Below are 54,074 nucleotides of genomic sequence, written 5' to 3' on the forward strand. Positions count from 1 at the left end.
AGCAGGACGCTGGAAGTGCACCGCCGGCGCCAGGACGGCGCGCTTCGGCGGGGCCGACCAGCAGGACGCTGGAAGTGCACCGCCGGCGCCAGGACGGCGCGCTTCGGCGGGGCCTGATAGAACGGGAAAGAGAGCCGCCGGCATCTCTTCTCTGTTGCGGCGGCGTGTCGGTTGGGGCATACTGTCCCTCACGCGAAGGAGTATGCCATGATTGTCGCCGCACTGCAAATCTGTACGAAATATTCCCACGTTTTCCCCGGACTCGCCCAGGCTTTCGAATGGCTCCGGACGACGAATCTCGCCAGGCTGGAGGCCGGCCGTCATCCGATCGATGGCGAGCGCATCTACGCCTCCGTCGCCGAGTACCGGACGAAACCGGTGGAAGAGGGTTTCTGGGAGGCGCACCGTCGATATGTCGACGTGCAGCTGGTCGTATCGGGAACGGAACGGTTCGGCTTCGGGCATCTCCATGAGATGCGGTTCGTCTCTCACGACGAATCTCGCGATCTGTCTGTCCTCGAGGGCGACGGTGACTTCTTCCTCCTCAGGCCGGGCCTGGTCGCGGTGCTGTTCCCCGATGACGCGCACATGCCGGGTCTGTGGGCCGGTTCCGCACCGGAAACGGTCCGCAAAATCGTCGTCAAGATCGCCCTGCCATGAGTCTCGCAACCGTCGAAAACTGGGAAGCCAGGCTTCGCGCCGCATTCGACCGCGCGGATGCCTACCTGGAACAGAAATATGCGGGCCGCTTCACCCTGAAGCCCAACCGCCCGCCCCACGAAGCCGGGGCAACCCGCGATGCCGACGGAGTATTCGATCTGACCGTCGGCTACACGGCCGGGTTCGGGTCGAAATATGGTGAAGGCTATGTATTCCGGGTCAGGCTGGCTACGTTCGACCATATTCCGTCTTCCACCCGCGCGAACATCGAGACCGAGGCGGTCGAGACGCTGACGAAAGAGATCGCCGCCGAGTTTCCGGACCGCGATTTGCGCATCGTCGTCGACGGCGAACAATACAAGGTCATCGGCGACCTTTCCCTGAAATGACTGAAATCTCTCGCGTCCTGCAGGATGAAAACAGCCGTTCGCCCTGAGCCTGCCGAAGGGGGCGAGAGCCTCTCGTGCTTCGACAGGCTCAGCACGAACGTGAGCGAGAAATGAAATCCCCCGGCCATGCGGCCGGGGGATTCGCAAGAGGGCGGTTAAGCTCGATCAGTTCTTTTTGTTGCCTTCGGCGTCGAGAATGACGATCTCGCCGAGTTTGAGCTCCCTGATCCCGGCTTCGATCTTCGCGCGATCACCGATCAGCAGCAGGACGGAACCGTTTTTGCCGGCGTATTTCGCCGCGGCGGCATTCACGTCGGCGAGGCCGAGGGTGCGGGTTTTCTCGAGTTCGGTAACGAATTCCGAGAACGGCAGGCCGAGGGCCCACAGTTCTCCCACGCGGCCGGCGACCTTGTTCATCGTGTCGAACCGCTGAGCGTAGCCTCGGAGGCGCATTTCGCGGGCGTCTTTCAGCTCGGTTTCCGAGATGGGCTTCTTGCCGGCGAGGTTTTCGAGTTCTTTCACGAACTCGATCACGGACTCCTTTGTCTTGTTGCCCTGGACGGACGAAGAGGCGAACCAGCTTCCCGCCTCCTTCGCCGACGCGAGGGCCGAGCGGGCGCCGTAGGTGTAGCCCTTGTCCTCGCGCAGGTTGAGGTTCAGACGGGTGCCGAACCCGCCGCTGCCCCAGACGGCGTCGGCAAGCATCAGCGGATAATAATCGGGATCAGCCCGCTTGATGCCGGGCATCAGCTGCAGCACGACCGTCTGCACGGCGCCGGGCTTGTCGATCAGATAGACCGTTCCGGTCGCGGCTGGCTTCGGGGCGGGAAGCGCGAGCGCGGGAGCCGGCTTGCCTTTCCAGGCGCCGAAGGCCTTTTCCGCGAGGCCTTTCGCCTCGTCGAGCGTGACGTCGCCGACGAAGATCAGGCAGGCGGAACCGGGCTTCCAATACGTTTCGTGCATTTTGACGAGATCGTCGCGGGTCAGCGCTTTGACGCTCGAGGCGAAACCGTTCACCGGCCAGCCGTACGGATGATCGGCGCCGAACGCGAGGACCGACCGCAGCCGGCCGGCGAGCGAGCGGGGATCGTTCTCCTCCTGCGACATGCCGTCGAGCATCCGCTTGCGCTCGCGGTCGATTTCCTCCTGGGGGAAGATCGGATTCAGGGCGACGTCGGCGAGAATCTCGAGCGCCGGAACGAGGTTGCGCTTGAGAATTTCGAACGAGATGCCGGCTGACTCGCGGCCCGCAGCCGAGCTGAGCGATGAGCCGAGCTGGAACATCGCCTGCTCGATCTCGAGCGCCTTGCGGCTCTTCGTGCCCATCTCGATCGTGGCCATCATCAGCTGCGCGTTGCCGGGCTTGCCGGGCTGGTCGTACAGGCTGCCGGACTTCACCGTCAGGCCGACGGCGACCTTGGGAAGCTCGGGCCGCTCGACGACGAGAATCTCGAGGCCGTTGTCGAGCTTCGCCGTCTTCACCTCGGGCGGCGTGAAGTCGCGGTCCTGGCCGAGCGCGGGGGGCTGTTCCCGCGAGAGTTCGATCTTTTCGACCTCGCCGGGCTGCTCCGGCCGGAAGCGGAGCTTCAACCGCTTGTCGGTGTTGATCCAGCGCTCGACCGCGGCGCGCACGTCCTCGGCCGTCAGGGTGCTGTACCGCTCGAAGTCGGCTTCGAACTTGTCCGGCGAGCCCAGATACGTGTTGTATTTGTTCAGCATGTCGGCCTTGCCGCCGAAGCCGCCGATCGCTTCGAGCGAGGAAACGAAGCCGAACTCGATCTTGTTCTTCACCCGTTCCAGCTCCTCGGCGGTCGGGCCTTCCTTCGCCAGGCGCGCGATCTCGGCGTCGACGATGGATTCGGCCTCGGTGGCGGAGGCGTCCGGCCTGAGCGTCAGCTCGACGCAGAAGTTGCCGGCGATCTCCATGCTGTCCTGGTAGGCGCTGACAGCGGTGCAGACCTGGCGGTCATACACGAGAGCCTTGTTCAGGCGCGAGGAGAGCCCGTCGGCCAGAACTGCCGCCGCGACGTCGAGCGCGGCATCCTGCGGCCCGAAATACGCCGGGGAGTGCCAGCAGATGTAGATTCTGGTTTGGGGAACGCGGTCGGCGACCTCGACGATCCGCTCCGAGTCCAGTTCGGGAATCCAGCGGGCCGGCCGCGCCAGCGCCGGGCCGGAGGGAATGGTCCCGAAATACTTCTTCACGAGCCGCTTCGCCTCTTCCGGATCGAAGTCGCCGGTGATGACGAGCGACATATTGTTTGGAGTATAATATGTCCGGAAGAACTCCTTCACGTCCTCGAGCGTGGCGGCGGAGAGGTCTTCCTGGCTGCCGATGACCGGCCACGAATACGGGTGGTCGGGCGGATACATGTAGGTGGCGGCCAATTCGCCGGCCCGTCCGTAGGGGGCGTTCTCGTAGCTCTGGCGCCGCTCGTTCTTCACGACGTCGCGCTGGTTGTTCAGTTTCGCCTCGTCGAGGCCGTCGAGAAGCGTGGCCATGCGGTCGGACTCGAGCCAGAGGAGATACTCGAGGTTGCCGGACGGCACGGTCGCGAAGTAGTTGGTGCGGTCGTTGCCGGTTGTGCCGTTGACGCCGCCCTCGCGCAGGTTCGCTCCGGCGCGCTCGACCCAGGTGAAATACTCGCCCGTGGCGTTTTTCGAACCCTGGAACATCAGGTGCTCGAACAGGTGCGCGAAGCCGGTGCGGCCGCGCTTCTCGTTCTTCGAACCGACGTGGAACCACTGGTTTACGTGAACGACGGGCAGTTTTTTGTCGAGATGCAGGATCACCTGCAGCCCGTTGGGCAGAACGTATTTCTCGAAAGCCAGCTTCGGAAGCTGTCCCTGGGGGTTCTCTCCGGGGGCCTGCGCCAGGACAGCCGTCGAGACGAGCGTCAGCACGAGCGCCAGGCACATCAGAACGCGTGAACGGATGATGAGCATCATCTGAACTCCTTTCCAAATTCCGGCATCTTCTCCGCCGGTTCGTTTCCCTCATGCCTTGTGTACCACCTTGCCGCCCGCATGGCAAGAGACGCTCAGGACGAGCGCATCAGGTTTCACAACAACTGGCTCACAAAGACCCCTTCACCACAGTGTCACAGAGACACAGAGAAAATTTCACCACAAAGGAACGAACACACAAAAACAATCGCTATTGAACCGTAGGGGCGGTTCGCGAACCGCCCAGCCATGGTGATTCACGTTCGCTCTTGCCGGCACGAGTGATACTCATGCATACGCCTTGAAGACGGAGGTTGTGACAAGGACCTTCGTTGCGTGTACAATGAAGCGGCTTCTCGAAATGCGTCATGGAACGAGACATGCCGGTCAGTGGAGAAAAGTGATGAATAGAAAGCAAAATATGAAAGCAGGGTTCGGATTTCTGGCGGCGGTGGCGATCGCCAGTTCCGCTGGTCTGGCCAGTGCCGGAGAGCCGCCTGTGGGAACACCTCCGGCGACGATCGAAGGAGAAACGATGAACGACAGAGTCGTGAAAACGAACGAAGAGTGGGAGAAGATCCTGACTCCAGACCAGTATCATGTCACCCGGGAGGCCGGCACCGAGGTGCCGTTCTCGGGCGAGTATGTGAAGTTCAACGAGAACGGCGTCTATACCTGCGTGTGCTGCGGCGCCGAGCTGTTCCGGTCGGGCGACAAGTTCGACACGAGCTGCGGCTGGCCCAGTTTTTCTGCCCCGGCCGCACAGACCGTTCTCAAGGCCGAAGCCGATCTCAGCTTCGGCATGCGGCGCATCGAGGTGCGGTGCGCCCGCTGCGACGCCCATCTCGGCCACGTCTTCGACGACGGCCCCAAACCGACCGGCCTCCGCTACTGCATCAACTCCGTGGCCCTGAAGTTCGTCCCCTCGGAAAAACCACCCCGCTGAAGCTTGGCTGGAGCCTTCCTCCACTCGCGAAATATCTTCGCTTCGAAATTTTCAGCGGGCGAGGCCGGTGAGGGTGATCTCGCCCGTCTTTTTGTCGATGCGGATACGGAAGGCGAACGAGGCTTCGTTCCGGTCGTTCGTGTAATACACATGTCGGCCCGTGAAAGAGGCCGCGAACGCGGTTTTTGTATTATTCTGCTCGATACATTTCAGTGATGCCTCGAGATGGTGATACGTCTCGATCAGTTGCGACTCCAGCAAAAACTCGACGAGTTCCGGCGCGCGTTCGAGCAGGTTCGCCGCGAGGATTCTGCCCATGACGATCTCTTCCCCCGCGGGAAGGTTCGTGACATCGGGACGGCGGAGTTCGGAGAAACATCGGCTGGAAACCACCACCCGCCTGTTCTTTCGGTCGATCGCGAGAAACGGCGTGCCTTCGAAGGTGAAGCTCGCAAGGTGCGGAACGAATTCCATATCTTGCGTTATATCTGCGGCCGCGATCGTTTTTCCCGCCTGCTCCTCGGCCCAGGAGTTCGTATAGTTCTGCCAGGGGCTCTGGTCTCTCGTGATGAAATACTCTGATTTGCAGAGTTTTGCCATGGGTTCACCTCCGATGGATGCGACGGCCAGAAGAACGCTCAGGATTACGGAAGCCGGGAACGCGAAACGCGGAATTCTCATGACGGGCCATCCTCTCCGAACCATGATGCGAATCTTGGAGTATCATATCATTCCGCCGGGCGATGAAAAACCATTCCCTTCACGGGATGCCAGCCCGGCAGGAAAGGAACCGGCCATGGATTCGTGTCTGTTTCTGGTCTTGCGGCTCATCTGGTTCGTCTTCATCGGGCTGCCGGTCGGGCTCGTCTGCATCAACGTCGGGTGGGTCTGCATGATCACGATCATCGGCATCCCGCTCGGACTGTGGGTGTTCAACCGCATTCCCATGATCATGACGCTGCAGCTCGACCCGGAAGACCGGTACCGACTTCAGCTCGAGGAAAACGAGGTGTTTCACGGCGGGGTGACGCAGTGGCCGCTGATTCTGCGGCTCCTGTGGCTGGTGGTGATCGGCTGGTGGCTTTCCCTGATCTGGATCAACGTGGCCTACCTGTGCTGCGTCACGGTCATCGGCCTGCCCGTCGGCTTCTGGATGTTCAACCGGCTCCCCGCGGTGATTTTCCTCACCCGCACCTGACGCGCTCTCCGCGTCGCTGAAGATTCAGCGGACGGCGGAGACCCCGAGAGACCAGGTCGGGCTCTGGTTGATGCTTCGAGCGGCCAGCTCCAGCGTGTAGCGGCTGCGCTTCATGCGATAGCCGAGATTCACGGCGTAGTGGTCGCTTCCGTAATACAGAAAGTCCGAGTCGTCGAAGATCTGCGCCTCGCCGAACAGCGTCGCGCCCTTCTTCATCGCTCGCTCGGCGCCGAGCGTGCCGATGATGGCGCGCTTCATGGCGATGGTCCGCCTGCGGCCGTCGGGAAAGAGGGCTGTGTATTTCTGCGTATATGCCTGCTTGATCTGAAGATATCCTTGAATATTATTGTGTATAGTATCTGTCACGGTGACATACACGTGTCGGAGGTGTTCGAGCTGAGACAGGTCGAGATGCTGCATGTTGGCGGCCGAGAGATCTGCATACGAGCCGCCGAACGCCATGTTGTTCTCGGGAATCTCGACGTGAACCCCGCCGGCCAGAACGCCTGTGATGCCGTCGATACCCGCGATCGAGGGGGTCGTCGCCCGGCTCGTCGAGAGATACGTGCCGACGAACAACACGTTCGGATGCAGCCGGGCGTTTGCCGACACCCAGATTTCATCCTTCTTTTCGCTCACGTCCCTTCCGCGAATATGCACGTTCCCATCAGCGAGGCCATATCGAAGAGCGTATTCGAGCCTGTGTGTCAGCGTGCCGACCGGAATCGCCATGGTGAGCAGACCGGGTCTGCCATCGACGGTGATGCCGCTCGCGTTCGCAGCGCTCGACGACGGTGCGAATGCGAGCAGGAACACGAAACAGAGCAGCGCCATTCCCGCGAGAGACAGGAAGCGCCCGTTCCGCCTGCGCGATGCGATCAGAAGTTCTCCTGTTCGTAGTTCGTGACGAAACTCGTCTTGCCGGCGATGACGTCGGCGATGAAGTAATACTTGCGGTCGTCGGCCGTGAGCGGTGCGACGACCAGCGCCGTATCGACGGTGTCGCTGGCGATCATGAAATGCTTGACCGTTTCGATCGGGGTCGTGGCCGTCGCCGAGTCGACGTCTTCGCCGACGACGATCAGGTATTTCGAGTTCTCGGTCGTCGGCAGCATGTGCGTGAACTTGAAAATGCCGCTCTCGTCGGCACCGTTGCCAGGGAAGTTCGTTCCGGTGCGCGTTTCCTTGATCGGCGTCTTGGGAGTGTTGAGCACCCAGTTCCGCTCCTCGGTGTCGCCGGACGAAGGCGTGTAGTCGTAGATGGAGTAGATTGCCACCGGCAGTCCTTCTTCGGTGCCGGATTTTGGGACGTAACGTCCGACGATCGAGCCGAAGCCGGTTTCCTGTGTATAGATCATGTAATAATTGAGGGTCGAAGGAGTGGTCGTCTGACCGTCCGAGTTGATCGTGAAGATCGCATCGAGTTGATCGAACCCTTCTTTCTTGCATTCGAGAGTGTACTGACCCGGATTGAACTCTCCGAGGGAAAAATACCCGTATCGATCGGTGATCGTGCTTGCATATCCCTTGAGCGTGATCGTCACGAACTCCAGCGGTCCGGCTGAATACGCATCGCGAATGTTGCCGCGCACTGCCACGGCATTCGTGCTGGCGGAAACCCGCGTGAGGTAGATCGTAGGCGTTGCCGGAGACTTCGAGCCGTCTTCGTTTATCTGGACGACGGAGGTCGCGGTGCGGAAGCCCTCGCCTTGAGCGGAGAGAATGACCAGACCGGACGGAAGGCCGATGAAAGAGAAAAGGCCTTCGGACGTGGTCTGCGTTTGCTTCGTCAGAACGCTGTCCTGGAGGGACAACGAGATGCGGATGCCGCCGAGAGGTTCCTTGGTGGTGTCGAGTTTGACGTATCCCTGGAGGGAGAAACTGCGGGGAATGACGGAAACGCTGATGTTCGCGGGCTGGGTCGTGCCGTTGGTGAACACTTCAACCTGTGCCCACTGCTCGTAGCTGCCGTCGGATTTCGCCCCGACTCCGATCTTGTACAGCCCGGCGGGGATGCGGGACAGGAAAAACTCACCCGTGCTGGTTGTGATCGTGGTGCCGAGTTTTGCGCCGCCGATCTCCTCGGCCGTCACGTCGATTCCTTCGACGGGAGTGGCTGCGACGTCCTTGCTGACGACCCTCCCTGTCAGGGAAAAGGTCTTTTTCGCAAGGAAAACATCGAGCAGAGGCTGAATTGCACCCGACGTGCTGAGCGTGAACGCGTAGGAGAAATCCTCGTATCCGGCGGCAGAAAAACTGATCTGATGAAGTCCTGCACTGATTCCCGACAGATAAAACCGACCGTTGGTCATCGTTTTGACGTTGAAGGAAGGGCTTGCCGTGACGCTCACGTTCGGCACTCCCTTCCCGGAGATCGAGTCGTAGACCATGCCGCTGAGATCGAACAAGCCGGTGTCTTCGTTTTTCACGACGGTCGTCGCCGGCGTCGTGAGCACGATCGCGGTCGAGCCGACGCTCTGGCTTCCCGGGGTGAACGAGGCCCCCGACGGATCGATGTAGGTCACCGGCACGAGCGGGCTGCGTTCGGTGCACCCCGACATCAGGATGACGACGGCGGCGATCGCCAGAACGACCGCCAGCCCCAATCTCCGCGATGTGACCGTACGCACGCCGCCCCCTTCCTATACAGAGAATCCGGTATCTGTATCGGCATCCGGGAGCCATTACTTGAGCCACGCCGGACCGAATCCTTGACAATGTGAACGCAGGGCGTTATATTAACGATAAGCGTTATGCTTCTGGGAGCGTGAATGATTCTGAGTTTTAGCTCGAAAGAAACGGAAATCATCTTCAACCGGGGCCGCTCGAAACGGATTCCGTCGGAGATTCAGCGTATTGCGCTGAGAAAATTACTTCAGCTTCATGCTGCCGTCAGTCTCGATAACCTGAAGATCCCACCGGGGAATCGTCTCGAGGAATTGAAAGGACCCCGCAAGGGGCAACACAGTATCCGAATCAACGATCAGTGGCGAATCTGTTTCCGCTGGAACAATGGGAATGTCCTCGATGTCGAAATTGTCGATTATCACTGAGCGGTTTTGATACGGGTGCAATACGAGGTGTGAATATGACGAAAAATAAAAAAACAGTGCCGCCGGTTCATCCCGGGGAGATTCTGCTCGAGGATTTTCTGAAGCCGATGAATATCAGCCAGTATAGGCTTGCCGTGCGCATCGGCGTCCCGCCCCGGCGAATCAACGAGATCGTTCTCGGAAAGCGGGCGATCACCGCCGATACCGCCCTGCGTCTCGGTCGGTTTTTCGATATGGAGCCGCAATACTGGCTGAATCTCCAGTCATGGTATGACCTCGAGATCGCCAAAGACACCGTTCTTCACGAAACGCTCGAAGAGATCATCCCCTGGAAGCGCGTCTCCTGACAGCCGCCCTGTCCTCTTTCAAGCTTCACTCTTCCGATTTCCCTCGCGATGAGAGCGCATCGAGAGGGAAATTCGGGAGCGTTTTTCGTCGACCTCGAGGACGGTGACGGTGACTTTCTGCTGGACTTTCACGACCTCGGACGGTTCGCGCACGAACCGGTCGGCAAGCTCGCTGATGTGAACCAGGCCGTCCTGGTGGACGCCGATGTCGACGAAGGCGCCGAACCGGGTCACGTTCGTGACGATGCCCGGCAGTTTCATGCCGGGTTTGAGATCCGAGATCTTGTGAATGCCCTCGGCGAAGGAAAAGGCTTCGAACCCCGCGCGCGGGTCGCGGCCGGGTTTTTCCAGCTCGCTCATGATGTCGCGCAACGTGGGCAGACCGACGTCGTCTGAAATGTATTTATTGATATCTATTTTACCGCGCAGGTCGGGACGGCTCAGCAGGTCGGAAACGGCGCAGCCGAGGTCCGCGGCCATCCGCTTCACGAGGGCATATCGCTCGGGGTGGACGGCGCTCGCATCGAGCGGATTGGCGCTCTGCCGGACGCGCAGGAAGCCGGCGCACTGCTCGAATGCCTTGGGGCCGAGCCGCGGCACTTTTTTCAGGTCGGCCCGCGACGTGAAGGGGCCGTTCTCGGTGCGCCAGGCGACGATGTTGCCCGCCAGCTGGGCGCCGACGCCGGCAACGTAGGTCAGGAGCGGGGCGCTGGCCGTGTTGACCTCGACGCCGACGGCGTTCACGCAGCTCGTGACGACGTCGTCGAGGCCGCGCTTGAGCTTCTTCTGGTCGACGTCGTGCTGATACTGACCGACCCCGATCGACTTTGGGTCGATCTTGACGAGCTCGGCGAGCGGATCCATGAGGCGCCGGCCGATCGAGACCGAGCCGCGGACCGTGACGTCCTGGTCGGGAAACTCGGTGCGGGCGACCTCCGAAGCCGAATACACCGAGGCGCCGCTCTCGTTCACCATCACGACGGGAATCTGCTTCAGAAACGGCAAGCCGCGCAGAAACGACTCGGTTTCGCGGCTCCCGGTGCCGTTTCCGACGGCGATCGCCTCGATCGAGAAACGCGCGCACAGGTCTTTGAGCGTGGCGGCCGCTTCCTCGCGCTGCCGATCGCTTCCGGTGACGTAGATAACGGTGTGATGGCGCAGAGCGGCCTGCCGGTCGAGGCAGACCAGCTTGCAGCCGGTGCGAAGGCCGGGATCGAGAGCGAGCACGTTCTTCTGGCCGAGCGGGGCGGCCATCAGCAGTTCGCGCAGGTTCGAGGCGAAGACGGCGATCGCATCGTCGTCGGCACGCGCCTTCAACTCGGCGCGAAGCTCGGTTTCGAGCGAGGGGGCGAGCAGCCGGTCGTAGCCGTCTTCGAGGGCGAGGCGCACCTGTTCCGACGCTTTGCCGGTGTTCTTCAGAAAGCGGCGGCCGAGAATGCCGAGCGCCTTGTCGGCCGGCGGCTTGACGGAAACCTTGAGCACGCCTTCGTTTTCGCCCCGGAAGATCGCGAGCAGACGGTGCCCGGCGGCCTTTGTCGCGGGCTCGCGCCAGTCGAACCAGTCGCGGAACTTGGCGCCCTCCTCTTCCTTGCCTTTCACGACGGAGGTCTCGATCAGCGCGAAGGCTGCGAAGTAGGCGCGCACGGCCTGGCGGGCCTCGGCGTGCTCGCTGACGAACTCGGCGATGATGTCGCGGGCCCCTTCCAGGGCTTCTTCCGGGCCGGCCACGCCCTTTTCCGCGCTGACATAGGCTTCGGCGGCACGCATCGGATCGAGAGACGGTTCCTGGAGAAGCAGGTGGTTGGCCAGCGGCTCGAGGCCGCGTTCGCGGGCCATCTGGGCCCGGGTGCGCCGCTTCGGCCGGTACGGCAGATACAGGTCTTCGAGCACGGCCAGCGTGGCGGCGCCGCGGACGGCCGATTCGAGCTCCGGCGTGAGCAGCTGGCGCTCGGTCAGCGAGCCGAGAATCGACTCGCGCCGCTTGTCCAGCTCGGCGAGCTGTTCCAGCCGGTCGCGGATCGTCTGGAGAGCGACTTCGTCGAGGCTTCCCGTTTTCTCCTTGCGATATCGCGCGATGAACGGCACGGTCGCGCCTTCATCGAACAGCGCGGCGGCCGCCTCGACCTGCGCCGGGCGCAGGCTGAGCTCGGTCGAAATGAGATGGCAATGAGAAGAAACGGTCGTGACGCTCATGGAACACCCCCCGATAATCGGCTCCCCATGTGGTATCCCATTCCTACATCCCGGTCAACCACACAAAATCGGTTTTTCAACACCTGTCACGGATGTCGGGGCGGGTTTCAAACCCGCCCCGACGGTCGACAATATGAAACGTCAGCCGACGACTTTTTCGAGAGGGCGGCAGCGGCGCATGAGGCCGTCGACGTGTTTGGCGAGGCCGCCGCCCGCCGTTTCGCGGTAGCGGCTCTGCAGGTCCATGCCGGTTTCGCGCATCGTGGCGACGACCTGGTCGAACGAGACGCGGTGGCGGCCGTCCGACATCAGCACGTAACTGGCGCACTCGATGGCACGAGCCGCGGCCATGGCGTTGCGCTCGATGCAGGGAATCTGCACCAGCCCGCCAATGGGGTCGCACGTCAGGCCGAGATGGTGTTCCAGGCCCATTTCCGCGGCATACTCGATCTGCGGGGGCGTGCCGCCCCAGAGTTTGCACGCCGCGGCCGCCGCCATGGCGCAGGCCGTGCCGATCTCGCCCTGGCAGCCGACCTCGGCCCCGCTGATCGAGGCGTTCGTCTTCACGAGGTTGCCGATCAGCCCCGCGACCGACAGGGCACGGACGATGCGGGCATCCGACAGGTGATCGAGACGCTGCAGGAGATACAACACCGCCGGCAGAACTCCGGCCGAGCCGCACGTCGGCGCGGTCACGACCTGGCCCCCGGCGGCGTTCTCTTCCGAAGTCGCCAGCGCATAGGCGAAGACAAGGTTGATCTTCTGCATCAGATCGTTCTGCTGACGGGCCCGTGTGAAATACATGCCGGCCTTTCGCGGCAGGCGCAGGCCGCCGGGCAGCACGCCCTCGGCCTCGAGCCCGCGCTGGATCGTCGCCTTCATCGTTTCCCAGACGCTCGCGAGGTGGTCCCAGATCGAGGCCGGTTCATGCTCCTTCACGTAGTCGGCGAACGAGATGCCGTTTTCGTCGAGATACTCGAGAATCTCGTGCATCGAATTGTGCGGATACACCTGCACGGGCGCGACCTCGTGCGAATGTTCCTCGCGCAGGAAGCCGCCGCCGACGCTGAAGACGCGCCACCGGTCGAGCTCATGTCCGTCGCCGTCACGGGCGATGCACTCCATGCCGTTCGGATGGAAGGGCAGAATGGTGTCGGGCTGCCAGAGAATCTCGACCGGCGTCGGGCGAAAGGCATCGATGATGGCCTGGTCGGTCAGATGCCCTTTCCCGGTTGCCGCGAGGCTTCCGTACAGAATCACGGTGAAGCCGGCCGCCTCGGGATGGCGTGCCCGGAACTGCTCGACGGCCTTGCGGGGGCCCATCGTATGGCTGCTCGACGGCCCGTGGCCGATCTTGAAGATGTCGCGAATCGATTCCATGAACGAGGTCCTTTGCGTGACGGTGATCTCTGCCGAAAAAATCCGCCCCCGGGCGAACGTCTCCGGGAGCGGCGGCGCGTGAAACGTATGTCGGCCGTTCGATCCCGAAACCTGAGAGGCTCCGGCACAGTACCAGATATGCCGACAAATTGCATCACCGTAAGAACGCCAAGAGCATTTCATCTGCGACATCTGCTTCATTGGCGTCATCTGCGGATTGGTTCTCTGTGCTGAAGCTGTTCTCCTCAGTTTTGGGGGTGGCCCTGAACCATGCGGTTCCAGCGGACGGGGAACAGGTTCGTGGAAACGGGGACCGAGCCGAGGACCCGGCCCTGCGGGTCGTTTCGGCCGAACATGCCTTCGACGTGGACCCAGATTCGGCCGGCCTGAAAGCCCGATACGGGGTGGTCGCCATCCTGGGACAGCGTCCAGGTCAGGCTTGCGAGGGAATCCGTGACCAGCATCCGGGGTGTTTCGCCGGTGAACGTTCTCTGCACGTTCTTCCCGATGATTTCATACCGCACCAGGCCGGCATTGCCGGCGCCGTCGGCGAATACCGGGAATTCCAGTGACGACGGCGTGCACCGGATGACCTGGCGGAACGACTGCTTCGTCAGGTCCGACGGCGGCGCCGCATTGTGCAGGTCGTTGCGCAGGTGCTCGACGAGCAGGGTCGCCTGACGGGCCGCCTCGTTCACCTGTTCCCCGCTCGAGAACGTGCGCCGGAACTGGGTGAAAGCCGGAATCGCCGCGCTGAGCAGGAGGACGACGATGCCGAAGATGACCAGCAGTTCGATGAGGGTGAAACCGCCTCGTGGTGCATCAAAGCGTTTCTTTTGCATACAGCACCGTCCTCGAAAACTGTCGCAGCGTCTGGCTGCCGGCGATCACCGGGTAGGTCAGGGTGACCGTGATCTTCTTGTATGCCGGGCCGCGCGGGTCGTCGACGGCCGTGATTTCCATGCGCCGCGCCGACGTTCCGACGGGGCTCAGCCGTAACAGCCGGCTTCCAGAGCCGAGCGGCTGGCCGTCGAGCAGGTCGGCGTCGGCGAACACGCCAACGGGAACCTCTTTCCAGGGCAGCGAGAGCACCTGTTCGATCAGCTCGTAGCACGCGCAGTGGGCCGTGAAATCGTCCTGGTTCATCGACATCGTGCGGGTGCCGGCCTGCAGCAGATACAGGACGGAGCCGAGGAACAGCGCAAGCAGGAACAGGGCCGCCAGCAGTTCCATCATGGTGAAGCCGCGTTTGTCAGTCATACCAGCTCCTGTCGGTGTCGCTCACGCAGGCCCGGATGAACGCCCGCCAGTCGTCGCCCGATGCCGACGTGCGGGTGGGGTCCTGGATTTCCCGCCAGGCGATGCTGCCGCCCTTGCCGGTTCCGGCCGTCGGAAGCGTGTCGCGAACGTCGACGGAGCCGTTGATGCGGCAGGGGGTCGCGAGAACGAGGCGGGCCTTGGGAGCGAGGATGTTGAGCTGATGCAGGTCGGACTGTTCCATGGTGACCGTCTCGGCTTCGGGGGCCGCGATGGTGACGGCCGAATATCGGCTGGGAAGCCGGTTTCCGCGGCAGACGACGTTCCCGCGCTCGAGCAGGATCATGCCCGAACCCTCGACGACGAGCGGCGCCGAGAGGTTCGACGGCGGGAAAACGAGCGGGTCGCGGGTGCTGTTGACGATGCGGACCGTGGTGTCGAGCCGGAGCACGCGTTCATCAGGCCTGTAGAACCGCTCCCAGAACTCGTCGATCGTCGAGAGCTCGACCATGACGCGATTGCGGATCACCTCGACCGTCTGCGGGGCCTTGACGGGCCCGCGATACAGCAGGGTCTCGTTCCGGCGAAGCTGCAGGTCCGACCCGTCGTCGTATGCGAGAGGCGAGGCGGCGGGCGGGTAGGTGCGCTGTTCCGACGGCAGGGAGACGCCGCCCATGAAGTTGTACAGATACGCCGTCGGGAACTCGACGATGCTGCACATGTGTTCCGAGTAATCCTCGTATGTCGGGAACAGTTCGCTTCTGCGCGCCACGGGGCCGCCCACGGCGCGGTTGAGAAACTCGGCCAGGACCTGTTCCGGCTTGAATTTGCCGGTCTCGCAGGCCGGCAGAAAATACTGCGGCGAAGGCTTCGTGCCGGCGAAGATCGCCGCGACGTCCGGCTCCTCGGGCTTCACGTCGAGCCGGCCGAGACGAAGAATAGCAGTAGATACATTTCCTATCACCTTCGTGCGCGACTGGAACCCTGCGCGGCAGTCGCCGAAGACATGCAGCGAAGAGGATTTCGCGCCGTAGTTCGCGACCTGGTCGGGCGAGATCAGGTTGCCTTCATACATGGCGTTGTGCTCGAGCGAGGTGCTGCGGTCGTGGAAGCCGTCGAGCAGGAAGTCGTGGCCGAACGCATACCCGGTCACGCGCTCCGGGGCGCCGCCCGGCCTGTCCCAGGGGAAACTGCGGGACTGCGAAAAGGCGGGCGGCAGCAGCGAAGGGGGCGTCGTGAAGCGGATGACCTTGGGCTTTCCCGGCTCGGGGATGGCGTAGAGCTGGAAGAGTTCGCCGGCATCGAGAGCGCCCGACGTGAGGTGCAGGCGCACCTGGCCGCCGCCGAGCCAGACCCAGCCGCGGTTTTCGAACACGTTCGCGGGCTCTTCCCCTTCCTTCGGCGCCTGCGGGGCCAGCGTGTCGTCGGGAAGCGGGTGATGATAGAGCATCAGGGGCCGATCGCCTTCCACGTGCCGGCCGTCGTAATCGTTGCTCAGCGTGTTGAATCGCTCGGGCCGGCCCTGTGCCGCGTTGTGCGCGCGAAGCGTGAACTTCGTCGACACCGGCGGCAGGAGGCTGCCGGCGAAAACGGGCCGTCGCACTTCGACCGTTCTCGAAACGCCCTTGCACGAGCCGGTCGCCTTGATGGCGAGGAAGCCTCGGCAGGAAACGGGATCGTTCCAGGCGGCGGGGTTGGTTTCGGCGGCCTGGAAGCCCGTGAACCAGGCGTCGACCTCAAGCGATGCCGACGGATCGACTTCCGCGGCGCAGGCGGCCAGCCGGTAGTTCCAGGACGGGTCGAACAGGGAAACGATCGACGTTTCGGGCACTGAGGGGTTCTCGATGATGGTTTTCGCCAGCGGGGAAAGGCCCGCCGTATTCCCTTCCTCGAACGACTTTCGCACTTCGCAGATGGCAAACCCGATGCCGGCTTCGGCGAGGTAATGGGCCGACTGGGCGTCGGCGACGTGGCGGATCTCCTCCTGATGGCGGCCGACCAGCCTGAACAGCACCGTTCCGAGGATCAGGAGCGTGACCCCGATCGACAGCACGTAGATCAGCGTGAACCCTGCCCTGCGATGGAAGAGCTTCATGGGAAGGCTCCTTTGTTCCCTACCTTGCCGCGCCCGTGCGCTCGACGGACGTCGGGAGGCCGATGGCGCGCGGGGAAAGACCTGCCTGGTTCCGGATCTCCGGGCTTGCTCCGCGGGCGAGCAGATACAGGGCGGCTTTCTGGCGTTTCTTCAGAATCGCGAGGTGAAGCGGCGTGTTCCCGTCGCGCGCCTGGGCGTTGATATCCGCCCCCCGCGTGAGCAGAAGTTCGATGATGTCGGTCGCTCCCGTTTCGGCCGCCGCGTGCAGCGGGGTTCTGCCGAGCGCGTCGCGGGCGTTCGGGCTTGCGCCGGCTTTCACCAGCCGCTCGGCGACCTCGCGCGAGGCGGCGAGATGGAGCGGTGTGAGGCCCTTGGCATCGGCGGCGGTGACGTCGGAGCCGAGGGCGATGAGACGCTCGATCAGGCCCGTGTTTCCGGCATACGCGGCGACGTGAAGGGGCGTGGCGTCGTTGGCGTCGCGAAGATTCGGCTTGATGCCGGCCTGGAGGAACCGGTCGATGACCTGCCGGTTGTTGGCCGAGATGGCCTTGTTGAACGCGGCCGCCGAGAGCGGAATCTGCTGTTTCGCCAGCTCCTCGCGCGCCTTCCTGGCCTGGGGATTCTGGAACCGGCCGGCGACGGCGGAGCCCGCAAAGACGAGGAGCAGAACGGCGAACGCGAAAACGGTGACCCTGTTGAAAACGAATTCGGTCCATTCGAGGTTTGCCAGCCAGGCCCCGGCCGGGCTCTTGCGGAGAATCGCGAGCGTCTCGTTCGACGCCAGCACCTGCGGCAGGCCGGGAAGATGCCGCCGCATGCGCTCGAGCCGGCTTTCCATCTGGTCGATCCGGGAGCGGAGCATCTCGAGCGTGCGCGGTTCGTCGATGCATTTCATCGCCGCGAGGGCGTCGTCAAGCACGAGGTCGTCGTTCAGGAGTTCCAGAAGATGCGGGAAAAAACGCGAGTCACGCAGCTCGGCGGCGGCATGGCAGGCCGAGATGACGATGTGCGGCTGGCCTCGTGTTCCGAGCATCTTGGTAAGAATGTCGTGGGTGCGCCGGGAATCGTAGCTCGCGAGCGCCTTGGCGGCCGTCGCCCGGACGCGGTTGTTCCGGTGCTTGAGAAACTGCGAGATGATCTCGAAGCATCGCGTGGAGCCGATCGCTTCGAGGCCTTCGATCGTATTCGCGATCACGCGGTGGTCGCCGTGGGTGAGATACGGCGTCAGCAGCGGGATCAGACTGTCGGATGGAAAGTGGATGCCGAGGTTTTTCGTCAAAAACGAGATCTGGAACGTATCCGGCGTTGCCTTGAGATGGGCGGTCAGAGCCTCGAGGGCCTTCGGAGAGCCGTTCCGGCAGATCTTCTTCAGGACTTTCAGCGCCAGGAACCTGGAATGGCGGACATCCTGGAGAAACTTGATCAGGAGTTCGAGCGGCAGATTGTCTTCTTCCGCGGTTTCCGCGAACCGCTCGGGCTCGTCGCGGCAGAACTGGAACGCGTACTTGTTATAGACCTTCTTTGCCCAAAACCGCACGCCGAGATCCTGGTGGGCCGCAAGCGACTGGATCGAGTCGAGCAGGGGCGCATCCATGCAGTCCGGCGCCGCGAGAAAGATCTGCTGCAGAAAGGCAACCGCGTCGTCGGGATTCCGACCTTGGAGGGCCGAGACGATCGACTCTTTTGTCAGTTTCTGTTGCATGTGCCCCTGCGCCTGAGAGAACCTACAGATATCGCTGAATGTATATATATTGATATATCGCTTCCGAAGAGAAGCGGCGACCAATGCGTGCGCTGGTCGCCGCTTCCTGGTTGATCAGGCTACTTTTTGGTTGAACCGGTTGCCTTGGCAGCGGAATTGTTGGCGGTGGCTGCGTTGTTGGTTTTATTCTTGTCGTTCAGATCGGTCTTGCCGGAGGCTCCGTGGTCGCCGTTGCCGGAGGACGAGGTCTTCGTCGGGGCGGCCGCAGAGCTGCCCTGGGAGGCGTTCGACGTTTTGGAAGACGCAGCGGCCGGTTTCGCGGCCTGGGTTGCGGCGTTGTTGGCCTTGCTTGCGTTATCGACCTTGTTCTTGTCGTTCAGATCGGCCTTGCCGGAGGCTCCGTGGTCGCCGTTCCCGGAAGCCGGGGTCTTGGTCGAGACGTTCGCGGGCTGGGCCGTCTGTTTCACGGGCGTTGTGACGATCGGTTTCGCAGCGGGGGCGGCGGCCGGTTTCGCGGCCTGTGTCGCGGCGTTGTTGGCCTTGCTTGCATTGTCGACCTTATTCTTGTCGTTCAGGTCGGCCTTGCCGGAAGCACCGTGATCACCGTTTCCCGTGGCCGGGGTCTTCGAGGGAGCTGCGACGGGCTTTGCGGGCTGGGCCGGTGGCTTGGCCGGCGCCGGGGCGACGGGCTTCACGACCGGGGCGACGGCCGGCTTCACGGGCTGAACCGGCTGCTTGACGGTCGTCGTGGCCGTCGTCTTGACCGTGACGGTGGTCGTCTTCGTCACCGTGGTGGTCGTTTTCACGGCCGGGGTGGTCTGTTTCGGGGTGTTGTTGGCCTTGCTGGCGTTGTCGATCTTGTTCTTGTCATTCAGATCGATCTTGCCGGAGGCGCCGTGGTCGCCGTTGCCGATCTGCTTCGTGGCGGTCGCGACGGGTTTCTTCGGCTCGGCGCCGACGTCGGCATCGCTCTCGTCACAGCCGCAGCCGCCGTTGCCCCAGCTGAACTTTTTCCCCTTCATGACCAGGCGATGGACGAACTCGTACCTGGCCTGGTCGCGCGAGTGGAACCAGTCGCCGCAGCACCAGTAGCTCTTCACCGATTCGCCGAAATCCTCGTCGGGGGTCTTGCAGACGAACTTGAACGGGGGCTGAATCTTGATGACCCGCTCATCGAGCCAGAACATCTTGATCCACTGGGCGCGCAGATACGCGAACTCCTTGCTGAGGAACAGGTGTCGCGCCATCTCGCGGATGAAAAGAACGCTCAGCCAGCCCTCCCGCATGGGGGCATAGTTGCAGAAGAAAATCGAGCTCCCCTGGAGATGGCAGATCGAGCTGCATGAGGGCATGCATTTGCTCCAGCAGAGGTTGAGGTTGCCGACGAAGAACATGCGGGGAAGAACATACAGCGTGCGATATATTTCGAAGAGGTGCGAATGCGACCAGCTGAAACCGTGGTTCATCAGATCGAGTCGGGACTGCCAGCCCGTGACTTTGATGTTCCAGGTCTTGTCGATAATCGAGATGAGTTCCTTGTCGGAACAGCCGCCGATGGTGCCGGGATTGCCCTTTCCCGAAGGATCGAACTCGTCGTTGTCGCAGGGCTTCGAAGGATCGACGACCTTCTTGTCCTTCGCCGCCTTGTCGTCGTTGCCCTTGCCGTTGTCGTGGTCGGCGGGACTGTCTTTCTGACGGTCTTTGTCTGCCCGGGAATCGTCGCTGGCGACCTTGTCGTCGTTGCCCTTGCCGTTGTCGTGATCAGCGGGACTGTCCTTCTGGCGGTCCTTGTCGGCCGGAGAATTGTCGTTGGCGACCTTGTCGTCGTTGCCCTTGCCGTTGTCGTGATCGGCCGGGCTGTCCTTCTCACGGTCCTTGTCGATCTTCGAGTTGCCGGGCTCCTCTTCCTCTCCTGCAAGGCTTGCATCGTCAACCGGAGGAGCGTCCTGCGGTTTCACGGCCTTTCCCGCTTCCTCGGCCTGGTTCGCCGATTCAAAAAAGCTTCCTGCGCCGAAAACGAGAGATGAACAGAAAAAGAGCATCATGAACACCATCAACCCTGATCGATATTTCATACGTATCTCCTTTGCCGACAGTTCTGGAAACCGATCCATAAGATACTATAACCTATTATGCACGTAGCGTGCCAATCCGTTGACGTGCGAAAAAAGCATGATTTGGAAAGCATTTGCATGAAGCGAAAGGGTACAGGAAAACCGCCGGGGAAAAATGGGATAAAACATGCGGAATTCCTCCAATCCGTGTGTTGCTCTTTTACCTCACCATTCTCCTCGGTTTCTCTTTTGACCTTCAAATTCCATGGAGAATCCTTTTTCCATGCGAGAGAGGAATCCGAAATTGGCGATTTGCAGGACACATTCCGGCAAACGTCTGCCCGCATGAGAGAAGTTTCATTCACCGGCCGGGTGGAATATACTCCGAAATGAGTATCATTCCTCAGAGGTGCACCCATGACTGACAACCAGACCCCTCATCCCGCTTCCCCGAACCAGCCCTCCGTCGTTCCCCGCCTGCCATCGAACGTGGAAATTTTTGCACTCATGAAGCTCGAACTCCTGCTCTGGATCGGGTGCGTCGCCCAGATTGGCCGGTGTCTCCTGTACTACCCTCTCCGGGCGCAGGGAATGAAAGATATTTTCCTGGGGTTGAAAGTGGAGTTTTCCTCCCGGGTGATCGTGCTCCTGGGCTACAGTGATTTTCTGGCGTCATACAAAATCGTGGGAGTCGGAATCGGAGTGGGACTTCTCTTCCTGCTCGTCTACGGTGCTCAGGTGATCGCCGGCGTGGCAGTCACCAGACGTCAGCAGGGGCCCACGAGTTTCGCCTGGTACCAGTTGACCACGACCGGAGTTCTCGCGGTGGTCCTGTTGCTTGGCGTCGTATGCGGCAACTTCATCGAAAGCGTCTACACCGAACCGCTTCTGAAACTCGTCAACGCAACGGGGCCGGACTGACGGTCAGCGGGAAATCGTTTCGCTTTCGAGCGTTTCCTGACCTTCCATCCGAATTTCCTCTTGGGGAACGGTGGAAAGCGTCTCCAGGTCGAGCGGCCAGAAAATTTCGTTTTTCCTGAGAAAACCGAGTAGAAACCCGTCCTTCAGGTTGAGCTGGGTTTTATGCGCCCTGAGCGCCCGCTCCTTGACCGCCATGCCGTTTTCCGAGGGAATATGGATCGTCGGTGAAGGGAACCCGGCGGGGACGGTGAGGACGGCGTTCGGATGATACCCGAGAGGCCGGGGATACCGATGCCTCGAAACGATGTGGACGAGATATCCCATCAGGGCCGGGCGGAGCCTCGAGGCTTTCAGCCGTTGCGCGACCATCCTCGTCACGGTTTGGTGATCCGTGTTCGTGTCGAAGGGAACGGGGACGAGAACGATATCCGGATGAACCTTCGAGAGAATCGCGTCGATATCGGCCGCCCAGGCGGAATAGGTGAACGGATGCGTCTTCTCTTCGCCGACGGGCCACTCGGCGATGCCGAACCGTTGTTTGGTGGCTTTCGATCGAACGGGGTCGGTGGAGGCTGGGAAATGGAAGAGCTTCCACAACATGTTGGTCGGATATCCGAGAAAGAAGCGCCTTTCTGGCGGAATGCCGAGAATGTCCAGTGACCGGCGGCCTTCGTTCCTTCGCAGCTTTCCAAGTTGAAGGAACGCGGGTGCGCGTATGATCGGCCATCTCGAGAGTCGGTTCTGGCGGACGGCCTTGGGAAAAGCCTCCCCGTCGGTCATGAGAACCGCCCATGCTTCGGCGCCCGACGCGATCCGGTCCGCCAGCCATCCTCCCAGGGATATGACCTCGTCGTCGGGGTGCGGCGCGACGACGAGAATTCGCTCGGCAGACGAAATGTGTGTCACGAGGAACGAACAAATAAATATATATAAAATTATAATATTGCGTTGCCGGGATGTCATGTTGGCTCCGTCATTTCACGAGCCGGTCGCGCATGGAGCGGCGGGCGAGGCGCACCAGGAGAGCCGTCCAGAGCGCCACGGCCGCGAAGGACGTCGCCGTGAGAGCCGTTCCGAGCGTCAGCGAGCGGATGACCGAAATGACGGGGGTCAGCGGCAGGCACCAAGCGAAGGCCTGAAGGGCCGTCGGAAGCTGGTCGAGCGGGAAGAAGACGCCGCAGAACAGAAACATCGGAAAGATCAGCAGGAACTGCGGATACGAGATTTCGTCGATCGTCGCCGCCCGGGCGGCGGCCAGCAGCCCCATCGCGGCGAACAGCAGGCTTCCGACGAACACGACGGGAAGGGCCGCAAGCGCGCCGGTGAGGCGGAAGTCCCCGGCCAGCGCGCCGATGGCGAGAACCGCCCCCGAGGCGAACGTCGCTTTTGATGCGTCCCACAACAGTTCGCCCCACAAGACTTCCGACATGGTGACAGGGGTGACCGCGATCGCCTGAAACACCTTCTGGTAATACATGCGCACGAAGCCCCCGTAGGCGGCCTCGAAAAAGCCCTGGAACAGCATCGTCTGGCCGACGATCCCGGCGAAGACGAACTGCCGGTAGCTCATCGCGATTCCCTCGGACGTCAGGCTGCCGACGAGGCCCCCGACGCCGATGCCGAACGACACCAGATACAGCAGGGGCTCCACGAACGTCGTCACGATGCCGAACCAGAAATTCTTCTCGTACACGGCGAAATACCGCCGCCAGACGGTCGCGATCGCCTGCCAGGAGGTCATGGGCGGAGCCCCTCGACGGCTTCGGCAGGGCGCATCTGCGGATGCTCCGTCCCGTCATCGTTCTCGTCGGCATCGAGCGAGAGACCGGTCAGCTTCAGATAGACGTCCTCCAGGTTGGGCGGGCGCTTCCAGCAGACGCCGGGCCTGATCTCCTCTTCGATCTCGGCGACCGGCACGTGGCGGGCAATCAGCTCGGGCGGGGTCGCGCAGTCGAGAATGCGGCCGCGATGGATGATGCCGATGCGATCGCAGAGCCTCTCGGCCTCTTCCATGTAATGCGTCGAGAGCAGGACGGCGCCGCCGGACCGGCGGAACTCGGCAATGATGGCCCAGAGCACCCGCCGGGCTTCCGGGTCGAGACCGGTCGTGGGCTCGTCGAGAACGAGGACGCGCGGCTCCGCGATCAGGGCCCGGGCCACCTGGAGCCGCCGCCGCATGCCTCCCGAGAGGGCTTCGACCAGGACGTCCGCCTTGGAGGCCAGGTCGAACCGGCCGAGCAGTTCGCGGGCCCTGCGGCCGGCTGTTTCCGCATCGATGCCGAAAAACGAGGCGTGGCGGACCATCTGATCGAAGACGGTGAAATCGGTGTCGAGCGTGTCGTCCTGGTGGCACACGCCCAGCAGCGCGCGCGCCTGCCGGGGCGCCGCGTGAACGTCATGGCCGAGAAGCCTCACGTTGCCTTCCGTCGGCGGGTAAAACCCCGTGATGCACTGCATCGACGTCGATTTGCCCGCCCCGTTCGGGCCGAGCAGGCCGAAACACTCGCCCCCGGCGATCTCGAACGAGATACCGTCGACGGCCCGCAACGGCGGGCCGCCGGGAACGCGATACTCCTTGACGAGTCCGGTGACGACGAGCGGGTTTGGCATAATTTATATGATATTATACTGTGTCAAATGTATGATGGCCGGGGCCCTGCTCCGCCGTCGCGGGAGCCGGGTCAGTTTCCGAGCTTTTTCAGCAGCCAGGCCATGTTCCTGCCGAGCGTGCGCATCGTGTCGAGGCCTTCGTCGTCGCCGTTCACGCCGCCCGGCTCGCGGCCCAGCCCCATGTTCCAGTAGCTCGATCCGACGACGATCATCTCGGAGATCAGGAAGAAGTGATTGATCGTGTCGAACGCGTGAATGGCTCCGCAACGGCGCACGGCGATGACCGCCGCGCCGACCTTGCGGCGCCACATGCTCTCGTTGGCGCGGCCGACGTAGCCGGCCCGGTCGATGAGCGCCTTCATCTCGGCGCTCACGTCGGCGAAGTAGGTCGGGGAGCCGAGAATGATACCGTCGGCCTGCTCCATCTTCCCGATGATCTCGTTGACGGGATCGGTCGTGATCACGCACCGCCGGTCTTTGCGCTGGTAACACGAACCGCAGGCCGTGCAGCCGCGCACGGGGGTGCCGGCGAGCTGCACGAGCTCCGTCTCGACCCCTTCGGCCGAGAGGTGCTTGAACGCCTCCCTGATCAGCAGGGCCGTGTTGCCGTCGTTCCGAGCGCTTCCGTTGATTCCGAGAACCTTCATCCTGCCCTCCCTCTTTCCGCGGCGTTCGTGGGCTCGGTTCGTCAGGAAACAGCCTTCGACGCCGTCTTTCTCGTGCCTGCGAAAGGGCGCTTTCTCGCGCCGCTCTCCACAATGGGAACCCGGGGAGAGTTTACCATGGATGGCGGACGTTTGACCGCCCCGTTATGCAGGCAGGCGCATCAGGTTTCACAACCGCTGAATCACAGCATTCACGGCGGACACAGAGATTTCACGGAGACGAACCGATCATCTGCGACATCTTCTTCGCTTCATCAGCGTCATCAGCGGATCGCCCTGGTAGGAAGGGTCAGAACAGGGGTCTCAACCACTCGATCTTGGAGAGTGTCCGGATCAGCCACATCTTCTTCCCCTGGACATCGTTGGGGCCGAACTCGGCGGAGTCGCCCGTGGCCAGGCGATACTCCTTCGTGCTGGCGAGGTCGGCCATGATGCCGGCCCGCAGTTCCCTGGAAAAGCCGTTCGAGCGGATGGCGGCGATCACCTCGGAGTTGATCTGCTCGCTGACGTAATCGAGGTTGTAGGTGCCGACGACGCCGACGGTGCTGTCGAACACGAAGGTCTTGGCGTGGAGTTGGCCGGTTCCCATCTGGGCGAAGATCCTGCAGGTCGGCATTTCACGGAGCAGGTTCTTCCACTCGGCCAGCATGACGGCCTCCGTGGGGAAGCTGTCCGACGTCTGCGGGCTGTTGGTGTGGAACAGGATGCTGACCCCGCGCTTCGCCGCCCGCTTCAGCGCCGCGTCGGCCCGGGGCGTGAGAACGACGTAGGGATTCTGCAGGATGACTTCCCTTCTGGAAGCGTCGATCAGGCGGACGATATATCTCGTGATATCGTTCTGCGCGCCGACCAGGGAACTCTTGTCGATGATACGGATCGGGCAGGCGTGGGCGTTTGCGAACGTGTCAAAGGAGGAATAGGCCTTCAGCCGGGGGTATGTCTTCAGCTCGTCGTTGAATTTCTTGAGCGATTTCGCGCAGTCTGAAGGAACGGCGGCGGCAGCCAGCAACCTGCCGGAGGTGAGCCAGGCGTTCATCGCCTTCGAAGCCGTTTCGAGAACGTCGTTCTTCTTCGAGAGGTTGATCAGGTCTTTGCGAACGAGCTTCGCCTCGATGTTGGTGAATTCGGCGGCGAAGGCGTCGGCGAGCTTGCCGGCGGCCGCGGGGCTGTCGATGACGATGTCGCAGTCGCGCCAGGCGTTTTTGTCGTCTTCCTTGTCGACGAGATACTCGTTGGCGATGTTGCGGCCGCCGACGATCGCATACCGGCCGTCGACGACGACGATCTTGTCGTGGTTGCTGGCCATGACCCGGCGGATGTCCGTGACCATCGTCACCAGGTTCTGCCGGATGCGGTTGAAGATCTTGATCTCCACGTTCGGGAACGCGGCGAGCTCTTCGAGGTAATCCTTCCCCATGAACCAGTGGGAGATCTTGTTGCTGCCGCGCGAATCGGTCATGAAGCGGATTTTCACGCCCTCTTTCGCCTTCTGGTACAGCAGACCCATCATGGCCATGCCGAACACGTCGGTGTCGATGATGAAATACTGGACGTCGATCGATTCGCGGGCCTCGCTCAGAAGCTTCCAGCGCGCGAACCAGGATTCGGTGTTGAGGTTGAGCAGCCGCACCAGGCCTTCGTCGTCGCGGCTCTCGCCGGAGACGGCGATCTCCTCGAAGACCTGGTCCACGGTGCCGACGAAGGGCGCGGCGATCGCCTCGAAGCGGAGCTGGAAGTCGCTTTCGTCCGACTGCGCCTTCTTGAAGGACCCGAATTTCCCCAGGTATTCGAAAAACCGGGTGATCTTCACGGGGAAGGCGAGCCAGGACGTGCGGACGTATTTCGTATAGGTCTCTTCCATCTTTCTGAACTTGTCGGAGAGATACTGCCTCCACTTCGGCTGTTCAGCCTGAGCCTGGAGGTAGGACAACCGGCGCTTCGCGAGCGCCGCCAGGATCGTGGATTCAGGATCGCCGGCGATCTCGGCATACAGTTCGGCCGCCCGGATCGGGTCGTTCTTGATGGTTTCGTAGGCGCGCGCCAGTTCGTACTTCGCGTATCCGGCCGAGGAGGTGCCGGGATGCTTCTCGATGTAGGCCTGGAGCTCGGCCATATACTCCTCGGCCTTGTCCCGGTTTTTTCCCTCCCGGAGCTCCTCTACGGTCTTTTGCAACTCGGCCGGGCAGGAAGCCGTCGGCGGCTCGGAGTCATGGCCTGCGGCTGCGAAAGCGCCGGACTCCGCTGAGGAATCCAGGTTGGTGGCGATCGGTGCGTCCCCGGTATTCGCCGCGACGGCCGTCGCCGGGGTCCTGGCGGGCGCGACGGCTTTTTCATACGCAGCCTTTGCTGAAATATAATCATCGAGATATTTCCGCAGGTCTTCGACGGAGGCTCCCTTCTCGATCGCTGTCCGATATGCCTGGTACGCCGAACGATAGCGGTCGGTGACCGCCCTGGCGGATTCCGGCGAGGCGGCGAGGGGCCCGGCGAAGATGCCGGTCAGCAGAACCAGGATGGCGACGGTCGTTTTTCGATGCAACATGGAATCTCCTCCTCGGAGGGTGCAGAATCGCGGAGAATTCCTTCCCGATCTTTTGAGTATAGGGAAAAAACCGTGACCCGTCCACACGAGCGGGCGGCAGGACGACGGGACGGTGCGGCTAACGAAGGCGTGGCGAGGGTTTGCGTTGAAAAGAACGGGTGCCGCCGGCTCCTTTGGTTGTCAGGAAAATGGGACCATGGTACACTTCGCCCGCGTCGGGCCTCGGGGTGTACTCCGGGTTGGCTGGACGACACCCCCAGAGGATCTCGCATGAAACGAACAGGCATCATCATCGCCCTCATCGCAGGGGCGATCGCAAGCATATCCTGGGCCGCCGGCCTGCCGCCGGCGATCGGAGTTGCGGCGCGCTGGGCCGGCCTTGTCGGCCTGGGGCTGTGGGCAGCCGGCCGGCGTTCCCTCACGGCCTGGATTCTGCTGAGCATGCTCGTCGGCGCGGAAATCGGGCACGACATGCCGGAAATCGCCGTGCAGGCACGCGTGCTGAGCAAGATCTTCCTCAAGCTGATCAAGACCATCATCGCGCCGCTGCTGTTCAGCACGCTCGTCGTCGGCATCGCCGGCCATGCCGATATCCGGCAGGTCGGCCGCATGGGGGTGAAGGCGCTCGTCTACTTCGAAGTCGTCACGACGATCGCTCTGTTCATCGGCCTCGCCGCGATCAACATCTCGCAGGCCGGAGTCGGCGTGCAGATGCCGCCGGCCGCGCCCGGCGAGGAACTCAAGGCCGCGAAGCCGCAGACGTTCGCCGAGGTCGTGCTGCACGTTTTCCCCGAGAACATCTTCAAGGCCGCCGCGGACGGCGAAGTGCTCCAGATCGTCGTGTTCAGCGTCCTGTTCGGTTTCGCCCTCGCGATGCTGCCCGAGGCGAAGCGGCGGCCGCTGCTCGAGGTCATCGAGGGCCTCGCCGAGACGATGTTCAAGTTCACGGGCATCATCATGTATTACGCCCCGATCGGCGTCGGGGCGGCCATCGCCTATACCGTCGGCCACATGGGCCTGGGCATTCTCGTCAACCTGTTCCAGCTGCTCGCCACCCTGTATGCGGCCTTGCTCGTGTTCGTCGGGGGCGTTCTGCTGCCGATCGCGCTGCTGGCGGGCGTTCCGGTGCGCAAGTTCGCCGAAGCCATCGCCGAGCCGGTCTCGATCGCGTTCGCGACGACCAGCTCGGAAGCGGCGCTTCCCCGGGCGATGGAAGCGCTGGAAAAGTTCGGCGTGCCGCGATCCATCGTCGCGTTCGTGATGCCGACCGGATACAGTTTCAACCTCGACGGCACGTCGCTGTACCTGTCGATGGCGGCGATCTTCGTTGCCCAGGTGGCGGGCATTCAGATGACGCTCGGGCAGCAGTTGATGATGGTGTTCACCCTGATGCTCACCAGCAAGGGCGTCGCCGGCGTGCCGCGCGCCTCGCTCGTTATCCTGCTCGGCACCGCCGCCTCGTTCAACCTGCCGATCGAGCCGATTTTCATCATCCTCGGCATCGACGAGCTGATGGACATGGCCCGCACGTCGGTGAACGTGATCGGGAACTGCCTCGCGACCGTCATCGTCGCGATCTGGGAAGGCGAGTTCGACAAGGCCCGCCACGCCCCGCCGCACCAGGTTGCCCTCGAATAGTCGACCTTCCGGCAGTCGGCTGATATCGGCTTTGTGGTCAGCCGAAAACTGAGAAACGGCAGAGGCCCGGGGCGAGGGAGTGTCGACCGGCCGTTTCTCCGTCCGTTTCGTTGACAAGCGGTTGCGATGGTGGCAGAGTGATAAAGATAGAATGCGTTCGAGAGGATGAAGGGCCATCGGAAGAAGGCTTGTACAGCGGCGTAGGCGATACGCCTGGTTTGGCGGGTGTCTCGCCGTTTTTCTGCTGTCCGTGTGTCTTGGCGAAACGGTCGCCTTCGCCGGGGAACCCCGTGTCGTTCGCGTTGGCGTCTACCAGAACGAACCGAAGATTTTCCTGTCCAAAACAGGCCGGCCATCCGGCATCTTCGTCGATATCATCGAACAGGTCGCGAACGACGAAGGCTGGCGGCTCGAATATATCTTCGGAACGTGGACCGACGGACTGGCGCGTCTGGCGAGCGGAGACATCGACCTCATGCCCGACGTGGCGTTTTCCGCCGAACGGGAGCGCATCTACGCGTTCCATCGGGAGCCGGTCATGTCCTCGTGGGCCCAGGTTTACGCCCGGCCCGGTTCAGGCATCAAATCGATCCTCGATCTGAAAGGCCGGAGCATCGCTGTTCTCGAACGATCGATCCAGCAGGCGGCGTTCGAGAAACTCGCCGCGGAGTTCGGGCTGAAGCCGACGATCATCCAGTTCCCCGACTACGACCGGGTGTTTGCGGCGGTGGCGGCAGGCGAGGCTGATGCGGCCGTTGCGAACAGTTTTTACGGCATGACTCACTTCCGGCGGTATGGGGTCGAGGACACCGCCGTCATCTTCCAGCCCTCGACGCTGTATTTCGCCGCCCCGAAAGGATCCGGCGACGATATGTTGATGGCTCTCGACCGCCGGCTTCGACTGATGAAGGAAGATCCCGGATCAGCCTATTATCGGTCGATGAAACGCTGGCTATCGGAAGAGGCGCCGTTCCGGATTCCCGACTGGGTCAGGGCCGCCGCGGGAATCGGCATCGCGGGCCTTCTGATCAGCCTGAGCGGCAGCTTCCTGCTGAAGCGGCAGGTGCAGGCGCGAACCCTCGAACTCAAACAGGCCAACGAGCAGATGATCGTCATGGACCGCATCCTGCGCGACACCGCGACGCGGCTCGACGTCGATGCCGTCATCGTCAACGCGCTCAACGGCGTCCGCGATCTGACAGGCATCGACGGCGGCCTGCTGTGCCTCACGAATCGCGACACCGACGAGCTCGAGCTGCGCGTCATCGTCAACGCCCCGGAAGGCCTCGAGAACATGTTGAAGGCAAAGCCGGTCCATCTCGGGGAAGGCCTGCTTGGGGTTGCGGCTCAGCTTCACGAGCCGTCCGTCTTCGAGGAGAACGCGTCGGAGCACCCCCTCGTGACGCGGGAAGAGTTTCGCCGGAGCGGCATCCGCCTGTTTGCCGCGTTTCCCCTGAAGGCGAGGGAGGGCACCGTCGGCGTCCTCTGCGTTTTTTCGCGCACGATCGCCCGGCTCGATCCGATGAAGCGGAACCTGGTCTGGGACATCTGCGGACCGCTGGCCCTCGCGGTGGAGAACGCGCGCCTGTACGACCAGGTGCGCCGTCACTCCGAGGAGCTCGAACGGCGCGTCGTCGAACGGACCTCGGAACTGCAGTCCGCGATGGAGCAGGCACGCGCGGCGGATCGCATCAAATCGGCTTTCCTGGCGACCATGTCGCATGAGCTCCGGACGCCGCTCAACTCGATCATCGGGTTCACCGGCATCCTCCTGCAGGGCCTCGCCGGACCGTTGAACGAGGAGCAGACGAAACAGATGACCATGGTGCAGGTGAGCTCGCGGCATCTGCTCGATCTGATCAACGACGTTCTCGACATCTCGAAGATCGAGGCCGGTCAGTTGAAGCTCTCGCCGACGCGCTTCGATCCGATGGTCTCCCTGGAGAAAACGGTCAGGATGATGCATCCGGCGGCAGAGAAGAAGGGACTCGATCTCAGGCTGGAAACGGCCGGCGAACTGTTCGAGGTGACGGCCGACCAGCGCCGGTTCGAGCAGATTCTGCTCAATATCGTCAATAATGCGGTAAAATACTCCGAGCGGGGCAGCGTCGTGATCCGGTGCCGGGCCATCGATGGCGACACCCTGACGGTGGCTGTTTCCGACACCGGCATCGGCATCGCCGGGGAGGATCTTGAACGGCTGTTTCAGCCGTTTCAGCAGGTCGATTCCGGGCTGACGAGAAAGTTCGAAGGTACCGGCCTCGGCCTTTCGATATCCAGAAAACTGCTGGAGCTGATGGGCGGGACGATCGACGTCGAGAGCGAGCCGGGCCGCGGCAGCACCTTCACCATTCGTCTGCCTCGGCTGCCAAAGGAGAGGGGATGAGCCGAAAATTGCTGATCATCGAGGACAACGAGCAGAATCTCTACCTGATGCAGTTCCTGCTGGAAAAACGAGGCTTCGAGACCGTCGGCGTCAGGAACGGGCGGGATGCCGTGAAGACTGCGCTGGAGCTTGCGCCTGCTGCTATATTATTAGATATACAACTTCCGGGAATGGACGGATACGCCGTCGCCGCGGAACTGAAAAAACATGCTGAGCTGGACGGAATTCCCATCATCGCCGTGACGTCGTATGCCATGGTCGGGGACCGGGAGACCATTCTCGCGGCGGGGGCAACGGGATACATCGAAAAACCGATCGATCCTGAAACCTTCGTGAGCGAGATCAGCGCCTTCCTGTCCGAACGCCGTCGGGGAGAGTAAGCCGTGAAGATACTGATCGTTGATGACAGAGAGGACGGAAGATACCTTCTCGAAGCCCTTCTCGCGGGAAACGGGTACGAGGTCGAGAGCGCGGCAAACGGCAGGGATGCTCTCGGAAAACTCCGTGCGGGCGGAATCGACGCGATCGTCAGCGATATTCTGATGCCGGTCATGGACGGGTTCCAATTCTGCCAGACGGTGAAAGCCGACGCGGCGCTCGGGAGGATTCCCTTCGTCTTCTATACTGCAACATATACAAGCCCGCAGGACGAGGCGTTCGCCCTCAGGCTCGGTGCCGACCTGTTCCTTCGGAAACCGACCGAGCCCGATGAGCTCCTGGCGAAGATACGGAACGTCATCCGGAAGGAGGCGCTTCCCGCGAAAACGGCGCCTTCCGCTTCGGAAGAGGACGTGCTCAGGCTGTATAACGAGCGGCTTGTTCACAAGCTCGAGCAGAAGATGCTCGAGGCCGAATTGTCGGCGCGGGACCTCGAGGAGGAAAAACGGCGCTTCAAGAGACTCGTCGACGAACTTCCGATCGGCGTGATCCTGCTCGACCGGAACGGTGCCTTCAGGTATGTGAACCCGCGTTTCGTCGCACTCTTCGGGTATGCGCTGGAAGAACTCCCTGATCTGGCCGCCTGGCGTCTGAAGGCGTATCCGGATGCCGGGTACCGCGAGAACGTCACGAGGCGCTGGCAGGAAGCCAAGGCTTCCGGCTGTCAGCCGGAAAGCTGGATGGTGCGGATCAAATGCCGGGACGGGGCGATCAGGCAGGTGCGGATTCATCCATCGTTTCTCGATAACGGCGACCAGGTCGTCACGTTCGTCGACGTTTCCGACCAGGTGCGCATGGAGGAGAATCTCAGGCAGGCCCAGAAGATGGAGGCCATCGCCACACTGGCGGGCGGGATCGCTCACGATTTCAACAATCTGCTTGCGGCGATCATGGGCTTTGCCGAACTTGCCGCACACGAGATCCCTCCCGGAAGCCCCGCGGCCAAACATCTGGGCGGGATCCTGCCGGCCGCCGAGCGCGCGAAACAGCTCGTCGGGAAGATTCTTGCGTTCAGCCGCCAGTCTGAACAGGAACGCGTGCCGCTCGCCCTCCATCTGGTGGTCGAAGAGGTTCTCTCCTTCCTGCGCTCGGCTCTGCCGGCGACGATCGAAATTCGCCCGGAAATCGATCGCGATTGCGTGGCGTTCGCCGACGCGACCCAGATTCACCAGGTCGTGATGAATCTCTGCACCAACGCCTTTCACGCGATGAAAGAACGGGGCGGGGTGTTGCACGTGGCTCTGAAGCGGGTGACGCTTTCCCCGGAACAGGCGAAGCTGCTTCCCGGCCTGGCCCCGGGCGAGTATGCGAAACTGACAATACGGGATACCGGTTGCGGAATGACGCCTGAAATATTGTCTAAAATATATAATCCTTACTTCACGACCAAGAGCGAGGGCGAGGGAACCGGACTGGGGTTGTCGATCTCGCACGGCATCATTGAAAGTCATCTCGGTGCGATCGACGTCGCCAGCGAACCGGGGGTCGGCACCACCTTCGACGTGTATCTCCCGCAGATGGAGTCTCGACCCGAAACATTCGGAGACGCCGGCGAAGAGCCGATTCCATGCGGCTGCGAGAGGATTCTCTTCGTCGACGACGATGCCGGCCTGACATTCCTCGTGCGGGAAATGCTCCGGCTACAGGGATATCAGGTTGAAACCTGCACGACCGGCGCGGCCGCCCTCGAGTTCATCCGATCCGATCCCCGGGCCATCGACCTAGTCATCACCGACCTCTTCATGCCGCAGATGACGGGATACGAGCTGGCTGCGGAGATTCTGCGCCTGCGAAACGATATGCCCCTCATCCTCTGCTCGGGAACCGCCACGGCCCAGGTGGCGAGCAAAGCCGAAGCGTGCGGGTTCAGGGAGTTCATAAGCAAACCCTTTACCAGACGCGATCTCGCCGCAGCCGTCCGCCGGGTGTTGGATCACCTGCGGTGAATTGAAATAAAGTTCATTCAGGGCAAAGCCGGGCGAAATTGCGAGAAAACGCGAGATAACGGCCTGTTATGAGCTGAAAACGTTCTCCTGTCGGATTACAGATATGCCATCGTTGTGACGAAGGTAATTATAGAAGTAAGGGAAACCGGATAGCCCGCCCTGCACCCGGGCGGGATCGACGAAAAGAACGGCCGGTTTCACGACAGGAGGCGAAGGCCATGCTCGTCAAGAATGTTGTGGCTTCCATGGCTCCCAAGGTCGCGACGCAGGAAAAGACGGCGCAGGAGCAGAAGGCCGGCGACTTCCGTTCGGTTCTCGACGCGGCCGCCGCGGGGGAAGCGAAGACATCCGAAGAGACGGTTCAGCCGGACGCGGCTGGCCTGGCGGATGTCGCCCCGAAGGCGGAATCTTCCGACTCCGACTCCGACTGCAGCGGATGCCGGAAAGAAAAGGGTGCGGACCCGATCGTTGGTACCGCGGAATCTTCAGAGGCCTCGGCGACAAAAAGTGGTGGGTATGCAATCTACTTCTCGTGGTATGTGCGGGTTGCGGACGACGTGGGAAAGGTCGAATCTCCGGCGGTTCGCCTGTTCCACGACGTCGCGGAACGGATCTCGGACGTCTTTCTGAACGGAAGCGGATGGCGCGGCAATCCTGTCCAGGCCCTGCTGGCCGGAACCGAATCCGTCGTTCGGAACGACGCGGGTCAGGTCGGCTCCTACCTCGGCTCGCTGCTCGAATCGGCGAAAACCGGTCTCCAGTCGCTCGTCCAGTCGCTCAACAACGGCCCGTTCTGGCCGGGAAGCACCTCTTCATCATCCGCTTCCAGGTCCGCGTTCTCGAGCGTGGCTGATACGGCATTCGACACATCGTATATGACGAACATCGCTCTCGCGAAGCTCCAGTACGGCGGCAGATCGGGGAACGGCATCGGCGGGAATCTGAGCGGGCTGGGAAGCCTGAGCGGCCTGGGGGGCTCGGCATCGTCGATCGTCTCCGAGTTGATGAGCGGTTCCGGCCTGACTCCCGGTGCGTCGATGACGAAGCCCCTGCCGAGAAACGTCATGGGCGGGCAGATCGTGATGATTTCGAACAAGAAAGAGACGGCATCTTCCGAAACATCACCGGATATCGGGACGGACGAAGCTGCGCGACGGTTCCTCGAAGCGTTCAAGGTGTTCGTTGAATCGATGAGGCGCGAAGAGTCGCAGAAACTGGCTGCAGAACCCGAAACGAAGACAGACGCTGAAAGCGATGCGGTGAAGGACGGCGCGCCGGAAGAGGCGCAGGACGCACCTGCAGACACGATCACGGCCTGAACCGCAGCAAACAGCTCGATGACCGCCGGTTTTCATAGAACGTCCAGAGGCAGACAGCCACCAGATACGGCAGACAGAAAGGGATGTGGGATACGGCAGGCAGCTATTCTCAGGTGAACAGCGGAGCATTCCTCGGCCGACTCACGGCGACACGTCACTGCAACACGTCACTCCATCATGTCATCGGACCAGGTATCGGAAACGACGCACTCCCGGCCGCGCTTCGGCGGTAAGTCCGCGGAACTCCTGTAAAATACAGGGTCCGCGGATTTTTCTTTCGCGGCATCTGCGGTTCATCGAAGCTGTGCGCTGAATCGCTACGATGTGTGCCCTCCTTGCGCATCACTTGCCGAACGTGCCGGGTCGCTGGTAACGTATCCGTAGAGAAGCGACAACCGCGTGAATGAGGATTTCCGATGCTGCATGCGCCGGAGATCGATCCTGCAAGAGAGAGGTTCGACGATGAGAAGGCTGTCATGCGCCGTGACGTGTTCTTTGATGGTGATAGCTATACACATCTGCTGCTGTGCGTTGCCGGGGGAACAGGAACTTCGGGACCTGACCGAAAAGGCGATGTCGTTTGCCGGCCGGGGCCGGTTCGGCGAGGCCATTCCTCTCCTCGAACAGGCTGTTCGCTCATGCGGGACCGTGTACGGAGAGGAAAGCCTCGAGGCTGCCGCCCAGCTGAATCTTCTCGCCACGATGTATGCAAACGGCAGACGATTTTCCGAAGCCGAATCGGCGCACCGGCGAGCCCTGGACATGATGGTCACGAAGCTGGGGAATGACCACCCGATCGTTGCCTCGGTCATGTGCAATATGGGTGATTCGCTCAGGAAAGGATCGGATTATGCCGGCGCCGAGCCTCTCTATAAAAAAGCTCTCGCTATTCAAGAGAACGTCTTCGGCAAGGAACGGCCTGAGGTGGCGATCACGCTGAATAGCCTGGGCCTTCTCTACCAGGAACAGGGCAAATCCGACCTCGCCGAACCCCTCTTCAGGCGGGCCCTCGATATTCGTGAACGTGCCTTCGGCAAAGATCATCCGAAGGTGGCGGAAAGCGTGAACAATCTGGCCGTGGCGTATGTCTCCCTCGGCAGATATGACGAGGCCGAGCCCCTCTACCTGCGCACCCTCGAAACGGACGAGAAGCTTCTGGGCAAAGACCACCCGACCATCGTGGCCGACCTGAACGAACTGGCCGAACTCTATCGCGCCTGGGGAAAGTTCGCGCAGGCGGAGCCACTCTGCCGACGCGCCGGGGAAATCTGCGAAAAAACGCTCGGGAAAAATCACCCCGAAACGGCCGTCAGCATGACCGTCCTGGCCAAACTGGATCTCGAGCTGGGCAAGTATTCCGAGGCCGAGAACCTTCAAAAGCGGGTTCTGGAAATGAACCGATCGGCCTTCGGGCCCGACCATCCCACCACGGCCGCCGCGATCGGCAACCTCGGCAGCATATACGACGCCCAGGGGAAGTATTTCGAAGCCGCCGATGAATTCAGAAAAGCCTTGCGTATCATCGAGAAAATCCTCGGGCCCGCCCATCCGCATGTGGCAACCGTGATGGGAAACCTCAGCTCCGTCTGCAAGAGCATGGGAAAATACCGCGAGGCCGAGCAACTCGCTCTGCAGACGCTGGCGATCCGTGAAAAGGCTTTCGGAAAAGAACATCCCGACGTGGCGGGAACCTTGAACAACCTGGCGTTCCTCTACGCCGTGCAGGGAAAGTATTCGGAGGCGGAACCCCTCTACAAAAGAGCCCTCGAAATCAGCGAAAAGGTCCTCGGCCGCGAAAAAGTCGCGATCTGCCTGAATAACCTGGCGGGATTGTACCGCGACCAGGGAAAGATGGCCGAAGCGGAACCGCTCTATCTGCGCGCCCTTGAAATACGTGAGCATATATATGGAAAAGAACATCCGGCCGTCGCGGTCAGTCTGAACAACCTGGCCGAGGTGAACGAGGCGCAGAGCGAACAGCTGTATCTGAGGGCGCTGGCCATTCTCGAGAAAGCCCTTGGCGCCGATCATCCCAACGTGGCGACGGCCCTGGGCAACCTGTCCAACCTCTGCCGCCTGCAGAAACGGTATGCGGAAGCCGAAGCGTTTCAGAAGCGTGCCCTGGAAATCCGGGAAAAAGCTCTTGGCAGTGACAGTGCCGACGTGGCCACGAGCCTGAACAGCCTGGCAATGCTCTACGCCGAACAGGGAAAATTCGAGCTGGCCGAGTCGCTTTTCACCAGGGCACTGCGTATCTGGGAAAACGTTCTCGGCGGTGATCATCCGACCGTCGCGCTGACCCTGAATCATCTGGCGGCCTTGAAGAAGGATCAACAAAACTACCCTGCGGCCCTGGACTTTTTTATCCGCGGAATTCAAGCCCTGGAGCGATCTTCACAGCTCGCCGGCGGCGAGGACTTTTCCGGGAAATTCCGCCAGGACCAGGCATCCAACACCAGCCTGTTTTTGAGCGCCGTCGCTTCGTATCGAAAAGAAACGCCGGATGACGCCGGACTATACCTGGCGCAGGGCTTCAGGGCGACCGAGTATTCCCGGTCCAGGGCCTTTCTCGACCAGATGGCAAAAGCCTCCGCTGAAAAGATGAGCGGCATTACCGAGGACGACCTGCAACGGCTTCGCAGTCTCGATTTCCGTCTGCGGACCCTGCAGGAAGCGAAAGCCAGGGAAGTGATGAAGTCCCTGAAAGATCGCAATTCGGAACTCGTATCGAATCAGGAGCTCCTTCTGGGCGAGCTTCGCTCCGAACGGAAGGCGCTTGAAACCGAGTTTTCCCGGAAATACCCGAGGTTCGTCGAACTGCGAAAACCCTCGATCGTCACCATGGAAGAGCTGCAGAAAGACGTGTTACGGCCTGATGAAGTGATGCTGAGTTACTGGGTTGGCGAGGAGGAGTTGTCTGGCTTTCTCATCGATCCGAATCATGTCGCGTTCCTGACCCTGCCCGTTTCGCGACAACAGCTCCGTCGGAAGGTCGCCGCGTTTCAGCTGGCGATCTCACGGCTGGTGCCGGAGGATGCCTTCAAAGCGGCCGGGCTGGACCTCTACCAGACCGTTCTCGCGCCGTTCCTGGCCTCCCACACCATCGGCGCCTCGCAGACGCTCATCATCGTTCCTCACGACGCGCTGAGCTCCGTTTCCTTCGAGAGTCTTCCGGTGAGCGACGCGGGCGCGACGTTCCAGGACGTGGACTACCTGTTCCGCCATACGAACGTTGCATATATACCTTCAGCTACAATATTGAAGACGATGCGTTCGGACCGGAAATGCCGCGATTCGCTGAAAAAACCGACCCGGCCGGGACTCCTGCTCGGCGATCCCGTGTATTCGGAAGAACAACTGCAGGCCCCTGCTTCGGGAACGCCGGCGTCCGGCTCTCAGCGCTCCGCCCTGAACCCCGGGGCGCGGGATGTGGCGCTCGTCCTCAGCCAGGTCGACACGACGAAAGACCGGTCGGCGACCCGTGTCATTCGCGCCGCTCCAGACGGAAGCGTCTCTCTGACGCCGCTTCCCGGGACGCGCACCGAGGTCGAGACCATCGCGGGCATCCTGTATCCGCAGAAGAGCGACGGGAGCGTCCTGCTCGGGCCGGAGGCCCTGGAGAGCACCGTCAAGGCGCTGAACGCGTCGCAGACCCTGCAGGAGTTCGCCTTCCTGCATTTCGCATGCCACGGCATTCTGCCGGGCGAGGTGAAAGGGCTTGCCGAACCGTGCCTCGCGCTTTCGCTGTACGGAGATCCTGAGGAGGACGGCTTCCTCGAGATGGGTGAGATCTTCGGCCTGACCCTGAACGCCGAGATGGTGACCCTTTCCGCCTGCCAGACCGGCGTCGAGGACCCGACCGGGGCCGCACAGGGCATCTCCGGTCTTGCCCGCGCCTTCTTCTACGCCGGCGCCCCGCGGCTGACCGTCTCGCTCTGGAGCGTCAGCGACGAGGCCACCTCCGAGCTCATGTCCGGCTTCTACGGGAACCTGCAGGCCGGCACGCCCTCGCATCTCGACGCCCTCACCGCCGCCCGCCGCAGCCTTCTGGTCTCCCCCCGGTTCGCCCATCCCTACTTCTGGGCCCCCTTCATCCTGATCGGCGAGTGGCGGTAGCCGCGTTCCCGGTCGGAGAACAACGATGTCGGGAAGTTGCCCTCGAGACGGGAAAACCGGTCAGACGCCGGCGTCGTCTCGGTACACGAGGGCGATCCCGGCGCTGAGGTGGGCGCCCATCAGGATGATGATGCTGCAGATGTAGACCCAGAGCAACAGGGCCACGACGGCGGCCAGCGAGCCGTAGACGAGCTGGTAGCTGTTCCAGTCGCTTCCGAGAAACCAGGTGAACACGTGCTTGGTGATTTCCCAGCAGACGGCCGCGGAGAAGCCGCCAGCGACCGCTTCCCGCCATCGGACGCGCGTGTTCGGAACGAGCCGGTACAGCAGTGTGAACAGCGTGAAAATGCCGAAAAACGGGGTCAGCCGGACGAACCACCTGCCGGCAAAACTCATGCCGGCGAAAAACTCGTGGCCCATGATCGAGGCGATCTTGAGGGAGAGGTTGAATGCGGCGGTCGCGACGAGCGAAACGACGACGAAGCAGATCAGGCTTGCGACCATGACCAGGGCGAGGAACCGCTCGTGCAAAAAATTGCGGGCCGGCGCGCCTTTCCAGGCCTGGTTGATGTTCTGCGAGATGCCGGCGAACACCCCCGTGGCCGACCAGAGCAGAACGGCCATGCCGAGAACGCCGACCGTTCCCCGAAGCTCGATGACCTGCCGGATGTTTTCACTGACGATGGTGCGCGAGCCGGGCAGGAACTGGTCGCAGTAACTCAGCACCTCCGCCTGCAGTTCGTTGCTCTGCAGGACCGAACTGTAGATCGCGATGAGAAAGATCAGGAGCGGGAAAAGTGAGAATATTGCATAATATGCAATTGCCGCGGCCGCTTCCAAGGCCTCGGTTTCGGTAACCCGCTGGTTGATGACGACGACCAGCCGGAACAGTCGGTCGATCCCTTCGGGTAGGGCGAAGCGCTTTGTCATGGTGCGATCCGTCTCACGATGACGGAAGGATACCAGAATCAGACCAGCAGGGAAAACCCCCAGTCGGAGACGGGGTGATCACGCTGCGCGAGGCACGGGACGACCGGATACAGGTCCTGCTGGAGCAGGAAGGGGAGATCGTCGGCCATGCCGATGCGCATCACGGCCTGACCCGCGCCGGAATTCCGCAGCAGTTTCAGGGGATCGCGGTAATACCCGTAGACCGCCAGCGCGGCCTGGCCGCCTTCGCCGACCTCGAACGGCCGGTCCGAGGGAATCTGGCTCATCAGCCGCGAGACGAGAAACCCGGCGCAGTAGGCGTCGTCGATCGCGAACCGCTCTTCGCGACCTGCGCAGACCATCGTGATGTCCAGCCCGCCCCTCGTCGCCGCGGCGAGGGCCGCCTCGACGACGGCGCCGGCGTTGAGGAACGAGCCGAGAAACACGTGCGGGGCCAGGTTCACGTCGGCAACGGCCCGCGTGCCGTTGCTCGACGTGAACACTACGGTCCTGCCCTCGAGATCGAGGTTCGCGTATTCCCGCGGGCTGTTGCCGTGGTCGAATCCCTCGGGAAGTACCCCGCCCCGCTCCCCGCACAGCATCGGATGCACCTTCTGCTGCGAGGCGAACTTCATCGCCTTCTGCACCGTCGGCGTCAGGATCACCTTCGCGGGCTTCCTCGAGAAGATGACCTGGAGCGTGGAGGTCGACCTGAGGACGTCCACCACGATGCAGACCTTGCTCGAGGGCGCCTGCACCTGGTCGGGGGTGAAGGCGACGTCAATGTTCATGGCCGTCCGGCTCGTCGTCGGACTTGAGAAGCTCGCGCATGCCGATTTCCAGGAGGGCGCGCCGCGAATCGTCGAGCGTCGCCCGCGTCTCCTGCCTGGCCGCGTCGATCTGCGAAAGCAGCGTTTCACGATGCGGCGGAGCCGCTTCCCCGAGCAGCAGGGTGATCAGCTTGTCGAGACGAGCGTTCCGGGTGTTCAGCTCCTGCAGGTTCTGAAGGACGAGAGACAGGGTCTGGCTGACCTGGTCGGCTGGCGGGGGCGCAGCGCCCACCTCTTCCCCAAGAGCCGCGCGAATTTCCCGCAGAGACTTCCCTTCGGACCGGGCGAGCTGCATGATGCGTCTCAGGACATCGACATGCTCCTGGCGGTATTTCCGATGTCCGCCCGCCGTTCGTTCGGCGGTGAGGCTTCTGGGAAACTGGGTTTCGTAGTAGCGGATCGTGTGCGCCGCGAGACCGGTGATGCGGCAGACCTCGGCCATGCTGAATCGTTTATCCATGATGAACGTGGGTCTCCCTCAGAAACGCGGCCAGACGGCCCGGCCACTGCTCGGGCCTGGAAACGACCGCCACCAGGAAGAAAACGGCAATGCACAAGGCGATGCAGAACATGACGACCTCCCTGTTGAATTGGAATGAACTACCGGGTTTCGGATCCTGGGTCTGAACATCCGCTCCTTTCGGGTATTCTCAGTCGTTTTGCGCCCCGATGGGCGTCAGGGCGCCGGCGATGGCCGCCTCGGCGCCGCCGATGACGGCGTCGGCGAATTTCCAGAGCTGTCGCTCCGCCTCCGCTGGCGATGCACGGCGGAGAGGAGCCGGCCGTGCGGGTTCGGAAATGGCCTGCGCGGGTTCGGCGATCTCGCCGGCCGAGATGCCCCCGACCCCTCGGGGTTCGGACGTCACCGTCGTTGCCTGAGGCCGGACGAGAGCGCTCCTGCGATCCATTTCCCGCGGCGCCGCCGCCCGAACGTCTTCCAATTCGGCGCTTGCGACGATGATCTCGGTCTGGGGGGCCGCGCCGCCGGCGATTTCCGCCAGCCGCCGCCGGACGTCGATATCGGGCGGACGTTCCGGCCCCATGGCGAGCGGCGTAGGGACGTTGTAGAGCCGCTCGAGCTGGTTTCGCAGTCGCCGCTCCTGGTCGTACATCCTGCGCTTTTCCGCGTCGGCGGGCGCCGTGCGCAGCTCGTCCCCGGTCGCGCCCCAACGATACTCGATCGCGTGGTACGGGTCGAACGAGAGGTCGAACAGCCGCTCGAGAACCTGGTGAAATGTCAGGGTCACGGGGTTGCCGGCCGAATTTTCGTATGTCACCGTCAGTTTTGGGCTGAGCGAGTCGTACAGCGACAGGAGTTCGGCCGCGAGCCGGTCAGCGGAACCGGCATACTCGATCGCCGGGTCTCGACGGGCCGCCATCTGGAGCATCCGCTCGGTCTGGGAATAGAAATCCTGGAATGCCACCTTCAGGCGGGCGTCGCGGGACGGCGTCGAGAAGGATTCCCATTCTCCGTCCGTTCCGTAGATATTCCACGGAAGCGAGCCCGGATGTGGCTTGCGATGAATGCCTGCCTGGATGCAGAGATCGACTGCCAGCGCCCGGTACCGGATATCCTCGTGGATGTCCTCCATCATGGCCCTGAAATCCTCGAACGGCCGCACCCGGCCCCCTCGCGAACTCAATCGCGCCCGAACGTAGTCGAAATACGAGAGGCCGTTCATTCCCTGAAACTCGTATGAGCCGCGATACTGGTCGTCGGCTGAATAGTCCTTGATATTGTGATTCGCGAGCCGGTGAATCTGGCCGTCGCTGCCGTACCAGATCGGCCGCCATTTGCGGAACCCACCCCCCTGGGACTGGCCGCCGAGCGCGAACTTGCCTCCGAACCACGGCCGCGAGACGCTCCGGTCGGGGTGCGCGTCGATCAGCCGCACGCGCCCGTCCTCCGTCACCTTGTAAACGAGCGCCACGTGGCCGTTCGGGTCGTAATACACCGTTCCCGGCCGGATCGTGTCGGGGCCGATCCTGACCGGGTAGGTGTCGCCGGTTTCGACCTCGGGCGCCATTCTATAGTATCCGGAATTGACCAGTGTGACGTAGCCGAACAACTTCTGGGGCGTGGAAAACGCATCCTGGTCCTTGAAGCATTTCGGCCGGTTGCCGTGGCTGTACCGCTCGTCGCCGCGGCTCTGTTTCGTGATCTCGCACACGTATCCGAAGGGCAGGCGCAGCTTGTAGGCGACGTAGGCCCGTACGAGATACGGAAAATCGGCGCAGTCGGGCGACAGGTTGAACTTCTGGTCCTCGCTGCCGTACAGCGGATTCAGCCTGCTGTCGCGGATGAACCGGTTCAGGTTCGGGTGGCCCGACTCGCCGAGCCGCGCCACGAAATCACTGTAGACCTGCTCGTCCTGGTCGGTCCATCGCGTCGCGTTGAGGGCCCAGGCGCCGGCGTCGGCGATGGCGGGCGCGAAGAACCAGCAGACGCACGCAAGCAGCAGCGTCAAAGCCGCGAAGACCGGCCGACGCCCGCTTCCATGTCCTGATGTCATTCTTGCTCCGCCGCGCGGAAATGGCATGCGAACTCCTCGGTGACCCCCTATCGGCAGGTTTCCCGGTTTTCTTTCGCATCCGCGAAACTGGACGAAGTTCGACGTTCAGCCGACAAAGATGGAGAACGAGACAAGGGGAAGACTGCTATGGGAATCGTGGGAATCGCTTTCCGAAAACATGCGGCGTGTCGCCGATGTCTGCTTGCGACGGCACTGCTGACGATTGGTGCTGCAGCTTTTCTGACGACGTTCGATATCCCCGCCGCCGGGGCGGCGGTGGAGAGCGGGGCGGCGATTCCTGCTCCCCTGTCCGATCCGGCGGTGTGCGGCTATTTCAGGCTCAGAGAAGGCTTTGAGCGGCTCGTGAAGGACGGAGCCGATCCGGACCAGGTCGCTTCGACCGCCGCGAACGCTCCCGAACGGGTCTTTTTCGATGCATTCGAGGCGGCGGCCCGCGCCCGGGATCAGGTGCGGGCAAACGCCCGCGGCGAATCGGCGAAATCATCGAACATGAAACGTTCGCGGACGGGAACCGAAACGTCTCGGGCGATGCTCGGAGTCATCAGGGCCTTCTCTGCCGCGCGCGCATTCATGCCGGACGATCTGTTCGTCTTCGTTCGCGGTCCCGGCGAGTATGCCGCCCTGGTGACCGGGAACGTCACGCCGCAGGCCTGGGAAAATCTGTTCGATGCCTCGGCCAGAATGCCCCGCGCGGCGGGATTCACCGTGAACGCCGCCGGAGGGGACGTCGGGGCCGACCGCCCGATTCTGCACGTCGGGCCCGGCTATCTGCTCCTGGCGCCCGCAGGCCTTGAAGGAAACCTCCTCGATGCGCTTCAGGCAGGCGCGACGCTCGACGACGACAAGTGGAAGACGTTCCGGAAGATGGTCGGTCTCAAACCCGTTGCAGCACTCGAAGCCGACATGGAAGGCTTTCTGGAGCGACGTCGTGATACTGGAGCCGAAGAAGCGCTGCTGCCCTTCCCCTACGACAGAATACAGGTGCTGCGGCTCCTCCTCGATGCCCGCGTCATCAAGGCCCAGCTGTATGCGCCGGACGAACAGGCCCGCACCCTGCTCCGCCAGGCGGCGGGAGGCATTGCGCAGGGGATCAGGGCCGCGACGGCCGGTTCCCTGTTCGCGGACGCTTTCGGGACGATCGCCGAATCGATCCAGCAGACGAGCGTGTTCATCGAAGGCCGCGGTCTCGACCGAAACGCGTCGCTGGCCGGCGTTTCCACGCTCGGCGTTCTGGCTCAGCTGTTCAGGAGCGCGCTTCCCGGGCCCGTCGCTCAGTAGCGCGTCACTCGAACCGCAGGGCCTCGATCGGGTCGAGCTGGGAAGCTTTCCAGGCCGGATACAGGCCGAAGAAGATGCCGACGGCGGCTGAGAACGTCACGGCGATGATCATCGCCGGGATCGAAACATACACCTGCCACTCGGTGAACCGTGAGATGATGCTGGTCAGGCCCATGCCGAGCAGGATTCCCAGCAGGCCTCCGACGCACGAGAGCGTCACCGACTCGACGAGAAACTGGGTCAGGATGTCGCTGGCCCGGGCCCCGATCGCCATGCGGATGCCGATCTCGCGAGTGCGTTCGGTGACCGAGACGAGCATGATGTTCATGATGCCGATGCCGCCGACCACCAGCGAAACCGAGGCGATCGCGCCGAGCAGCAGGGTGATGATGCCGAGCGTGGAGCCGGCCATTGCCGCGATATCGGCCTGAGTGCGGATCTGGAAGTCGTCGTCCTGGTTGTCCGTGAGGCGGTGACGGCGCCGGAGGACGTTCGCGATCTCCTCCTTGGCCTCATCGACCGCGTCGTCGCTCACGGCGGATGCCATGATCATGTTTATATGGCTGATTCCCATCATGCGACGCTTCACCGTCTCCAGCGGCGCCAGGGCGACGTCGTCCTGATCCTGGCCAGGGCCGCTCTGGCCGCGCTCCTCGAGAACGCCCACGACCTCGAACGGCATCTTCTTGATCCGGATGATCCGGCCGATGGGATTGATCGAGCCGAACAGGTTGTCGGCGACGACCTTGCCCAGGACGCAGACTTTCGCGCCGTTGCGGACCTCCTGTTCCGTGAAATATCTGCCGGCGGTGACTTTTGAAGCGCGGATGTCGAGGTAATCGATGCCGACGCCCATTACCTGGGTCGACCAGTTCTGGTTGGCATACACCATCGGGCCGCTGGTCCGCACGACCGCCGAGACCATGCTGATCGAGGGGCAGTCGGCCGCGAGCGCGTCCGCATCGCCCTCCGTCAGGGTCGTCATGGTGCCCATGCCCATGCGCGCCCCCCCCGACGAGGAGCTGCCGGGCATGATCATGATCAGGCTGGTGCCCATCTTGGAAATCTCGTTCTGCACCGATGCGTAGGCACCCTGGCCGACCCCGACCATCGTCACGACAGAACCGACGCCGATGATGATGCCGAGCGCCGTGAGAAACGAGCGCATCTTGTTGCGCGCGATGCTGATCAGGGCAAGGCGGACGACGCCCCAGAGGTTCATGGAAGATTCGCTCCTTCGCGCTCTTCGATGACCGGCGGCTCGGTCTCATCGGCGAAGCCGTTCTGCTCGAGCGGCGGCAGGGCGGCCAGTTCGGCCGTCGCATCGAGCTGGCTCTCGACCGGGGCGTCGCTGGAGATCAGACCGTCCTTCACGCGCACGTTTCGCGTTGCATACCGGGCGATATCCGGCTCGTGCGTGATCAGCACGATCGTGATGCCCTGCTGGTTCAGGCCCTGGAAGATAGCCATGATTTCGACGCTCGATCGCGAGTCGAGATTTCCCGTCGGCTCGTCGGCGAGAATGACGGCCGGGGTGTTGACGAGGGCCCGTGCGATCGCAACGCGCTGCTGCTGGCCGCCCGACAACTGGCTCGACGTATGGTGCTCCCGGCCGGTCAGCCCGACCGAGGCGAGGGCGGCCAGGGCCCGCTCCCGACGCTCCTCAGGCTGCACGTTGGCATACACCATCGGCATCTCGACGTTTTCGAGGGCGCTCGTGCGGGCAAGCAGATTGAACCCCTGGAACACGAAGCCGATCTGCCGGTTGCGCACCGTGGCGAGCTGGTTTTTCGACAGGTGCGAGACCTCGACGCCGTTGATTCGGTAGGTGCCGTGGGTTGGCCGGTCGAGGCAACCGAGAATGTTCATCAGCGTCGACTTGCCGGAACCCGATGCGCCCATGATCGCCACGAACTCGCCGCGACGCACGGTAAGATCGACGCCGCGCAGCGCCCTGACCGTGACGCCTTCCATGAAATACGTCTTGTGAACGCCGGAAATCTCGAGCAGGGGCGGCTCGGCCCCGGTCGAACCGGAAGCGTTCGTCGTGATCGCCTGGCTCATCCGCTGCCCGTCAATGAATCCGGATGCCGGCGCGTCGGCCGCCCCTGCCCGATTCTGCGGCCTTGTTGCTGACGAGCAGGCGCTGACCCGGCTTCAGGTCCCCTTCGAGGAGTTCGGTGTATCTGTTGCTGCTGATGCCGGTCTTGACCGTTATCGGTGCGGGCTTTGAGTCTGCGGCGAGGATCCAGACGCGCGCGTAATTCGGCCCTTCGGGGAGATCCGGGAGGCTGGCGGGCATGTATCCCTCGGGCGGCTTGAAGAAGAGGGCGCGGGACGGAAGTCGGATGGCGTTCTTCCGATGTTCGACGAGGAACTCGACGCTCGCCGTCATGCCGGGCTTGAGCACCAGATCGTCGTTGTCGACCATCACGATGACCGAGTAGGTCACGACGTTCGAGGTGATCGTCGGCGAAAGCCGCACCTGGACGACGCGGCCCCGGAAGGTCCGGCCCTTGAACGTATCGACGGTGAACTGCGCGGACTGGCCTTCCTTCACCATGCCGATGTCGGCTTCGTCGACGGCCGTCTCGATCTGCATGCGTCGCATATCTTTTGCTATAGTAAAGAGGGTCGGCGCCTGGAGACTCGCGGCGACGGTCTGGCCGACGTCCACTTTCCGCGAGACGATGACCCCGTCGATCGGCGAAAAGATCTTCGTCCGGCTGAGGTTGATCTTCGCGACGTTGAGAAGCGCTTCCATCTGTCTGATCTGGGAAAGCGTTCCGGCGTGCTGCGCTTCGGCGGCGGCGATCTGCGCCTCGATCGACTCCTGCTTCGCCCGGTAGGTGGCCATCTGGCTTTTTACCGCTTCGAAGGCCGCTTTCTGCGAATCGAACGACGTCTGCGCCGAGTCGAGATCCGACTGGGAAATCAATCGACGCGCCGCCAACTCCTTCATGCGCTTGTAATTGCGCTCGGCGTCGGCCACAGCGACCTCGGCCTTGCGAACGTTCGCCAGCCCGACCTGCTCGTCTGCTTTCGCGCCCAGCATCGAAGCTCGCAGGTTCTGGATCTGGGCCGCGCTGTTGCGCTCGTTCGATCTTGCGCTCTCGAGGTTCGCCGTCGCCTGCTCGACCTGGGCCTCATGCGTGGATGGATCGAGTTGGGCGATCAGCTGGCCTTCCTTCACGACGTCGTTGAAATCGACCGAGATCGAGGCGATGATGCCGCTGACCTGGCAGCCGACCTCGACGGTCGTCACGGCCGCGAGGGACCCCGTCGCCGAGATCGTCTGGCGGATGTCCCCCTCGGTGACTTCCTCGAAATTCCAAGTCGGTGGAACGTTGCGCAGCTTGTAGACATACCAGCCGCCTCCGGCCAGGCCAAGCACCATGAGAATGACGATCGCGATACAGCCGTATTTCATCGCTTCACCTTACTCGTTTGTTTCGGCGTCGTCCGTTCCAGCGGAAGCGGCGGAAGGAAGTTCGGAAGACATCGCCGGTTCATCGCCCGCCAACTCCATGGACGGCCCGGACGCAACGGGCGCGGCGTCGACCGTTTTCGTGGCCAACTCAACGACGATCGGCGTCACGGAGGCGATGTCCGTTTCGAGGAACGTCTCATCGGTTACGGCACCTGCCGTCCAGGCGGACATGCCGCCCGCTTCCGCGGGCATGATGCCGAGGGCGCGGTCGAGCGTCGTGAGGGCGATGAGACTGTCGTAGTAGGCCGTGATATGGCTTCCGCGGGCTGAAGAATAGGCCGCACGGGCGTCGGTGATCTCGATCGGGGAGCCGAGGCCGGCGTCGAATCTCCCTTCGGCCAGGGACAGCGATTCTGCGGCCTGCCTGAGGAGGACCTCCGAGGCGGCGAGACGCTGGAACGCGTCCCGTATGCCGGTGACCGCGGTTTCGATCTCGGCGCGCACGGCCAGGCGCTGCTGGTCGAGCGAGGCGCGGGCCTGTTCCACGCCGTTGCGCTGCTCCTCGATGGAATACCGGGTGAGCTTCCCGTCGAGAACCGGCACGGACAGCTGTATGCCGACGCTCCAGCTGCGGTCGAGCGGGGAGGCCGTGCCGTTCCAGTCATACCCGGCAGAGGTGGAAAGCGTCGGGTTCATCCCCCGCTTCGTGCCGGTCAGCCGATGTTTTGCAGATGCGACCTGAAATCTGCTCTGCAACACGTCCTGGCGGGCGAGGGCCTCCTCAATGAGCCGGTCCGGGTCGAGTTCGGGCTCGATGAGCTTCTGAAAGCCGCTCTGGGAAGCGATCTCGATTGTTCCCTCGTATCCGACGGCTTTCGCCAGGGCGGAAAGCGCGTTTCGCGCTTCGCTTTGCGCCTTGATTACCGCTACGTTCGTGTTCGCGACGTCGACGAGGGCTTTGGTGATGTCGTAGGGCGCGCGCGTGCCGACATCGACGAACCCGCGCACCTTGGTGAGATGCACCTCGTAACTCTTCAGCAGATCCCGCTGGACGTCGACCTGGGCCATCGCCTGGAGGGCGCGGTAATATGCCGTCTTGATCGTCACCGCCGTGGTGACATCGCTCCAGGAGCGGCCGGCGCGGGACGCGGCGTAATCCGAGTTCGCGGCGTTCAGTTTCGCCGAAGTCTGGCCGGAGTCGGTCAGGGTTTTGCGGAGGGAAATGCCGTTCGACGTCGAATCGGTCATACCGATGCCTGCCAGTGCCGCCGTGCGCCTGAACTCCTGGCGGTTCCGGGAAAAGTTCGACTGGACGTTCACCTTCGTGCCCATGCCGCTCCGGGTCGAGCCGATGCGGGCCCGGGAGGCATTCATGGCCGCCTCTGCGCTGCGGATGGTCGGGTGATGCTCCAGACCGTAGTCGAGACACTGTTCGAGCGACCAGGGGCCGGACGCCGGCTGCGCCGCCGCCGGAACCGAACCGGCAAGCAGTCCACCGATGCCGAACAGAAGGCAGTTCGTGAGGAACGATGATCCGAAACGGTTGTTCATGGTGACACAGGATATCACGCATCGGCTGATATGGCCAGAGCAAAAGCTGAGGGAAGCGTAAATAATAGTGCAAAATATAAATTAGGGATGCTTCCCTTTTCTCGCGAATCCGGTATAATCGCCAGCACACCCTCGTGGAGGATGGACGATGAGCCGGCGTATCGAAACGTTTCTCGCGGAAGATCTCGGGCCTCACGATTGCGACATTTCCGTCGAATGTCTCGGAGAGGCGGCCGCCAGACCCGCCGTCGGACGGGTGACCGCCAAGGCCTGCGGGATCATCTGCGGTCTCTGGCTGATCGAACCGGTCGTCCGGGCCGTCGAATCCCGCCGGTCCGCGTCGGGAAAGGCCGTCGTTCCGGCTTCGGTGAACATCCTCGCACGCGACGGCGATGCCGTGTCCCCCGGCGCCGTCGTGGCCGATCTTTCGGGCCAGGTCGGCACCCTGCTGACGGCCGAGCGAACCCTGTTGAACCTCGTCCAGCGTCTGTCGGGCATCGCAACCCTCACGCGCTCCTTCACCGACGCGATGAGAGGAACGGCGTGTCGCTTGCTCGACACTCGGAAAACCACGCCCGGCCTGCGCGACCTGGAGAAAGCCGCGGTCCGGGTCGGCGGCGGTGCGAACCACCGATTCGGCCTGTTCGATATGGTGATGCTCAAGGACAACCACATCACCGCCATGGGCGGCGACATTCGGGCCGCGGTGGCGGCCGCCAGAAGCCGCATCGGGCCGGCTCTGAAGATCGAGGTCGAGGTTGCGACGTTCGAGCAGCTCGAGGCGGCGCTCGACGCCGGCGCCGACATGATCATGCTCGACAACATGCCCCCCGACCTGATGAAACGTTGCGTGGTCCGCACGGCCGGTCGCGTGCCGCTCGAAGCCTCTGGCGGCATCACGCTCGAGACGGTCACCGCGGCGGCCGCGACGGGAGTGGACTACGTCTCCGTGGGCGCGGTGACGCACAGCGCGAAGGCCCTCGATATATCGATGAAAATACGGATCTGATTCCGGAAAACGAAGAAGAAGGCCCCGCCGACCGGCGGGGCCTTCGTGCTGGAAAGATGCGGCGAATCAGAAGCGGCCGACGAACCCGAAGACGGGGCCGGTGTAGCCGACCTTGATGCTGTTGGTCTCGGACTCGCCGTCGACCATGAAACCGCGGTAGCCGGCGGTCAGGAACCACTGCTCGCTCGTGGTGAGCGGGTTGAGGCGCCACTGCAGGTCGAGGGTGTAGTCGTAGGAACGGGCGCTGTTGTCGCCGACGGTGGCGCTGATGTATTTGAAACTGCCGTGAAGGCCGAAGGTGTCCGTGAACCGGGCGCGGCCGGCGAGGCCGATGTAGGGAATCGGCAGCAGTTCGCCCCAGGAACCGCCGATCGCGGCGTTCGTCGCGTCGCGGCCGCTCACGCTGAGATGCGCGTTGTCGAACTTCACGCCATACAGGAACTCGACGTGGCTCGGATCGACCTTGACCTTCGCGGGATCGCCGAACACCTTCAGCATGCGGGCGCCGCACAGATCGAACCAGACGTGCCGCAGCGTGAGGATGGCGCCGGCATTATAGTTTTTGTTATCGAACGTGACGGCCTTCGTGATCGTGCCCTGGTGCCGGACGATCGCGTAGTCGAGGGTGAGGCGGCTCCGCCGTGACAGCGTGTATCCGAAATGAAGGTTCGGGACGCTGCGGTCGTCGAAATTGCCGTTGTCTTCGAGGTCGATCTTCAGCCCTTCGACGTTGAGATCGCCGTACAGTTCCGACTGCCAGACGCCGAACGAGCCGCTCAAACGCTTGTTGATCTGCCACCTGTCAAAGTTGCCCTTCTGGTCGGCCTTGGGCGCCTGGACGTCCCACTGCCAGCCGAACGCGGCCCCGCCGACAAAGCAAAACAGACAGAGCGCGAATGCAAAACGTTTGATCATGTTATCCTCCGAATAAAATGTGTCTCTGAAACGCAGGCATTATAAAATCGGCCCTCCCCTCGACGCAAGAGGGCCGAAGAAATCAGTGAAAGGGAACGTCAGGAGCGGTTTGCCGTCGCGCCTTGCTGCTCGGCTTCCAGGAGGGAGGTCGCCTTGAGCCACGGCGGGCAGTATGGGGTTTCGCGGAGCCTGACGAAAGCCGCGACGACTGCCGGATCGAACTGGCTGCCGGCGCACCGGCCAATCTCCGCCATCGCCTCGTCGAAGGTCAGCGGCTTACGATACGGCCGGCACGACGTGATCGCGTCGAACGAGTCGGCGACCATGATGATGCGCGCGCCGATGGGAATCTCGTCGCCCTTCAGGTTGCTCGGATACCCTTTCCCGTCGAACCGCTCGTGGTGATGCTCGATGATCATGCAGACGTTTTTCAGGAACTCGATCGAGTTCAGAATGCCGGCACCGATCATCGGATGCGATTTGATCGTCTCGAACTCCTCGTCGGTCAGGCGGCCCGGCTTGAGCAGGATCTGCTCGCTGATGCCGATCTTTCCGACGTCGTGCAGGAGCGCCGCATGACGGATCGTGTCGACGTCTATCCGGGGAAGGCTCATCGCCAGGGCGAGAGAGACGCTCAGGTCCGTCACGCGGCGCGAGTGGCCGTGCGTATAGCTGTCCTTCGCGTCGATTGCGGCCGCCAGGGCTCGGATCGTTTCGAGGTAGACATTGAGGAGGTTGTGATACAGCCGGGCGTTCTCAATCGCAACCGAGGCCTGCGAGGCCAGTGTGTCGAGAAGATCAAGGTTTTCGGCCAGGAACGGCCCCTTCTTGTCGAGCTCGCGTTCGCAGTTGATGACGCCGATCAGGTTGTCGCGATTCAGCAGGGGCGCCGAGATCAGCGTCACCGGCTTGGGGCCCGTTTCCAGGGCGAGCTTCTTGAACTGGGGCTCGAGCGTCGTATTGGAGACGCGCAGGGGCTTTCGCTGCTTCGCGGCTTGGCCGGCGATGCCCTCGCCGAGCCTGAAGCGCACGTCCTTGATGCGCGCGTCGTCGAAACCGCGGGAAACCTGGACGTGCAGTTCCTGGTGCTCGTCCGAATACAGCATCAGCGTGGCCCGGTCGGAATCGGTGATGCGCGTGGTCATGTCGATGAAGTAGGTGAGGACGGAATCGAGGTCGAGCGACGAGTTGATGGCCTTCCCGAGCTCCTGGATCAGGCTGAGCTCGGCGACCTGCTGTTCGGTGCGCTCATACAGGTTCGCGTTCGCGATGGCCTGAGATATCTGCCCCGATATACTGAGGAGCAGGTTCAGGTCGTCTTCGGTGAACGCGCTGCCGGAACGCTTGTTGTTCACGTTCAGCACGCCGAGAAGCCCCTTGTTGTGCAGGATCGGCACCGACAGGACGGACCGCGTCGTGTATTCGAGCCTGCCAGACCGGTTCGCGAACCGTTCGTCCTTCGAGATGTCGCGGATGAGGACCGGCTGTTTCTGTTGGGCAACCCAGCCCGAAACACCTTCTCCGACCGGAACGGTGACCCGGCCGACGAGGTTTTTCGGCATGCCGATGGCGGCGTCGAGGGACAGTAGGTTCCGGAGCGGGTCGTAGGCCATCAGCGAACAGTTCTCGACGTCCATGACGTCCTGGACCTGCTGGAGGATCATGTTGAACAGCCGGTCGATATTCAACGTCTTCGACACCGACGAACTGATCTTGTACAGAGTCGTCAGATACTCGAGCTTTCGACGCGAATCGTCGAACAGCCGGCGGTTCTCGAAATGCGAGGTCAGCAGCCGGCCGATCGTGGTGAGCAGCTTCTCGTCGGCCTCGCTGAACGGCGTCCCGTCCTTCTTCTGATACGCGCTCAGCACGCCGACGAGCTGCTCCTTCGTCGCGAGCGGCACCGAGAGCACCGAGCGCGAGAAGTGATCGAGGAAGGAGAATTTCACGATATTGACGTCGTGAGTGACGTCCGAGATCAGCAGGGATTTCCGCTGCTGGGCCACGAAACCGTGAATGCCCTTCCCGAGCGGGATGCGAAGGTCGCCGAGTTCCTCGGGGAGGCCGATCTTCGCCTTCAGATACAGGTCGTCGCGATCGCCGTTGTAGATCATGAGCGAAACACCGTTGCATGCGAGGGCCGCGGCGATGTCGGCCACGACCTCGTCGAGCAGGTTTGCATCGCCCGCCCGCTCCGACAGTTTCTCGGAGATGGCGAACAGATTCGTCATCTCGCGCACCTGCTGGTTCGAACTGCTCAGCAGGCGCGCGTTCTCGAGGACCTTCGTCACCATCGAGGCGAGGGTGCTGAGCGTGGTGCAGTCGTCCTTCGTGAACGCGTTGATCTCGGACGAGTCGACCGAAATGACGCCGATGAGCTTGTCGCCCACCGTCAGCGGGACGGCCATTTCGGAGTAGATCGCCTCGGGGGTCTCGATGTAGCGAGGCTCGAGCAGGACGTTCGGAACGACGAGCGGCTCGCGGTTCTTCGCGACCCAGCCCGTGATGCCCTGGCCGATCGGAACCCGAATCTTCTTGACCTCCTGCGGATACGCGCCGCGGGCGACGGCGACCTCGAGATACCGCTTCTTGTCCTTGCGGAGGAGAAGGGCGCCGCAGGTGGCGTTCGTTATATCGATCGCTATATCCATCAGGAACTCGAGCAGGTTCTGAAAGTCCAGGGTCGAGTTCATGATGTTCGATGCCTCTTCGAGCACCGACAGGATCTTTTCCTTGCGGCGAAGCGCCTCGCGTTCGCACGCCATGTCGGTCTGCTGCTGGAAGAAGTGGTCGACC

General features: G+C 62.4%; 42 protein-coding genes. 15 read left to right on the plus strand and 27 right to left on the minus strand.

Annotated features, from left to right (window positions below; all coding sequences use genetic code 11):
• A partial coding sequence (locus PLU72_13395; GenBank protein HOT29174.1) for a hypothetical protein occupies window positions 1-180 on the minus strand: 180 nt, incomplete at its 3' end.
• A 27-nt stretch (window positions 181-207) separates the two neighbouring features.
• Here PLU72_13395 and PLU72_13400 point away from each other — a divergent pair.
• Together PLU72_13400 and PLU72_13405 are read left to right on the plus strand one after the other, a co-directional pair.
• A complete protein-coding gene (locus PLU72_13400) occupies window positions 208-660 on the plus strand; it encodes a YhcH/YjgK/YiaL family protein (GenBank protein HOT29175.1) in 453 nt (150 codons plus the stop codon).
• Complete coding sequence (locus PLU72_13405; protein HOT29176.1) at window positions 657-1,049, plus strand: hypothetical protein; 393 nt, start codon at window positions 657-659, stop codon at window positions 1,047-1,049. Before PLU72_13400 ends, PLU72_13405 begins: the two co-directional genes overlap by 4 nt.
• Window positions 1,050-1,214: 165 nt before the next feature.
• On the opposite strand, the gene PLU72_13410 is transcribed toward PLU72_13405, so the two are convergent.
• Window positions 1,215-3,998, minus strand: coding sequence for a pitrilysin family protein (locus PLU72_13410; protein HOT29177.1), 2,784 nt, complete (start codon window positions 3,996-3,998; stop codon window positions 1,215-1,217).
• Window positions 3,999-4,530: 532 nt separating this feature from the next.
• Here PLU72_13410 and msrB point away from each other — a divergent pair.
• Complete coding sequence (gene msrB, locus PLU72_13415) at window positions 4,531-4,941, plus strand: peptide-methionine (R)-S-oxide reductase MsrB (GenBank protein ID HOT29178.1); 411 nt, start codon at window positions 4,531-4,533, stop codon at window positions 4,939-4,941.
• Between the two features lie 51 nt (window positions 4,942-4,992).
• Here msrB and PLU72_13420 read toward each other — a convergent pair whose 3' ends face one another.
• Entirely contained in the window at window positions 4,993-5,622 is a 630-nt protein-coding gene (locus tag PLU72_13420; GenBank protein ID HOT29179.1) for a hypothetical protein, read from the minus strand.
• 115 nt (window positions 5,623-5,737) lie between these two features.
• Here PLU72_13420 and PLU72_13425 point away from each other — a divergent pair, with 115 nt between their 5' ends.
• On the plus strand, window positions 5,738-6,139 hold the full coding sequence (locus PLU72_13425) for a YccF domain-containing protein (GenBank protein HOT29180.1): 402 nt from the start codon (window positions 5,738-5,740) through the stop codon (window positions 6,137-6,139).
• A 24-nt stretch (window positions 6,140-6,163) separates the two neighbouring features.
• Here the strand turns inward: PLU72_13425 and PLU72_13430 are convergent, their stop codons facing one another.
• Together PLU72_13430 and PLU72_13435 are read right to left on the minus strand one after the other, a co-directional pair.
• Complete coding sequence (locus tag PLU72_13430; GenBank protein ID HOT29181.1) at window positions 6,164-6,973, minus strand: hypothetical protein; 810 nt, start codon at window positions 6,971-6,973, stop codon at window positions 6,164-6,166.
• A gap of 44 nt (window positions 6,974-7,017) precedes the next feature.
• Window positions 7,018-8,769, minus strand: a complete 1,752-nt coding sequence (locus tag PLU72_13435; GenBank protein HOT29182.1) for a carboxypeptidase regulatory-like domain-containing protein — start codon at window positions 8,767-8,769, stop codon at window positions 7,018-7,020.
• 141 nt (window positions 8,770-8,910) lie between these two features.
• Between PLU72_13435 and PLU72_13440 the strand changes: the two genes are divergently transcribed.
• Complete coding sequence (locus PLU72_13440; protein HOT29183.1) at window positions 8,911-9,192, plus strand: type II toxin-antitoxin system RelE/ParE family toxin; 282 nt, start codon at window positions 8,911-8,913, stop codon at window positions 9,190-9,192.
• Between the two features lie 35 nt (window positions 9,193-9,227).
• A complete protein-coding gene (locus tag PLU72_13445; protein ID HOT29184.1) occupies window positions 9,228-9,539 on the plus strand; it encodes a HigA family addiction module antitoxin in 312 nt (103 codons plus the stop codon).
• A gap of 18 nt (window positions 9,540-9,557) precedes the next feature.
• Here PLU72_13445 and PLU72_13450 read toward each other — a convergent pair whose 3' ends face one another.
• The 7 genes from PLU72_13450 to PLU72_13480 form a co-directional block, all read right to left on the minus strand.
• Window positions 9,558-11,732 (minus strand): Tex family protein, encoded by a 2,175-nt coding sequence (locus PLU72_13450; GenBank protein ID HOT29185.1) that lies wholly within the window; start codon window positions 11,730-11,732, stop codon window positions 9,558-9,560.
• Between the two features lie 141 nt (window positions 11,733-11,873).
• Complete coding sequence (locus tag PLU72_13455; GenBank protein ID HOT29186.1) at window positions 11,874-13,112, minus strand: L-serine ammonia-lyase; 1,239 nt, start codon at window positions 13,110-13,112, stop codon at window positions 11,874-11,876.
• A gap of 245 nt (window positions 13,113-13,357) precedes the next feature.
• The gene (locus PLU72_13460; GenBank protein HOT29187.1) at window positions 13,358-13,954 is read right to left on the minus strand and encodes a hypothetical protein; all 597 of its coding nucleotides are present in this window, start codon (window positions 13,952-13,954) and stop codon (window positions 13,358-13,360) included.
• A complete protein-coding gene (locus tag PLU72_13465) occupies window positions 13,935-14,372 on the minus strand; it encodes a prepilin-type N-terminal cleavage/methylation domain-containing protein (protein HOT29188.1) in 438 nt (145 codons plus the stop codon). The genes PLU72_13460 and PLU72_13465 overlap by 20 nt, the downstream gene beginning before the upstream one ends.
• Entirely contained in the window at window positions 14,365-16,464 is a 2,100-nt protein-coding gene (locus PLU72_13470; GenBank protein HOT29189.1) for a hypothetical protein, read from the minus strand. The genes PLU72_13465 and PLU72_13470 overlap by 8 nt, the downstream gene beginning before the upstream one ends.
• 19 nt (window positions 16,465-16,483) lie before the next feature.
• Window positions 16,484-18,166, minus strand: a complete 1,683-nt coding sequence (locus PLU72_13475) for an ankyrin repeat domain-containing protein (GenBank protein HOT29190.1) — start codon at window positions 18,164-18,166, stop codon at window positions 16,484-16,486.
• Between the two features lie 119 nt (window positions 18,167-18,285).
• A complete protein-coding gene (locus PLU72_13480; protein ID HOT29191.1) occupies window positions 18,286-20,241 on the minus strand; it encodes a hypothetical protein in 1,956 nt (651 codons plus the stop codon).
• 396 nt (window positions 20,242-20,637) lie between these two features.
• Between PLU72_13480 and PLU72_13485 the strand changes: the two genes are divergently transcribed.
• Window positions 20,638-21,141: a hypothetical protein gene (locus PLU72_13485; GenBank protein HOT29192.1), complete on the plus strand. Its 504-nt coding sequence runs from the start codon at window positions 20,638-20,640 to the stop codon at window positions 21,139-21,141.
• A 3-nt stretch (window positions 21,142-21,144) separates the two neighbouring features.
• Here PLU72_13485 and PLU72_13490 read toward each other — a convergent pair whose 3' ends face one another.
• The 5 genes from PLU72_13490 to PLU72_13510 all read right to left on the minus strand — a co-directional run bounded on the left by PLU72_13490 (window position 21,145) and on the right by PLU72_13510 (window position 26,958).
• Window positions 21,145-22,104 (minus strand): PIG-L family deacetylase, encoded by a 960-nt coding sequence (locus PLU72_13490; protein HOT29193.1) that lies wholly within the window; start codon window positions 22,102-22,104, stop codon window positions 21,145-21,147.
• Window positions 22,105-22,114: 10 nt separating this feature from the next.
• A complete protein-coding gene (locus PLU72_13495) occupies window positions 22,115-22,882 on the minus strand; it encodes an ABC transporter permease (GenBank protein HOT29194.1) in 768 nt (255 codons plus the stop codon).
• Window positions 22,879-23,751 (minus strand): ABC transporter ATP-binding protein, encoded by an 873-nt coding sequence (locus PLU72_13500; protein HOT29195.1) that lies wholly within the window; start codon window positions 23,749-23,751, stop codon window positions 22,879-22,881. The genes PLU72_13495 and PLU72_13500 overlap by 4 nt, the downstream gene beginning before the upstream one ends.
• Before the next feature lie 71 nt (window positions 23,752-23,822).
• Window positions 23,823-24,398 (minus strand): flavodoxin family protein, encoded by a 576-nt coding sequence (locus PLU72_13505; GenBank protein HOT29196.1) that lies wholly within the window; start codon window positions 24,396-24,398, stop codon window positions 23,823-23,825.
• A 307-nt stretch (window positions 24,399-24,705) separates the two neighbouring features.
• The gene (locus PLU72_13510) at window positions 24,706-26,958 is read right to left on the minus strand and encodes a phospholipase D-like domain-containing protein (protein HOT29197.1); all 2,253 of its coding nucleotides are present in this window, start codon (window positions 26,956-26,958) and stop codon (window positions 24,706-24,708) included.
• A gap of 270 nt (window positions 26,959-27,228) precedes the next feature.
• Here PLU72_13510 and PLU72_13515 point away from each other — a divergent pair, with 270 nt between their 5' ends.
• The 6 genes from PLU72_13515 (at window position 27,229) to PLU72_13540 (ending at window position 38,801) form a co-directional block, all read left to right on the plus strand.
• Window positions 27,229-28,596, plus strand: a complete 1,368-nt coding sequence (locus PLU72_13515; protein ID HOT29198.1) for a cation:dicarboxylase symporter family transporter — start codon at window positions 27,229-27,231, stop codon at window positions 28,594-28,596.
• Between the two features lie 250 nt (window positions 28,597-28,846).
• Entirely contained in the window at window positions 28,847-30,982 is a 2,136-nt protein-coding gene (locus tag PLU72_13520; protein HOT29199.1) for an ATP-binding protein, read from the plus strand.
• Window positions 30,979-31,362, plus strand: coding sequence for a response regulator (locus PLU72_13525; protein ID HOT29200.1), 384 nt, complete (start codon window positions 30,979-30,981; stop codon window positions 31,360-31,362). The genes PLU72_13520 and PLU72_13525 overlap by 4 nt, the downstream gene beginning before the upstream one ends.
• Before the next feature lie 3 nt (window positions 31,363-31,365).
• Entirely contained in the window at window positions 31,366-33,366 is a 2,001-nt protein-coding gene (locus PLU72_13530; protein ID HOT29201.1) for a response regulator, read from the plus strand.
• 218 nt (window positions 33,367-33,584) lie between these two features.
• Window positions 33,585-34,685 carry a hypothetical protein gene (locus PLU72_13535; GenBank protein HOT29202.1) on the plus strand — a complete coding sequence of 367 codons (1,101 nt, stop codon included), beginning with the start codon at window positions 33,585-33,587 and terminating at the stop codon, window positions 34,683-34,685.
• Between the two features lie 483 nt (window positions 34,686-35,168).
• Window positions 35,169-38,801, plus strand: a complete 3,633-nt coding sequence (locus PLU72_13540) for a tetratricopeptide repeat protein (GenBank protein HOT29203.1) — start codon at window positions 35,169-35,171, stop codon at window positions 38,799-38,801.
• A 60-nt stretch (window positions 38,802-38,861) separates the two neighbouring features.
• On the opposite strand, the gene PLU72_13545 is transcribed toward PLU72_13540, so the two are convergent.
• From PLU72_13545 to PLU72_13560, 4 genes are all read right to left on the minus strand, one after another.
• Window positions 38,862-39,731 (minus strand): YihY/virulence factor BrkB family protein, encoded by an 870-nt coding sequence (locus tag PLU72_13545; GenBank protein HOT29204.1) that lies wholly within the window; start codon window positions 39,729-39,731, stop codon window positions 38,862-38,864.
• Between the two features lie 38 nt (window positions 39,732-39,769).
• A complete protein-coding gene (locus tag PLU72_13550) occupies window positions 39,770-40,522 on the minus strand; it encodes a 2-phosphosulfolactate phosphatase (GenBank protein ID HOT29205.1) in 753 nt (250 codons plus the stop codon).
• Complete coding sequence (locus PLU72_13555) at window positions 40,512-41,021, minus strand: helix-turn-helix domain-containing protein (protein ID HOT29206.1); 510 nt, start codon at window positions 41,019-41,021, stop codon at window positions 40,512-40,514. The genes PLU72_13550 and PLU72_13555 overlap by 11 nt, the downstream gene beginning before the upstream one ends.
• Before the next feature lie 190 nt (window positions 41,022-41,211).
• Window positions 41,212-43,074 carry a hypothetical protein gene (locus PLU72_13560; GenBank protein HOT29207.1) on the minus strand — a complete coding sequence of 621 codons (1,863 nt, stop codon included), beginning with the start codon at window positions 43,072-43,074 and terminating at the stop codon, window positions 41,212-41,214.
• A 147-nt stretch (window positions 43,075-43,221) separates the two neighbouring features.
• Here PLU72_13560 and PLU72_13565 point away from each other — a divergent pair, with 147 nt between their 5' ends.
• Window positions 43,222-44,373 (plus strand): hypothetical protein, encoded by a 1,152-nt coding sequence (locus PLU72_13565; protein ID HOT29208.1) that lies wholly within the window; start codon window positions 43,222-43,224, stop codon window positions 44,371-44,373.
• A gap of 4 nt (window positions 44,374-44,377) precedes the next feature.
• Here the strand turns inward: PLU72_13565 and PLU72_13570 are convergent, their stop codons facing one another.
• The 4 genes from PLU72_13570 to PLU72_13585 are packed head-to-tail and all read right to left on the minus strand — an operon-like array spanning window position 44,378 to window position 49,354.
• Window positions 44,378-45,595, minus strand: coding sequence for an ABC transporter permease (locus PLU72_13570; protein ID HOT29209.1), 1,218 nt, complete (start codon window positions 45,593-45,595; stop codon window positions 44,378-44,380).
• Window positions 45,592-46,437 (minus strand): ABC transporter ATP-binding protein, encoded by an 846-nt coding sequence (locus PLU72_13575; protein HOT29210.1) that lies wholly within the window; start codon window positions 46,435-46,437, stop codon window positions 45,592-45,594. Before PLU72_13575 ends, PLU72_13570 begins: the two co-directional genes overlap by 4 nt.
• 10 nt (window positions 46,438-46,447) lie before the next feature.
• Window positions 46,448-47,803, minus strand: a complete 1,356-nt coding sequence (locus PLU72_13580) for an efflux RND transporter periplasmic adaptor subunit (GenBank protein HOT29211.1) — start codon at window positions 47,801-47,803, stop codon at window positions 46,448-46,450.
• Between the two features lie 9 nt (window positions 47,804-47,812).
• On the minus strand, window positions 47,813-49,354 hold the full coding sequence (locus PLU72_13585; protein HOT29212.1) for a TolC family protein: 1,542 nt from the start codon (window positions 49,352-49,354) through the stop codon (window positions 47,813-47,815).
• A 148-nt stretch (window positions 49,355-49,502) separates the two neighbouring features.
• On the opposite strand from PLU72_13585, the gene nadC reads away from it, so the two are divergent.
• Window positions 49,503-50,363 carry a carboxylating nicotinate-nucleotide diphosphorylase gene (gene nadC, locus PLU72_13590; GenBank protein ID HOT29213.1) on the plus strand — a complete coding sequence of 287 codons (861 nt, stop codon included), beginning with the start codon at window positions 49,503-49,505 and terminating at the stop codon, window positions 50,361-50,363.
• A 66-nt stretch (window positions 50,364-50,429) separates the two neighbouring features.
• Here nadC and PLU72_13595 read toward each other — a convergent pair whose 3' ends face one another.
• Complete coding sequence (locus PLU72_13595) at window positions 50,430-51,278, minus strand: hypothetical protein (GenBank protein ID HOT29214.1); 849 nt, start codon at window positions 51,276-51,278, stop codon at window positions 50,430-50,432.
• Window positions 51,279-51,376: 98 nt separating this feature from the next.
• The coding region (locus tag PLU72_13600; protein ID HOT29215.1) for a GAF domain-containing protein at window positions 51,377-54,074 on the minus strand (2,698 nt) is incomplete at its 5' end.

Source organism: Candidatus Ozemobacteraceae bacterium (assembly GCA_035373905.1).
In the GTDB taxonomy this organism is placed as follows: Bacteria; Muiribacteriota; Ozemobacteria; order Ozemobacterales; family Ozemobacteraceae; genus MWAR01.

Coding starts and splice junctions, on each gene's coding strand:
- PLU72_13400 (HOT29175.1), top strand. CDS start 208: ATGATTGTCGCCGCACTGCAAATCTGTACGAAATATTCCCACGTTTTC.
- PLU72_13405 (HOT29176.1), top strand. CDS start 657: ATGAGTCTCGCAACCGTCGAAAACTGGGAAGCCAGGCTTCGCGCCGCA.
- PLU72_13410 (HOT29177.1), bottom strand. CDS start 3,998: ATGATGCTCATCATCCGTTCACGCGTTCTGATGTGCCTGGCGCTCGTG.
- msrB (HOT29178.1), top strand. CDS start 4,531: ATGAACGACAGAGTCGTGAAAACGAACGAAGAGTGGGAGAAGATCCTG.
- PLU72_13420 (HOT29179.1), bottom strand. CDS start 5,622: ATGAGAATTCCGCGTTTCGCGTTCCCGGCTTCCGTAATCCTGAGCGTT.
- PLU72_13425 (HOT29180.1), top strand. CDS start 5,738: ATGGATTCGTGTCTGTTTCTGGTCTTGCGGCTCATCTGGTTCGTCTTC.
- PLU72_13430 (HOT29181.1), bottom strand. CDS start 6,973: ATGGCGCTGCTCTGTTTCGTGTTCCTGCTCGCATTCGCACCGTCGTCG.
- PLU72_13440 (HOT29183.1), top strand. CDS start 8,911: ATGATTCTGAGTTTTAGCTCGAAAGAAACGGAAATCATCTTCAACCGG.
- PLU72_13445 (HOT29184.1), top strand. CDS start 9,228: ATGACGAAAAATAAAAAAACAGTGCCGCCGGTTCATCCCGGGGAGATT.
- PLU72_13450 (HOT29185.1), bottom strand. CDS start 11,732: ATGAGCGTCACGACCGTTTCTTCTCATTGCCATCTCATTTCGACCGAG.
- PLU72_13455 (HOT29186.1), bottom strand. CDS start 13,112: ATGGAATCGATTCGCGACATCTTCAAGATCGGCCACGGGCCGTCGAGC.
- PLU72_13460 (HOT29187.1), bottom strand. CDS start 13,954: ATGCAAAAGAAACGCTTTGATGCACCACGAGGCGGTTTCACCCTCATC.
- PLU72_13465 (HOT29188.1), bottom strand. CDS start 14,372: ATGACTGACAAACGCGGCTTCACCATGATGGAACTGCTGGCGGCCCTG.
- PLU72_13470 (HOT29189.1), bottom strand. CDS start 16,464: ATGAAGCTCTTCCATCGCAGGGCAGGGTTCACGCTGATCTACGTGCTG.
- PLU72_13475 (HOT29190.1), bottom strand. CDS start 18,166: ATGCAACAGAAACTGACAAAAGAGTCGATCGTCTCGGCCCTCCAAGGT.
- PLU72_13480 (HOT29191.1), bottom strand. CDS start 20,241: ATGAAATATCGATCAGGGTTGATGGTGTTCATGATGCTCTTTTTCTGT.
- PLU72_13485 (HOT29192.1), top strand. CDS start 20,638: ATGACTGACAACCAGACCCCTCATCCCGCTTCCCCGAACCAGCCCTCC.
- PLU72_13490 (HOT29193.1), bottom strand. CDS start 22,104: ATGACATCCCGGCAACGCAATATTATAATTTTATATATATTTATTTGT.
- PLU72_13495 (HOT29194.1), bottom strand. CDS start 22,882: ATGACCTCCTGGCAGGCGATCGCGACCGTCTGGCGGCGGTATTTCGCC.
- PLU72_13500 (HOT29195.1), bottom strand. CDS start 23,751: ATGCCAAACCCGCTCGTCGTCACCGGACTCGTCAAGGAGTATCGCGTT.
- PLU72_13505 (HOT29196.1), bottom strand. CDS start 24,398: ATGAAGGTTCTCGGAATCAACGGAAGCGCTCGGAACGACGGCAACACG.
- PLU72_13510 (HOT29197.1), bottom strand. CDS start 26,958: ATGTTGCATCGAAAAACGACCGTCGCCATCCTGGTTCTGCTGACCGGC.
- PLU72_13515 (HOT29198.1), top strand. CDS start 27,229: ATGAAACGAACAGGCATCATCATCGCCCTCATCGCAGGGGCGATCGCA.
- PLU72_13525 (HOT29200.1), top strand. CDS start 30,979: ATGAGCCGAAAATTGCTGATCATCGAGGACAACGAGCAGAATCTCTAC.
- PLU72_13535 (HOT29202.1), top strand. CDS start 33,585: ATGCTCGTCAAGAATGTTGTGGCTTCCATGGCTCCCAAGGTCGCGACG.
- PLU72_13545 (HOT29204.1), bottom strand. CDS start 39,731: ATGACAAAGCGCTTCGCCCTACCCGAAGGGATCGACCGACTGTTCCGG.
- PLU72_13550 (HOT29205.1), bottom strand. CDS start 40,522: ATGAACATTGACGTCGCCTTCACCCCCGACCAGGTGCAGGCGCCCTCG.
- PLU72_13555 (HOT29206.1), bottom strand. CDS start 41,021: ATGGATAAACGATTCAGCATGGCCGAGGTCTGCCGCATCACCGGTCTC.
- PLU72_13560 (HOT29207.1), bottom strand. CDS start 43,074: ATGACATCAGGACATGGAAGCGGGCGTCGGCCGGTCTTCGCGGCTTTG.
- PLU72_13565 (HOT29208.1), top strand. CDS start 43,222: ATGGGAATCGTGGGAATCGCTTTCCGAAAACATGCGGCGTGTCGCCGA.
- PLU72_13570 (HOT29209.1), bottom strand. CDS start 45,595: ATGAACCTCTGGGGCGTCGTCCGCCTTGCCCTGATCAGCATCGCGCGC.
- PLU72_13575 (HOT29210.1), bottom strand. CDS start 46,437: ATGAGCCAGGCGATCACGACGAACGCTTCCGGTTCGACCGGGGCCGAG.
- PLU72_13580 (HOT29211.1), bottom strand. CDS start 47,803: ATGAAATACGGCTGTATCGCGATCGTCATTCTCATGGTGCTTGGCCTG.
- PLU72_13585 (HOT29212.1), bottom strand. CDS start 49,354: ATGAACAACCGTTTCGGATCATCGTTCCTCACGAACTGCCTTCTGTTC.
- nadC (HOT29213.1), top strand. CDS start 49,503: ATGAGCCGGCGTATCGAAACGTTTCTCGCGGAAGATCTCGGGCCTCAC.
- PLU72_13595 (HOT29214.1), bottom strand. CDS start 51,278: ATGATCAAACGTTTTGCATTCGCGCTCTGTCTGTTTTGCTTTGTCGGC.